Genomic DNA, 56445 nt, shown 5'->3' with positions numbered 1-56445 from the left:
ACGCGGAACGGCCCGGCACGCGGGTGGCGTACGTGATGCAGGACGGCGGGGCGCTGCCCGTGTGGTTCTCGATGGCCGCGGCCCGGCTGCGGGAGATCGGCTGGCTGGCGGGCGTGGTGACGGTCGGGCAGTCGTTCGGCGGGGACGTGGAGGCGGTCACCGTCCACACCGGGCTGCTGGCGGCCAGGCACGTGCTGGAGGCCGACGTGGCGGTCGTCGCGCAGGGCCCCGGCAACCTGGGCACGGGCACCCGGTGGGGCTTCTCGGGCGTCTCGGCCGGCGAGGCGGTGAACGCGGCGGGCGTGCTGCTCGGCCGGCCCGTGGCGGCGCTGCGCGTCAGCGAGGGTGACAAGCGCGAGCGCCACTACGGCGTCTCACACCACTCGCTGACCGCCTACGGCCGGGTCGCCCTCTCCCCCGCCGACGTGCCGGTGCCCGTGCTGCCCGGGGACTTCGGCGAGCGGGTCAGGGATCAGGCCGAACTTCTCGCCGTGCGGCACCGCCTGGTGCCGGTGGCGGTGGACGGCCTGCACGAGGCGCTGCGCGAGTCCCCGGTGCGGCTCTCGACGATGGGCAGGGGCCTGGAGGAGGACCTGGCCTACTTCGTGGCCTCGGCGGCGGCGGGCAGGCTGACGGCCTCGCTGCTGTCGTAGGAGTCCTTGAACGTGAACGCCTCGGGGCTGGGGCCTTCGGCCTTGAGGCGTTCCAGCCGCCGCATGCCCTCCGCCAGGGTCGGGATGTGGCCCTCGGGGATCCACCACATCACCATGTACGGTTCGGCCATGCGCAGGAACCACTCCCTGCGCCGGCGCAGCACGTCCAGGTGGGCGCTGCGGTAGACGTAGTTCCACAGCGTGTCCAGCGACTCCCACACCGAGAAGTTGATCAGCAGGTGGTCGCCGTACTCGTGGATGACAGTGGCGGTGGGGTCGTCGTCGCTCTCCTTGAGCCGCCACACGAACCCCGGCGACTCATCGGCGAGGGCGTTGATGGGCTCCAGGAGGGCGACGAACTCGGCGAGCTCGGGGCTGTCGGTGGGCGCGCGGAGGTGGGCGACGTTCATTTCGGCGAGATGCATGACGCTCAGCACACCATCAGCCGCCTTCTATGTCAATATCTGTTTGTTTTAGAGTGACGCAGCACTCCCCCGGCCGCGGATCCAGCGCCGCCCTGGCGGGGTCGTCGCCGAGCCCTTCCAGCAGGCCCTGGCACAGGGCCAGGTTCATGGAGCACACCAGCAGCGGCTGCTCCTCGGCCAGCACGTGGAACGGGCAGTTGCGCAGCCGCAGCGCGCCACCCTCCGCGTACGGCTCGTAGCCGCGCGCCTCGAGCACCTGCCCGACCGGCTCGCCCGCGTGCCTGCCGGCGATCCTGGCGCCCGCCTCGCGGGCGGCGTGCTCTGCCTGCTCCTCGGCGCCCAGGGCGTCCACGACGCCGGCCAGGACGGAGGCGAGCGCGGCGTAGTCGCGCGGCGGCAGGCTCACCGACCGCTCGCCCCTGGCCCTGCGGTAGACCTTGGCGGGCCGGCCGCTGCCCGGCCCCTTCTTCTCCTGCGCGCGAAAGCCGCTCTCGAGCAGGCCGGCCTCGACGAGCTTGTCGAGGTGGTGGCCCGCCAGGGTCCTGGACACGCCCGCGGCCTCCGCCGCCTCTCCCCTGCCGACGTCGCCGCCGCGGGCCGCGACGACCGCGTACAGGCTGCGGCGGACGGGGTCGTGCAGAAGGGACAGCGCATCGAGGTCGTCGCTACTCACAACGGGAGTCTATGAAAGCTTGCGCTCCAGGTGCTTGTAGGTGCACGCACGGCTGGGATCGATCAGAGCGCTGCCGTACTTCCGCCAGCAGGCGCCCTTCTTGACGACCCAGATCTCGATCCACTCGGGAGCGTGGTAGCGGCGGTGGACGGTCCTGGCGTTGCGCAGCAGCCGGGCGGCCACGACGCGTGCCTCGGCCTTGGAGGAGGCAGTGGCGTGCAGCCATGTCCGCCCGGCGTCCCCGCCGATGACGCAGGGCTTGACGCCTTTGCAGAAGGGTGGGTTCGCGGTGGCGGACGCCGCCGGCACCGGGGCGAGCAGCATGGCTAAGGCGGACGACATGACGAGGAATGCGCGGATCATGGCATCCATCGTGCCTCAGTACGCGGCCAGCACGTCCACGACGAAGACGAGCGTTTCCGAGCCCATGACGCCGTGGGCGGGGTCGCCGGCGGTGCCGTACCCGTAGGAGGGCGGCACGATCATCAGGACGCGGCTGCCGGCGGGCACGCCCACCAGGGCGCGGTCCCAAGCCTTGATCACGCTGCCGTCGCCGATCCTGAACGCCTTCGGCCGGCCGGTCGTCCAGGTCGTGTCGAAGACGCGGCGGCGGCTCCAGAGCGCGCCCGCGTACTGGGCGACGACGAGCTGTCCCGCCTGCGTCGCGCGCCCGCCGCCCCTGGCCAGCACCTTGACCGCGAACGCGGCGGGCGGCGCGGTGGCGGGTACCGACAGGGCGGGCCGGGCGCCGCCGGTGACGCGCACGCCGGCCAGCGTGCCGCCGCCCGCCTTGAGCGAGGCGCCCCTGGGGTGGGCGCCGAGGACGTCGACGACGTACAGCAGCTCCTGCCCCGCTCTCGCGCCGCCTGAGGGGGGCGGGACGGCGGCCACGACCCTGCTGCCGACCCGGTGGCCCAGCAGCGCCCCGCCGAGCCCCTCGCCCACCGGGAAGGCGGCGGGAGTGCCGCGGTCGAAGGTGGAGTCGACCAGGCGATTCTCCTTGCCGTCCCAGACGTGCGCGGTGTACTGGACGATCGCCACGTCGTCCGACGCGAGCGTCGGGCCCGCGCCGGTGGCCGGCTCGTCCACCTGGAGCCCGCCCGCGGGCCTGCCGCCGGTGAAGGCGATCGTCGGCCTGGCGCCGAACGGGCCCGCCACCGTCACGTCGAGGCCGCCCACCGTCACGTCGAGACCCGCCGCCAGGTCCGGGCCGGCCGCGCAGCCTGTCAGCAGCACCAGGACCGGCAGCAACGCGGCGGTACGGCGGCGGCGCATCGTTCCTCCCAGGCGGCCGGGGTGGCTGGCGATGCTACCGCCTTGCCGGAGGCCGCGTCAGCAGGCCGCGTCAGTAGGCGGCCAGGACGTCCACCACGAACACGAGGGTGCTCTTGCCGGGAATCCCCTGCTGGTCCTGGTCACCGTAGCCCAGGGCCGGCGGGATGCTCATCACGACCCGGCTGCCGACCGGCACCCCGGCCAGGCCCTGCTGCCAGCCCTGGATGACGTTCCCGAGCGGGAACTCGGCCGGCTGGCCGCGCTCCCAGCTGGAGTCGAACTGCTTGTCGGTGCCCCAGATCTTGCCGGTGTAGTTGACGGTGAGCGTCTGGCCCGGCTGCACCTTCGCGCCGGTGCCCTGGATCAGCGTCTTGACGACCAGCTTGTCCGAGGGCTTCTCCTTGGTCTTCGTGGAGAGCGTGGGAGGCTTCTCCCCGCCCGGGCTCTCCACCTTGACACCCTTGATGCTCTCGCCGGTCTCCTTGCCGGAGGCGGCCTTCAGCGGCGCGGGCGCGGTGCCGACGACGTCGAACACGAAGACCTTGGTCGCCTCGGCCGGCGCCGTCGCCTGCTGCTGCGGCGCGGCGTCGCTCGCCAGCACGGCCAGCAGCCGGCCGCCGTGCTTGACCTTGGTGAAGCCCTCCTGCAGCACCTGCGGAATCTGCTCGTTGACCGCGATCGTCTCAGGCCGCTTGGTGTCGTACGAGGAGCCCTGGACGGCGTTGCCCTTGCCGTCCCAGTTGTAGACGGTCAGGTTGACGATCACGCGGTCGCCCGACTTGATCCCGGCGCCGGCGCCCGGCTGGATCACCTCGTACGAGGACTTCGTGGCGGGCGTGCCGGAGGGGAAGGTCACCGTGGGCTTGCCGCCCACGTTCCCGGTGACCTTGACCCCCGACGCACCCGCAGCCGGCGTGCCCGACGCGCCGGTGCTCGCGCTGTCGTCGGATCCGCACGCGGCGGCGAACAAGATCAAAGGCACGGCGGCCAGTACGGCCAGAGCGCGGCGCATGGGTTTCCCTCGGGAAGACGGCAGATTCGCGTCACCCTATCCGACTTCCGGGTAGGCCCGAGGTAAACGCCGCCCTACATCCCTGCTATGAGCTTGTCCACCCGCTCGTCCACGCTGCGGAACGGGTCCTTGCACAGGACCGTGCGCTGCGCCTGGTCGTTCAGCTTGAGATGCACCCAGTCGACGGTGAAGTCGCGCCGCTTCTCCTGCGCCTTGCGGATGAACTCGCCGCGCAGCCGCGCCCTCGTGGTCTGCGGCGGCACCGACTTGGCCTCGAAGATCTTCAGGTCGGACGCCACCCGCTCCACCGAGCCGCGCTTCTGCAGCAGGTAGTACAGGCCCCGCTTGCGGTGCACGTCGTGGTAGGCCAGGTCGAGCTGGGCCACCCGCGGCGAGGAGAGCGGCAGGTCGTACTTCTTCCGGTAACGCTCGATGAGCTGGTATTTCGTCACCCAGTCGATCTCCCGCGAGACCAGGTCGAGGTTGCCGGTGTCGACCGCGTTCAGCGTCCGCTCCCACAGCTCCAGCACCCGGTGGGCGATGGCGTCGCCGCCGCGGCGGTCGACGAAGTCCTTCGCCTTGGACAGGTATTCCTGCTGGATCTCCAGGCTCGAGGCCTCGCGCCCGTTGGCCAGGCGCACCCTGCGCCGGCCCGTCATGTCGTGGGAGACCTCGCGGATGGCCCTGATCGGGTTCTCCAGCGACAGGTCGCGCATCACCGTGCCCGACTCGATCATGCGCAGCACCAGGTCGGTGGCGCCGACCTTGAGCAGCATGGTGGTCTCGCTCATGTTGGAGTCGCCCACGATGACGTGCAGGCGGCGGAACCGCTCGGCGTCGGCGTGCGGCTCGTCCCGCGTGTTGATGATCGGCCGGGAACGGGTGGTGGCGCTGGAGACGCCCTCCCAGATGTGCTCGGCCCGCTGCGAGACGCAGTAGACGGCGCCGCGCGGCGTCTGCAGGACCTTGCCGGCCCCGCACACGATCTGGCGCGTCACCAGGAACGGGATCAGCACGTCCGCCAGCCGCCCGAACTCCCCGTGCCTGCCGACCAGGTAGTTCTCGTGGCAGCCGTAGGAGTTTCCGGCCGAGTCCGTGTTGTTCTTGAACAGGTAGATGTCACCGGCGATGCCCTCTTCGCGCAGCCGTTTCTCGGCGTCGACCAGAAGGCCCTCGAGAATGCGCTCACCCGCCTTGTCGTGGGTGACCAGCTCGATGACGTTGTCACACTCGGGTGTTGCGTATTCAGGATGGCTGCCCACGTCGAGATAGAGACGTGCGCCGTTGCGGAGGAAGACGTTGCTCGATCGGCCCCAGGACACGACCCGCCGGAACAAGTAGCGCGCGACCTCGTCCGGCGACAGCCTGCGCTGCCCCCTGAACGTGCAGGTCACGCCGTACTCGTTCTCCAGCCCGAAGATGCGACGATCCATCACCTCACACTATGCCCATGGATCCATGAGCGGGAGGGATCTTCCCAGGTGTTTTCGCTTCGCGCCCCGTTCCCGCGCCCGCCCCCACGGGGCGCGGGTCGTCGCCGCCGGCGATCAGGGGGTATATATCTCCTGAACTTTGACGATTTTTCCCTTGTACACGGTGATGAGCGAGGGATGGCCGTGGGCGTGGTGCCGCTTGATCAGCACACTCCTGGAGCACCGCTTGTTGCCGAGGCCGGTCTTGCTGTCGACTGTCATCTGCCCCATCGACACCTTGCAGCCGTACGCGGACAGGAAGACCGCGTCCTTGGCGATGGGCGAGGCGTACGCCATGACGTCGCCCTCGGGCGGGCCCACGAAGAGACCCTCGGTCTCGGTGCCCTTCTTCCACTTGATCGGCTCGTACTCGGCCACATCGCCCCGGATGACGGTGATCCAGCCGCGCAGGATGCCGTTGTGGCGGGAGTGGATCCCCTTGGTGAAGTCGTGCTTCGGGTCCTTCTGGAAAGACGTACCGAAAATCTTGGGCGCCTTGTAGTCGGGGACCGCGGCCGCCGCCGTCGCGGCCTGGGCCGCCGCACCAGAGCTCAGCACCACGGCCACGGCGGCACCGGCCGCCAGGAGGGCACGCTTGGGAGTGTTCACGAATGCTGAGATCCTCGATCATTCTCCGAAGTTCTCCCAAACCATAGTGAAACAGCTCACACTTGCACCCCATCCATGGCGCCGCCCCCACCGCCCCGGCACAGAACCTCCAGGCGAGCGCCCGCACCCGGGCACCAACAGGCCGCCACGCACACCCGACGCCCACCACGCCACCGGGGCAGCCCTGTGGCGGGCCACGGACAACGCAAAGACCCGCTACATCTCACGTAGCGGGTCCGAAAACGCCGTCAGGGGCCGCCGTAACGGCCCCTGACGGGTGCGAACTGAGAGATAGCCTGACGCGGCTTACAGCGGCGAGGAGCCGTCGTCCACGTCGCCGTCAGGAGCCGTCGGAGGCGGCGTGTCCCCCGACGGAGCCGGAGCGGCGGGAGCCGGCGGGGTGGACGGAGCAGACGTCTGGGCCAGCAGCCGCTCCAGGCGCGCGCCCGTGAGACGGAGGAACTTGCGGTGCTCACGGTTGCGGTCGAGCACCGCCACCTCCAGCTGCGCCACCGGCGGCCGCTCGCCACCCGGCTCCGTGAGCGCCGTCAGCGCCACCTCCAGCGCGTCCGCCAGCGACATCGACTCGCGGTAACGCTCCTTGAGCCGCCCGGCCACCGCCTCGGCCTGGCCGCCCATGGCGGCGAAGCCGTGCTCGTCGAAGACCGACCCGTCGAAGGTGAGCCGGTAGATCGCGTCGCCGTCCTTGCTCTCGCCCACCTCGGCGACCACGACCTCCACCTCCAGCGACTTGATCGACTCGGTGAAGATGCGACCCAGGTTGGAGGCGTAAAGGTTGGCCAGGCCGCGGCCGGTCACGTCGGAGCGGTCGTAGGTGTAGCCGTTGATGTCGGCGTAGCGGATGCCGCCGAGCCGCAGCTCCTCGAACTCGTTGTAGCGGCCCACGGCCGCGAACCCGATGCGGTCGTAGATCTCGCTGATCTTGTGCAGCGCCCGGGACGGGTTGGGCGCGACGAACAGGATGCCGTCGACGTACTGGAGCACGACGACAGAACGGCCCCGCGCGATGCCCTTGCGCGCGTAGTCGGCCTTGTCCCGCATGATCTGCTCAGGGGACGCATATCCGAAAGGCATGGACACGTGGTGATCCCTTTCTAGCGCAGCGGGGCGATGGGGCCGTCGGGCGAGATCAGGCGGGCCTCGAGCATCTGCTCGACGTACGTGGAGACCTGCTCCTCCGTCAGCCTGCGGAAACCATCGGCGTCGATCACCGACACGATCGGCCAGATCTTCCTGGTGACGTCGGGCCCGCCGGTCGCCGAGTCGTCGTCGGCGGCGTCGTAGAGCGCCTGGATGAGCGTCATCGCCATGTCGTCGGCCGAGGCGCCGTCGCGGTAGAGCTTCTTCAGCGACCCGCGCGCGAAGATCGAGCCCGAGCCGATGGCGTCGAATCTCTCCCGCTCATAAGGCCCGCCCGCCACGTCGTAGCTGAAGATGCGGCCTTCGTCCTTGTCAGGGTCGTACGCGGAGAACAGCGGCACCACCACCAGCCCCTGCATCGCCATGGCGAGGTTGCCCCTGATCATGGTGGCCAGGCGGTTGGCCTTGCCCGCCACCGACATCGTGCGGCCCTCGAGCTTCTCGTAGTGCTCCAGCTCCACGCGGAACAGCCGGGCGAACTCGATGCCGGTGCTGGCCGTGCCCGCGATGCCCATGCACGAGTAGTCGTCGGTGCGGAACACCTTCTCCACGTCGCGCTGCGAGATGATGTTGCCCGACGTGGCGCGCCGGTCGCCCGCCATGACCACGCCGCCGGCGAAGGTGGCGGCCACGATCGTGGTCGCGTGCGGAACCTGGTCGCCGATCGGGGTGGCCAGCACCTCATCCCGCTGCGGCAGCAACTCAGGCGCATACGAGCCGACAAACTCCGTGAACGAGGAACTTCCGGTGTTGAGGAAAAGCTGGTTGACCAAGCCGACGGGCAGATCCCTGTGCGATGCCACGCGACTCCCTCCAAACGTCAATGTTCCTAGGGCGACCCTACTCATGTTGCGTCGCTGTCTGCACTTCCCACGATCAGCTCACGGCGAACCCGCACGGGCCCGCGCCACCGCGTTCCGTGCCCAGATCGTTTCTTTACGGGTGCCGGCCACCATGCGACTGTCGGCATGTCCGTACGTCCCGAACTGGAGGCCGACACGAGATCACCCAGCCGACCTGCGGTGATCGGGGGGCTCAAGGCCGCGGGCGTCCCCGTCCCCATCCAGATCAACGCCGGCACCGCCATGGGCGAGGCCACCACCATGCAGGGCCTCCTCCCCCTGCTCGCCGGCGCCGGATCCGAGATCTACACGGCAGGCAAGTGGACCGGCGCCTCCCAGGTCGTCGGCTACGCCAAGATCCCCGCCAGGCAGCCCGGCGGCGGCATCCGCGGCCAGGACCACGTCAGCATGTCCGGCGGCGCCGTACGCGTGCTCAACCCCAACTCCAAGAACCCCGAGCTCGCCTGGGACCTGCTCGCCTTCATGCACTCGGCCCCCGCCACCAAGGCGCAGCTGTCCGGGCAGGCACGCATCAGCTCACGCACCGACGTCAACGACGAGACGCTCACCGCCGACCCCATGCTCAAGTTCGTCGCCGACCAGGTGCTCCCCATCACCGCATACCAGGCGACACTCGAAGGAATCGTCGGCGGCCCGGCCAACGTCGGCGGCTGAGCGACCCCCAGCCATACTTGAGACCATGAGGGACTGGATCCTCCACGTCGACCTCGACCAGTTCATCGCCGCCGTCGAGCTCCTCCGCCACCCCGAGCTCCGCGGCAGACCCGTCGTCGTCGGCGGCTCAGGAGACCCCACCCAGCCCCGCACCGTCGCCGCCACCGCCACCTACGAAGCCCGCGAACACGGCATCCACTCCGGCATGCCCCTCCGCACCGCCCTCAGACGCTGCCCGGAAGCGATCTTCCTGCCCAGCGACCCACCCGCCTACGAAGCCGCCTCCGCCCAGGTCATGGCCGTCCTGCGCGAATTCCCCGTCCTCGTCGAAGTATGGGGCTGGGACGAAGCCTTCGTCGGCGCCACCACCGACGACCCCGAAACCCTCGCCGCCGCCATCCAGCAGGCCGTACACGCCCGCACCCAGCTGACCTGCTCCGTCGGCATCGGCGACAACAAACACCAGGCCAAACTCGCCTCAGGCCTCGCCAAACCCGCCGGCATCCACCGCCTCACCAGCGACAACTGGGCCGAGACCATGAACCACCGGCCCACCGACGCCCTCTGGGGCATCGGCGCCAGAACCGCCAAGAAACTCGCCGCCCTCGGCCTCCACACCGTCGCCCAGCTCGCCGCCGCCGACCCCGCCCACCTGGCCCGCCACTTCGGCCCCACCAACGGCCCCTGGTACCGCTACCTCGCACTCGGCAAAGGCGAGGCCGAAGTCGTCACCACACCCTGGATCGCCCGCGGCCACAGCCGCGAAACCACCTTCCAGCACGACCTCACCGACAGAACCGACATCGCCCGCCACGTCGCCGGCCTCGCCACCCAGGTGGCCCACGACGCCAGCGAGGCCGGCCGCCAGATCGCCCGGGTATCGGTCAAGGTCCGCTTCACCCCGTTCCTCACCCGCACCCGCCAGTCAAAACTCCCCACCGCCACCACGGACCCGGCCACCGTCGAACAGACGGCCCTCACCATCCTCGACCGCTTCGACCTCACCCGCCCGGTCCGCCTCCTCGGCGTGGCCGTCGACTACACCCTCCCGCCCAGAGACGATCAGCCCACCCTCGACGCCCCGGAGTAGAAATCCGTCCGAAGCTCCTCCTCGGCCCGGATCAACTCCCGCAACTCCTCCTCCGAAACCTCGACCTCGTCGAATTCCCCGAGAGACGCCTCGACATACGAAAGCGCCCGCCACACCACCCCAGAATCATCCCTGAACTGCCCGATCCCGGTATTGCACGGCAGGCACAGCGCATATCGCACATCACCGGTGCGATGACAATGATCCACATGCTCGGGCGGCCGACCCCAGCACACCACACACAAACCATGCTGAGCCGAGATCATCCGCTCGACATCCTCATGCCGCAATTGATAGCGCCGCGCGAGGTGATAGCTCCTCATCCGCGTGGTTGCGCCAGCGGCACGCCGCTCCGGAAGGATTACGAAATCCGGCCAGAGAATCTCCCCGTCCAGATAGAGGGCCGCCAGCTCCAGCAGCACGAGATTGTCGCCGAAGTGGCCCAGCCCGTTGGTGCAGTTGAAACAGAGAATGCCCCGGACCTGACCGGTCTCGTGGCTGTGGTCGACGAACGTGCTCGGCACGACCTGGCAGATGGCGCAGAGCCCGCCCTGACGGGCGAGCATGCGCTCGAAGTCGTCCTCGGTGATGCCGTAGCGGTAGGTGAGAAGATAGTTCCGCTCACTACCATATTTCTTGATTTTGTTCTCGCGCGTCACCGCCGTATGACACGGCTTACAGTAAGCAGTGAGCCCATCTTTGGCGGACCGATTGCTGCCGAACTCGGCATGGGGCTTGATCTCCCCACAGCGAGGACAGAATTTCTGCCCGTTGGGCACTTCAATCCGGTCGCGCACGGTCTTCCCCTGTTCTTCCATGCGCTTGCGGTAGCTCTGTGTGTGACGCCGCCGGAAGCAGGCCTTGCAATATCGCGCCAGCCCGTCGGCCATACGCTTATTGCGCCCGAACTCGGAGATTTTCTTGTCTTCCCCACAGCCCGAGCACCGCTTGAACCCTTCCGGCGTTTCCACCGAACCCTGCTTTCTAATGTCCGATTTATTCCCTATTGCCCGCCTTTCTGGACGTATGACCTGACAAATTCCTCTGCGTTCTCTTCGAGAACTTCGTCTATTTCGTCCAGAATTGCGTCGACATCGTCCGTGAGCTTCTCCTGCCGCTCCTGAACGTCCGGCGTCGCCGAGGCCTCGGTCTCCTCGACTTCGCTCTCGCGCCGCCCGGCCTGCTTCTGGCCGCCGGTGTCCTTGGTTGCCATGTCCTACCTCCACTTGGGGGACGTGCCTCTAGGCATATCTTCCCCGAACCGGGCGACATTTCGCGCCGATCGCCCAGCGATCTTGCCGGCTTGACTAGATAGCAAAACTATCTAATATAGGAGTCCGTACACACAAGGAGGTTCGGATGTCCCCCCAGTCCCTGAGCATGGCAGGTGTGCTCCTCATCACAGTCCCGGGTGTGGCCTTCGGCGGCGTCACCCTGCTCAAGTTCCTGATGCGGAACGTCCCCGGCTACGCGGACAACCCGGTCCGGCGCGGCCTGTGGCGCGCCGGGCATGCCCATGCGGGCGTGCTGGTGCTGTTCGCCCTGGTGGCGATGCTCTACGTGGACCAGGCGGCCCTGCCGGACGGTGTGAAGGCTCTGACGCGGGTGTTGATCGTGGCCGCGCCGATCCTGATGCCGCTTGGTTTCTTCCTGTCGGTGGTGCGTCCTGGTGACACGAAGCCGAGCAGATTGATCTGGTTGACGGTGGCGGGTGGGGCGTGCCTGGCGGCGGGCACGCTGACGCTGGGTGTGGGGCTGCTGTAGGGGTGGCCGCCGGTCAGTCGCCGCCGGTCAGTCGCCGCCGGTGAGGGCGGCGACGAGGTCGGCGGCGGTGCGGCAGCGGTCGAAGAGTTCGCCGACGTGGGCTTTGGTGCCGCGCAGCGGCTCGAGGGTCGGCACTCGCTGGAGGGATTCGCGGCCGGGGATGTCGAAGATGACGGAGTCCCAGGATGCGGCGGCGACGGATTCGCTGTATTGGCGCAGGCAGCGGCCGCGGAAGTAGGCGCGGGTGTCGGTGGGCGGGCTTTCGACGGCGCGCTGGACTTCTTCCTCGGTGACGAGGCGCTGCATGCGTCCGCGGGCGACGAGGCGGTTGTAGAGGCCGCGGTCGGGGCGGATGTCGGAGTACTGCAGGTCGACGAGCTGGAGCCGGGGGTGGGACCAGGAGAGGCCGTCGCGGGAGCGGTAGCCCTCGAGGAGCTCTAGTTTGGCGACCCAGTCGAGCTCGCGGGAGAGCTGCATGGGGTCTTCGGCGAGGCGGGTGAGCACGGATTCCCAGCGGTCGAGGATGTCTTTGTTCATCTCTTCCTGGGCGGTGCCGCGCTCTTCGACGTATTTGCGGGCCTGCTCGAGGTATTCCATCTGGAGCTGGACGGCGGTGAGTTTGCGGCCGTCGCGCATGGCGATCTCGTAGCGGCAGGTGGGGTCGTGGGAGACGGCTCTGAGGGCTTGTACGGGGTTTTCCACGGCGAGGTCGCGGGTGAGGAAGCCGTCTTCGATCATGGCGAGGACGAGGGCGGTGGAGCCCAGCTTCAGGTATGTCGAGATTTCCGACATGTTGGCGTCGCCGATGATCACGTGGAGCCGCCGGTACTTCTCGGGGTCGGCGTGCGGTTCGTCCCGGGTGTTGATGATGGGCCGCTTGAGCGTGGTCTCGAGGCCGACTTCGACTTCGAAGAAGTCGGCCCGCTGGCTGATCTGGAAGCCTTCGCCGCGTGAGTCCTGGCCGATGCCGACTTTGCCGGCGCCGACGACGACCTGGCGGGAGACGAAGAAGGGGGTGAGGTGCCGGACGATGTCGGCGAAGGGGGTGGCGCGCCGCATGAGGTAGTTCTCGTGGCAGCCGTAGGAGGCGCCTTTGGCGTCGGTGTTGTTCTTGTAGAGCTGGATGGGCGCGTTGGAGGGGATGGCGGAGGCGCGGGTGGCGGCGTCGTACATGACGCGCTCGCCTGCCTTGTCCCAGATGACGGCTGCCCGGGGGTTGGTGCATTCGGGCGAGCTGTATTCGGGGTGGGCGTGGTCGACGTAGAGCCTGGCGCCGTTGGTGAGGATGACGTTGGCGAGGCCGAGGTCCTCGTCGGTGAGCTGGGTGGGGTCGGCGACCTCTCTGGCGAGGTCGAAGCCGCGCGCGTCGCGGAGCGGGTTCTCCTCTTCGAAGTCCCACCGCGCCCTGCGCGCGCGGGCCGCCGAGGCGGCCAGGTAGGCGTTCACTACCTGGGAGGAGGTCACCATCGCGTTGGCGCCTGGCTGGCCGGGTACGGAGATGCCGTACTCGGTCTCGATGCCCATCACCCGACGCACCGTCATGCAACACCCTCTGTTCGTCCGGATCTGCCTATCCGCCGTTTATATGCCCGAGCCTATGCCCTTCACAGTGCCCCAGGGTCACAGAGTTATGGCACCGACGCCTTTTCCACCTGTACGGCGGGAGCTGATGTGGTTTGTGGGCGTCTGCGGGGCTTGAGTAGCCGCTGGATGGGCCGTTCGGCAAAGGAGTACACGAGATACGACACCAGTACGGCCGTCAGCACGGTCACGGTGGCGGTGGCCCAGGGGGGCAGGTGGCCGGTGAGCAGGGGGATGAGGGCCACCGCGAGCACGCTATGGAGGAGGTAAAGCGGGTATGTCGTGCCGCCGAGCGCGGTGAGCGTTCTGGACGGTTTGAGCCGGAGCAGTCCGAGCGCGACGAGCGACATCAGCACGAAGATCAACGTGAGGGTGATGATGACGCTGATGTCGGTGACGGGCATGTTCTTGAACCCGGCGCCGTCGATGCGCCGGTGGACGCGGCCGAGCGCGGAGTGGATGGACAGGCCGTATCCGGCGGCGACGTAGAGCCAGGGCAGCCAGGCGCTGCCGTGTTTGTGGATGAGGTACAGGGCCATGCCGGCGGCGAAGTAGGGCGCGTAGTCGGGCATGATGATCTCGCGGACGACCTCGTTGTCGAAGAGCTGGGCCTCCGCGAGCAGTTTGACGGCCAGGGCGGCGACCAGCCAGAGGCCGGTGAACGCGAGCACGCGCCCGTACGTGACACCGATGATCACGAGGGTGGCCATCAGCAGGTAGAAGCGGAGCTCCGCCCAGAGCGACCAGTAGACGCCGCTGGCGTCGGTGACCTTGAACAACCGCTGGAACATGGTGGCGTTCAGCAGGTATTCGCCTGGTGAAAGTTTTGGGTCGAGCGCCTTGGCGCCGGTGAGCCCGTAGAGGGCGGCGACGGCGCCGAGGCTGAGCCAGTACGCGGGGTAGAGGCGGACGAGCCGGGAGCGGGCGAACGCGCCGAGCCCGCGCCCCCAGACGGTCATGAGGATGACGAACCCGCTGATGATGAAGAAGAGCTCGACGCCGAGGATGCCTAACCCCGCGATGGGCGCCAGCGCCGGGAAGAGCTCGGCGGGCCGGTCTCCCCAGACGGAGGCGTACGCGACCAGGTAGTGGAAGGCGACGACGGCCAGGGCGGCGAGGAAGCGCAGGAGGTCGAGCTCGGCCAACCGGCCGTCCCCCCGAGCATGCTTGGGCCGGTTGGGTGCGTGCACGCCCCTTTTGACGTCACATCGATCACTTTGGTTCCCTGAACCTCAGGAGTAACAGCTCTGCCTGCACGATCACGCGGTCACGTACGGCGGGGCTCCAGGGCCCACTGTGAGCCTCGGTCGCGCCTGAGGAGTCGTGGGGGCTCTGGGTGATTTCGGCGCGCCCTGTGCGGCTTTCAGAAGCCTGCGACGGCCACTGAGGGCGGCGCGGGTCCGGTGGTGTCCGGGCGCGGGTCCGGTGGTGTCCGGGCGCGGGTCCGGTGGTGTGCGGGCGCGGTCGCTTCCGGCTGCCTGAGCGTGCCAGACCTCGTCGAGGGTGGCGGGGATGCGGACACGCGAACGGGAGGGCCGTGGCAGGCCCTCCCGTTGGGCGGTGTTACAGGTACTGGCCGGTGTTGGCGACGGTGTCGATGGACCGGCCGGCTTCGGTGCCCTGCTTGCCGGAGACGAGCGTGCGGATGTAGACGATCCGCTCGCCCTTCTTGCCGGAGATGCGGGCCCAGTCGTCGGGGTTGGTGGTGTTGGGCAGGTCCTCGTTCTCGGAGAACTCGTCCACGCAGGCCGTGAGCAGGTGCTGCACCCGCAGGCCCTTCTGGCCGGTTTCGAGGAACTGCTTGATGGCCATCTTCTTGCCCCGGTCGACGATGTTCTGGATCATCGCGCCGGAGTTGAAGTCCTTGAAGTAGAGGACTTCCTTGTCGCCGTTGGCGTAGGTCACCTCGAGGAAGCGGTTCTCCTCGCTCTCGGTGTACATGCGCTCGACGACGCTCTGGATCATGCCCTGGATGGTGGAGTCGCGGGAGCCGGAGTGCTCCGCCAGGTCGTCCGGGTGCAGCGGGAGGTCGGCGATGAGGTACTTGGAGAAGATGTCCTTGGCCGCCTCGGCGTCCGGCCGCTCGATCTTGATCTTGACGTCCAGGCGGCCGGGCCGCAGGATCGCCGGGTCGATCATGTCTTCGCGGTTGGAGGCGCCGATGACGATGACGTTCTCCAGGCCCTCGACGCCGTCGATCTCCGACAGCAGCTGAGGGACGATGGTGTTCTCCACGTCGGAGGACACGCCGGAGCCTCGGGTGCGGAAGATCGAGTCCATCTCGTCGAAGAACACGATCACCGGGGTGCCCTCTGAGGCCTTCTCACGGGCCCGCTGGAAGACCAGGCGGATGTGCCGCTCGGTCTCGCCGACGTACTTGTTGAGCAGCTCGGGGCCCTTGATGTTGAGGAAGAAGCTCTTGCCTGACTGGCCGGTCTTCTCCGCGACCTGCTTGGCCAGGGAGTTGGCGACGGCCTTGGCGATGAGCGTCTTGCCGCAGCCGGGCGGGCCGTACAGCAGCACGCCCTTGGGGGGCCGGAGCTTGTGCTCGCGGAACAGGTCGGCGTGCAGGTAGGGCAGCTCGATGGCGTCCCTGATCTGCTCGATCTGCCTGCTGAGGCCGCCGATCTCCTCGTAGGAGATGTCGGGGACCTCCTCCAGCACGAGCTCTTCGACTTCGGACTTGGGTATGCGCTCGTAGACGTAGCCGGAGCGGGGCTCGAGCAGGAGCGAGTCGCCGGCCCTGATGGGCTGGCCGACCAGCGACTCGGCCAGTCGCACGACGCGCTCTTCGTCGGCGTGCGAGATGACCAGGGCCCGCTTGCCCTCGTCGAGCAGTTCTTTGAGCATCACGATCTCGCCGACCTCTTCGTAGCCGAGGGCCTCGACCACGTTGAGTGCCTCGTTGAGCATGACCTCCTGGCCACGCCGCAGCGAGTCGACGTCGACGGCAGGGCTGACGTTCACGCGGAGCTTGCGGCCGCCGGTGAACACCTCGATGGTGCCGTCTTCTCTGGCCTCGAGGAAGGTGCCGAAGCCGGATGGCGGCTGCGCCAGCCGGTCGACCTCCTCCTTGAGAGCTACGATTTGGTCCCTGGCCTCCTTGAGTGTGGCCACCAGGCGCTCGTTCTGGCCGGTCACGGCCGCGAGATTCGCCTGTGCCTCATGGAGACGCTCTTCGAGGACCCTGGCCTGACGGGGTGACTCGGCCAGCTTCCGCCTCAGCGCGGTGATCTCCTCCTGGAGGAAGGAGACCTGTGTTGAAAGATCAGCGACCTCCCGTTCGCGCTGCGCGGCTCGAGCCTCAGCATCATCGCGAGCTGCCACGCCCCGTCACCTCCTTCCCAGTCGAGGGCGACTACTAAGGACCTTACCTATCTCGGGCCCCTCCGTAACCTGGCCGGGCAGTGTTCGTAGAGTGACATTCAGTATTCGGTGATTAATCCTCAATCGTGCGTTTAATACTCCCAGCACATGCACACGGGAATCTGTTCCCGTGTCACGCACCAACGCACCCTCGTGGCCAAATTGTCATAGTTCTTCGGTGGTCCCCTTCGGTCGACGGCGTCTCGGCGGGGGCGTCACTCCGTCCGCCATGCGGCGGGCGGAGACGAGGAAGCCCGTGTGGCCGATCATCCGATGATCCGGTCTGACCGCGAGTCCTTCGACGTGCCAGTCGCGAACCAGGGTCTCCCACGCATGCGGCTCGGTGAAACACCCGTGATCGCGAATCGTCTCCACCGTCTTGGACATCTGCGTGGTCGTGGCGACATAACAGCAGATCACGCCGCCGGGCGTGAGCGCCTTGGCGGCGGCGTCGACGCACTCCCAGGGGGCGAGCATGTCGAGGATCACGCGGTCCACGTCGACCTCGTCGATGGAGGCCACGAGGTCGCCGACGACCAGGCGCCAGTTGGCGTCCATGGGGTCGCCGTAGAACTTCTCGACGTTCTTGCGCGCCACGTCCGCGAACTCCTGGCGCCGTTCGTACGAGGTGACGTGCCCGTCGGGGCCGACGGCGCGCAGCAGGAAGCACGTCAGCGCGCCGGAGCCGACCCCGGCCTCGATCACCCGCGCGCCCGGGAAGATGTCGGCCATGCCGACGATCATCGAGGCGTCCTTGGGATAGATGACGGCCGCGCCGCGCGGCATGGCGAGCGTGTAGTCCTGCAGCAGGTGGCGGAAGGCGAGGTATTGGGTGCCCCCCGAGGAGCGCACGACGGAGCCTTCAGGCTGCCCGATCAGGTCGCTGTGCGGGATGGCGCCCTTGTGGGTGTGGAAGACGCCGTCCTCTTTGAGCGTGATCGTGTGGCGCTTGTTCTTGGGGTCGGTGAGCTGCACCTGATCCCCCGCCCGGAAAGGCCCATGCCTGCGGAAACCCATGGTCGCAAGGTTATAGGGCTTTCGGGCGGCTCCGGACGCACGGTATCTATGGGGGATGCTCTCGCGCGACGTGATCTCGACCGGCCCCCTCATTCTGCGGCCTCCCACGGAGGAGGACGCGGAGGCGATCGTCAAGGCGTGCGACGATCCGGCGACGGCCAGGTTCCTGCCGATGATGCCGTCGCCGTACCGGATGGAGGACGCCCTCGCCTACGTACGGGATGTACCGGCGACGTGGGAGGGCGGCGGCGCGGTGTACGCGATCACCGAGAACGACCGGTTCGTCGGCTCGATCGGGGTCCGGCCGCCCGACCGGGACGGCGCGATGGAGATCGGCTACCTCGTGGCGCCGTGGGCGCGCGGCAAGAACGTCGCGGGGACGGCGGTGCGCGCGGTGACGGACTGGCTGTTCGACCAGGGGGTGCACCGGGTCGAGCTGCGGGCCGAGGTGGAGAACGTGGCCAGCCTGCGGGTGGCGTACAAGACGGGCTTCCATGAGGAGGGGCTGAGGCGGGACGGCCGGCGGCTGCGCGACGGCCGGTACGCCGACGTGGTGTGGTTCGCCCGCCTCGCGGGGGACGCGGTCCCGGCGGCGGAGCCGTACCTGCCGTTCTTCGAGGGCGGGGAGCTGAGCGACGGGGTGGTGCGGCTGGCGCCGATCGCCGTGGAGGACGCGGCCGACTACCACCGGATGCTGGCCGACCCGAGCGTGGCGCGGTACCACGTCGGGCCGCCGAGCACGCTGGAGGACGACGAGCGCCGCTGCCGCTACACCGGCTACTGGTGGGCCTCGGGGCAGCGGATCGAGCTGGCGGTCAGGGACGCGGCCTCGGGGGCGTTCGCGGGGCACGTGCAGCTGACGCAGGTCGTGCATGTGCTGGGGCAGGCCATGGTGGGCTACTCCCTGGTGCCCGAGTACCGGGGGAAGGGGTTCATGTCGCGGGCGGTCACGATGCTGGTGGACTGGGCGTTCGCGAACACGGCCCTGCACCGGATCGTGGCCGGCACCGACACGGAGAACGCGGCCTCGCACCGGGTTCTGGAGCGTTCCGGGTTCAGCAGGGAGGGCGTGCATCGGGAGCTGTTCGTCAGGGCGGACGGGACGCGGGCGGACGACGTGGCGTGGTCGCGTCTGCGGCCGTCGTGACAGGACCCTCGTGACAGGGTCGTGGGGATACGGTGGCCGCGGCGCAACCTGGGGACGTTCGGGGTAAAAAATCCGGATTTCCGGTTGAGGGCTAGTCAAGGGGCGCGTCGGGGGCGATAGTCAGGGCACCCGCCCTTGAGGTCGCGCGATCGGGCCGCGCGATCCCACTCCCCCTCCCCGGAGGGACCACCGCGATGCCATACAACCGTGTCGATGTCGCCATGCGTGAACTCATCGCCTCGTTCTCCTGTCTGGAGGCCGCGAACCTCGTTGATCGGCTGGCGAGAGGCGCCGCCGCCGTCACGGGCTCGGCCTACGCGGGGTTCGTGCGCGTGGACGCGCTCCGGCTGGAGACGGAGCCGATCCACCTGTACGGGCCTCCGGGCGATCCGCTGCGCGTGCGCCGCTGGCTGGCCGAGTCGGGGGTGCTGAAGGAGCTCGCGACGTCGCCGGCGACCGTGCGGCTGGCGCACGACGTGACCGTGGGCGAGCCGGGTTTCCTCGCCGCTCCCGTACCGCTGGCGACGCGCGACCACACGTTCGTGTGGGTCGCGGGGCGGGCGTTCGAGGACGCGGACGAGCACCTGCTGAGCCGCTTCGCCACGGCCGCGGGGCGGGCGCTGGAGGCGGCGAGCGGGCTGGAGGCGGCTGTGCGGCTGCTGCGCGGCGTACGAGCCTTCCGCCCCCGATAGCCCCCGTTTGGGCGGCGTGTGCCGCTTTGACACGGCGCACGGCGCACGGCGATAAGCCTTCCGGCCCCCATAGCCGCCCGCTCAAGGCGGTGTGTGCCGCTTTGACGCCGCGTACGGTACGAAGCTTCCGGCCCCGCCAACCGCGCTGTCACGCTCACAAGGCCGCCGGCTCTGGTCCTGACCTGACCGTGCCCGATCGGCTCGGCGCGGGGCGGGCCTGCAGGCGCTCTGGCCCTCCGCGCGGGCGCCTGAGGCGGCGCGCCGTCAGCCCACGCCCACATCGGCCGTGATCGACTTCCACGCCACGGCGTTCATCGAGGTTCCGTTTCGCGGGGCCGCGGAGAACGCCGGACGGGTGCAGGACCCGATCCCATGACCCGGCGGGAGGCGGGCTGCGCGACGGCTGGGTGCCGGCTGGGCGGGGCTGCGCTGCAGCTGGCGCGGGCTGGACTGCGGCCGCGAGATCCTGAGCGCACGAGCCCGGCACGACGCGGCGCGGGCGGCACGACGCGGCACGCGGGCAGCACGAGCGCAGCACCCGGGCAGCACGAGCGCAGCACCCGGGCAGCACGAGCGCAGCACCCGGGCAGCGCGGGCGGCACGAGCGCAGCAGGCGGGCGGCACGAGCCCGGCAGCAGGCGGGTGGCATCGCCGTACGCATGCGAAACGCCCGCGCCCCGGGCTCGGGACGCGGGCGTTCGTGAGAGGGCTTACCCCCGGTGCGCCTCGAAGCGGAGGGTGCGGGAGACGCCGACCCGGACCGTCGTCCCGGGGGCGATGGTGACCGGTTCGTTCGGCGGGATGTCGTAGAAATTGGGGTCACCCGGCGGCTGGATCTGGGTGCCGTTGACCGAGCCCAGGTCGACCAGGTTGACGTCCCACCCGTCCAGCGCCACCCGCAGGTGGCGGCGCGAGACGGAGCCGTCCGGGCTCGTGACCTTGGCGGGCCTGGCGCTGCCGCCGGCCACCTCGGGCGCCCGCTCCGGGTCGCGGCCCAGCAGGTAGTCGCTCTCCAGCGGCAGCGCGGTGCCGTCGTCGAGGATGAGGACGCCGAGCGACGGGCGCGGCCCCTTGTAGGGGACGAGGGTGCGCTGGACCAGCGCGATGCCGCAGACGGCGCAGTAGGGCGAGCGGGGGTCGTTGAAGTGGTCGTTCTTGCAGTCGACGCCGTAGACCAGGGGGCGGTCGCCGTGCTCCTGCTGCTCCTGGGGCGGCTGGCCCGGCTGGTCGAAGTGGTCGGGGGTGCCGAGGACGGGCGGCGCGGCCTGGTCGAAGTGGTCGGGCGCGCCCATGGGCTGCGGAATCGGCTGGTCGGGGAGGCCGTTGCCGGAGGGCGGCGGCTCGTCGTACGACGGGAACTGCTGCTCCGGCAGGGACGGCGGCTGATCCTGCGGCGGCGGGAAGAAGGGCGGGGGCTGGTCCTGCGGCGGACCGAACGGCGGCTGGTCCTGCGGGGCTCCGAACGGCGGATGGTCCTGCGGAGCGCCGAACGGGGGCTGATCCTGCGGCGCGCCGAACGGCGGATGGTCCTGCGGCGCGCCGAAGGACGACGGCTGCTCCACGGGTGCGGGCTGCGGGCCCGACGGGGCCCCCTGCATGACCGGCGGCTGGTCGGCCAGCGGGTAGGGAGGCCGTTCCACCGGCGCGGGCGGCTGGACCAGGTCGGCCTCGATGTGGATGGCCGTGGCGGGCATCTCGCTGGTCAGTGGCCTGGACGGGGCGGGCGCTGAGGGCTGGTCGGCGAAGTCGCCGATGAGGCCGCCGCCGTGCACCACGCCGCCTTCGAGGCGGACCGCGGGGTGCGGGTTGCCCGCGCCGGGCAGGCTCAGCTCGACCCGTTCGACCGGGCCGGAGACGAGCCGGTCGGCCCAGGTGAGCGAGTCGCTGCCGGCCAGCCGCGTGTCGCCGCCGAGGGTGGCGATGTTGGCCGCGGCGGAGCCGCTGACCAGGACGGCCACTCCCCCGCCCACAGGGCCTGCGACCGCGCATGTCGCCGGGTCGCCCGCCATGTTGGCCGCCAGCACCTGCGCGGCCCGACGGGCCAGCGCCCTGCCGTCGCCGCCGGACGCGGCCGTCTCGCGCAGCGCGTCGAGCAGGTCGTCGGCGATGGACTCGCCGGCGTCGCAGACCAGCAGCAGCCCGCCCACGTAGGCGACCAGCCCGTCCCCAGGAAGCGGGCGCACCACTCCGAAGCCTTGGTCGGTCATGCGTCCTCCCTCATGACGACCGCGCTGCGCTGCTCATAGGTGCCCTCGCTGCGCTCGGTCACTCATCTCTCCTCCCCGGAAGCCGGCGATGTTACGGCACCTGCACTGCCGTGCTGGCCCCCAGCCATACGCATACCCAGACGAAGAGGCCGCGTCCCGGCCTCCTGGTCTCCATTCGGTGAACAGGGTGGGCCGCAACAAACCCCTCAACTGTGCAAGTTTGGCCAAACAGAACACTATCGGCCAGTCGTCGCATCGCAGAAATCGCCGGAGTCGGCTCCAGGCCACCCGAAACTGCTGGACACGACCCTAGCCCGGGGTCGCCGCTTAAACGAGTGGGACAAATCAGACGCCTGTGAACACCCGGTTCACATCCGCCGTGGAGAGCACGCCGTAGATCTCGCCGCCGCTCTCCACGAGCAGGTACTCGCTGCCCGGGGCCTCCCGCATGGCGTCGATGAGCGGCTCGCCGGCCAGGTCGGCCCGGAGCACCATGGCGGGCTCCAGGGACTTGGCGACGGAGCCGACGTTCACCCAGGGGCGGCGGTGCTCGGGGGTGGCCTGTACGGCGGCCTCGTGGACGATGGCGAGGGGCTCGCCCTCGTGGCCGATCACGACGATGGCGCCGGCCCCGCGCTCGGTGGCCTGCCGCAGCGCCTCGGACAGCGGCGTCTCGGCGGTCACCGGGATCGCCCTGCGGGCCAGGGCGCGCGCGTTGACCCGCGGGATCCTCGCCCGGATCTTGGCCACGCGCAGCGACTGGGAGGCGCCGAGCCAGATGAAGGCGGCCAGCACGAAAGGCCAGATCAGACCGAGACCGAGCTCCTGACCGGCTCCCAGCGTCGTGGTGATCGAGTACACGACGAGCGCCACGGCCAGCACCCGCCCGCCCCAGGCGGCCACGACGGTGCCGGAACCGGGGCTCTTGGTGAGCTTCCACACCCCGGCCCGCAGCATCCTGCCGCCGTCGAGCGGCAGCCCGGGCAGCAGGTTGAAGACGCCGACGATGAGGTTGGAGACCCACAGCTGCCAGATGAGCACCTCGGCGATGCCGCCGCTGTTGATCACGTAGACGTCGGCGGCCAGGCCGAGCCCGCCGAGGCCGAGCGAGAGCACCGGCCCCGCGGCGGCGACCATGAACTCCTTGCCCGGCGTGGGCGGCTCCTTCTCGATCTCCGACACGCCGCCGAGCAGGTACAGGGTGATCCTGCGCACCGGGAGGCCGTACCCCTTGGCGAGCACGCTGTGGGCCAGCTCGTGCAGCAGCACCGACACGTACAGGAGCACCGCGAACGCCAGCGCCACCGCGTACGCGGCCACGTTGTCGAGGTCAGGCAGCCTCTCTTGGAAGACCGGGCCGAAGCGCCAGGTGATGAACACCGCGACGATGAACCACGACCACGAGACGTACACCGGAATGCCGAACGGCTTCCCCATCCGAAGACCGGAGAATTCCTGCTGGGGGCTCTGCTCGCTCACCGCACTCCTCGAGCGTCCATTACGTGCTGTTGCTGCCTTGATGCTACGCGCCTGAGGGAGCGATCATCGTTCCGCGGAAGCCATTCTGTCGTGGTCTTGACCTAGAGTGCGGTGCATGACGTTGACCGAACCGGTGATCATCGGAGCTCTCTCCCCGTCCCGGGCGGGCGACTTCATGACATGTCCGCTGCTCTACCGCTTCCGGGTGATCGATCAGCTCCCCGAGAAGCCGTCGCCGGCGGCCGTGCGCGGCACGGTGGTGCACGCGGTCCTGGAGCGCCTCTACGACCTTCCGGCGCCGCGGCGCTCGGTCCAGGCGGCGATGGAGCTGCTGGAGCCGCAGTGGCAGCGGCTGCTGGGCGAGGACCCGCAGTACGCGCAGATGTTCGCCGACGAGGCCGAGCAGGCGGAGTGGCTGGCGCAGGCGCGCGGCATGCTGGAGCGCTACTTCACGCTGGAGGATCCGACGCGGCTCGAGCCCGCCGAGCGCGAGCTCTACGTGGAGGCGGTCCTCGACGGGGGGCTGATGCTGCGGGGCTACGTCGACCGGCTCGACGTGGCGCCGACCGGCGAGGTCCGGGTGGTCGACTACAAGACGGGCAGCGCGCCGGGGCCCGACTTCGAGGCCAAGGCGCTGTTCCAGATGAAGTTCTACGCGCTGGTGCTGTGGCGGCTGCGCGGCCGGGTGCCGCGGCTGCTGCAGCTGGTCTACCTGGGCGGGCAGGGCGAGGTGCTGCGGTACGCGCCGGACGAGGCCGACCTGCTGGCCACCGAGCGCAAGGTGATGGCGTTGTGGGCGGCGATCGAGCGGGCGCTGGAGTCGGGCGAGTGGCGGGCGCGCCGGAGCCGGCTGTGCGACTGGTGCGATCACCAGGCGCTGTGCCCGGAGTTCGGCGGCACCCCGCCCCCGGTCCCCGACCGGCAGCCCGGCGACACGGTGCGCGGCCACCGCCGCTCGGCCACCGACGAGCTCTGACCCCCGCCCCTACGGGCGCCCCTTACGGGCGCACAAGTCCCCGCCTCCGGTCCGCCTTGTGAGCGCCGGTACGGCGGGACGATGTGCGGCGCGGCTCGGCGCAACGCGTACGGCGCCCAGCGGCGGCGCAGCGGGCCGCTGATGCCCTGGCGGTCCTTGCGAGCCCATCCCGCACCGGTGCACGTCGTTACGTGCGCCCAGTCGCCCCGCGAAGGCGGGCGCCGCCACGTGAGCCGAGTCGCCCCGCGAAGGCGGGTGCCGTCACGTGAGCCGAGTCGCCCCGCGAAGGCGGGTGCCGTCACGTGAGCCGAGTCGCCCCGCGAAGGCGGGTGCCGTCACGTGAGTCGAGCGCGGACGGCGGGTGGAGGCCGTACGGGTGGTAATCCTCCCGAGGGAGGAGGTTACGGGCTCTCACCTGGCCCTACAGTGAAGCGGTGCGCATAGACCGGACCACGTTCCACGACACGGTGCTCGCCGGAGTGGTGGCCGCGGCGTCGGTGGCGCTGTTCGTGCTCTACGCCCCGGAGCGGCCCTCGGCGGAGGGCCTGCCGGTCGAGGGCGTGCGTGCGCCGGACCCGCTCGGCGGGGTGCTGCTGGTGCTGGCGTGCGTTCCCGTGGCGGTGCGCAGGCGGTGGCCGCTGGCCGCCATGTGCGCGGGGCTGGTCCCGGAGACGTTGCTGGCCGTGCTCGGCTACGGCACCGCCATGTCGGGGCCGGCCGAGCTGGTGCTGCTCTACACGGTGGCGTCCTGTCGCGGGCTGGCGGTCGCGCTGGGCGGGCTGCTGATCTCGCTGGCGGCGTACACGCTCGGCGCGCTGGCGGGCCCGGTCAGGGCGGTGAGCTGGAGCGAGCATCTCGTGGTGGCCGTGGTGCTGGTGGCGGTGTGGGGCGCGGGCCGGAGCCTGCGGCTGCGCCGGGCGTACCTGGACGAGCTCAAGGACCGGGCCGAACGGCTGGAGCGGGCGCACGACGCCGACACGAGGGCAGCCAGGGCCGAGGAGCGCTCCCGGATCGCCCGCGAGCTGCACGACGTGGTCGCCCACCACGTCAGCGTGATGACCGTGCAGGCGGCGGCGGCGCGCCGGGTGCTGGCCTCCGATCCCGACCTGGCGCGAGAGGCGCTGTCGGCGATCGAGCACACGGGCCGGATGGCGATGACCGAGATGCGCAACATCGTCGGCGTGCTGCGTACCGACGCCCGGGCCGAGCTGGGCCCGCAGCCCGGGGTGCGGGACCTGCCCGCGCTGGCCGAGCAGATGCGCGAGGCCGGGCTGCCCACGCGGCTGCTGGTGGAGGGGGATGCGCCGCCGCTGCCCGCGGGCGTCGATCTGGCCGCCTACCGGCTGGTCCAGGAGGGTCTGACGAACAGCCTGCGGCACGCCGGACCGGGGGCGAAAGCCGTGGTGACCGTCCGCCACGACCCCCATGAGCTGGACGTACGGGTGGAGGACGACGGGCTGGGCGTGGCCGGGCCGTCCTCGCGCTCCGGGCACGGTCTGGTGGGGATTCGCGAACGGGTGGAGCTCTATGGTGGAATCCTCAGCATCGGTCCGCTGCCGGGGGGCGGTTTCGAGGTGCGGGCGAGGTTCCCGCTGAAGGACGGCCAATGACGATCAGAGTGCTGCTGGTGGACGACCAGCCGCTGCTGCGTACGGGATTTCGCCTGATTCTGGAGGCCGAGCCCGACATCACGGTGGTGGGCCAGGCCGGCGACGGCAAGGACGCGATGGAGCAGACACGCGCGCTGCTGCCCGACGTGGTCCTCATGGACATCCGCATGCCCGGGGTCGACGGCATCGAGGCGACCCGCAGGATCGTGCGGGAGGCGGCGCCCACGGCGCATGTGCCCAAGGTGCTGGTGCTGACGACGTTCGACCTGGACGAGTACATCGTGGAGGCGCTGCGCTCGGGGGCCTCCGGGTTCCTGCTGAAGGACGTGCCGCCGGACGAGCTGGTGCAGGCGATCCGGGTGGTGGCGGCCGGGGACGCGATCGTCGCGCCGAGTGTGACGCGGCGGCTGCTCGACAGGTTCGCCACGCGGCTTCCCTCGGCATACGAGCAGCCCGCTCCGGCGCGGCTCGACCGGCTGACCGAGCGGGAGCTGGAGGTGCTGCGGCTGATCGCCAAGGGCATGTCCAACGCGGAGATCGCGGCCAAGCTCGTGGTGAGCGAGACGACCGTCAAGACGCACGTCGGGAACGTGCTGACCAAGCTGGGGCTGCGGGATCGCGTGCAGGCCGTGGTGCTGGCGTACGAGACGGGGCTGATCACCCCCGGCACCTATTCCTGACCCAGGCGCAGGCGCCGCACGGGGTGCTCAGTGGCCTGCGCGCGGCCCGATCGAGGCCCACACCGCGTACGGCGCGGGGTGGGCCTGGAGCCGAGGTCAGGAGGCCTTGGCGGGGGCGGTCGCCGGGGCGTTCTCCGGGAAGTGGCAGGCGACGCGGTGGCCGCCGGCCAGCTCCTCCAGCGGCGGCTCGATCTTCTTGCAGATCTCCTGCGCCTTCCAGCACCGCGTGTGGAAGCGGCACGCCGGCGGCGGGTTGAGCGGGCTGGGCACGTCGCCCGTCAGGCGGATGCGCTCGCGCTCCTTGCGGGCCTTCGGGTCCGGCACGGGCACGGCCGACAGCAGCGCGTTCGTGTACGGGTGCATCGGCGAGGCGTAGAGCTGCTTCCGGTCGGCGATCTCGACGATCTTGCCCAGGTACATGACGGCCACCCGGTCGCTGATGTGCCGCACCACCGACAGGTCGTGGGCGATCACGACGTAGGTGAGGTCCAGCTCGTTCTGCAGGTCCTCGAGCAGGTTGACGACCTGGGCCTGGATGGACACGTCGAGCGCGGAGACCGGCTCGTCGGCGATGATCAGCTTGGGCTTGAGCGCGAGCGTGCGGGCGATGCCGATGCGCTGCCGCTGGCCGCCGGAGAACTCGTGCGGGTAGCGGTTGTAGTGCTCGGGGTTGAGCCCGACCAGGGCGAGGATGTCCTGGACTGCCCGCTTGATGCCGTGCTCGGTCTGCACGCCCTGGATGCGGAACGGCGCGCCGACGATGGTGCCGACCGTGTGGCGGGGGTTGAGCGACGAGTACGGGTCCTGGAAGATCATCTGCATGTCGCGGCGGAGCGGCCTGAGCTTGCCCTGCCCCATGTGCGTGATGTCCTGGCCCTCGAAGATCACCTTGCCCGCGGTGGGCTCGATGAGCCGGGTGACCAGGCGGCCAGTGGTGGACTTGCCGCAGCCGGACTCCCCCACCAGGCCGAGCGTCTCGCCCTTGAACACGTCGAAGCTGATCCCGTCGACGGCCTTGACGGCGCCGACCTGGCGCTTGAGCAGGCCCTTGGTGACGGGGAAGTGCTTCTCCATGCCCTGCACGGAAAGCAGCGGCTCTTTCGTCGGCTCGGTCACTGGGTCTCCAGCAGTGGCTTGATCTCGTTCTCCCACAGCTCCCGCCGCTCCGTCCTGTCCATGTGGCAGCGCACCAGGTGGCCGCCCTCGGTCTGGAGCAGGCCGGGCACCTCGGTCCTGGCCTTGCCCCCGGTGCGCTCGGCGTACGGGCAGCGGGGATGGAAGGCGCAGCCCGGCGGCACGTTGATCAGGGACGGCGGGGAGCCCTTGATCGGCAGCAGCCGCTCGGTGGGCTCCCGGTCGAGCCGGGGCATCGATCCCAGTAGACCCCACGTGTAGGGGTGCTCGGGACGGTAGAAGATGTCGTCGGCGCTGCCGTACTCGATGCACTTGCCGCCGTACATGACGAGGATGTCATCGGACAGCTCGGCCACCACGCCGAGGTCGTGGGTGATGATGATCAGCGCGGAGTTGAACTCGCGCTGCAGGTCGACCATGAGGTCGATGATCTGGGCCTGCACGGTCACGTCGAGCGCGGTGGTCGGCTCGTCGGCGATGAGCAGCTCGGGGTCGCACGACAGCGCCATGGCGATCATAGCGCGCTGGCGCATGCCGCCGGAGAACTCGTGCGGGTAGGAGTCGACGCGGCGCTGCGGCTCGGGGATGCCGACCCGGCCGAGCATGTCGATGGCGTGCTTCTTGGCCACCGCCTTGGTGACCTTGTTGTGGATGCGGTACGCCTCGATGATCTGGTCGCCGACCGTGTAGAAGGGGTGCATCGACGACAGCGGATCCTGGAAGATCATCGCCATCTTCTTGCCGCGCAGCCCGCGCACGTGCTCCTGGGAGGCGCCGACGAGCTCCTCGCCGTCGAGCCAGATCTCCCCGGAAATGTTGGCGCCCTTGCCCTTGTGCAGGCCGAGGATGCCGAGGCTGGTCACCGACTTGCCGGAGCCGGACTCGCCGACGATGCCGAGCGTCTTGCCGCGCTCGAGGTCGAACGTCAGCCCGTCGACGGACTTGACCAGGCCGTCGTCGGTCGGAAAGTGGATCTTGAGGTCCTTGACCTGCAGAAAGGGGCTCACGCCAGCCTCACCCTCGGGTCCACGACCGCGTAGAGCAGGTCGACGATCAGGTTGGCCAGGATGATGAAGGCGGCCGCGACCAGGGTGACGCCCATCACCTGGGGAAGGTCGTTGCGCTCGATGGCGTCCCTGGCGTACTTGCCGATGCCGGGCAGCGAGAACGTGCTCTCGGTCAGCACGGCGCCGCCGAGCAGCAGGCCCAGGTCCAGGCCGAACATGGTCAGCACCGGGGTGAGCGTGGCTCTCAGCCCGTGTTTGAGCACCACGGCCCGCTCGGGCAGGCCCTTGGCTCTGGCCGTGCGTATGTAGTCCTCGGACATGGTCTCGAGCATGCCCGCCCTGGTGAGCCGGGCGTAGCCGGCGGCGTACAGGAAGGCGAGCGTGATCCAGGGCAGCATCAGGTTGCTGGCCCAGGTGAGCGGGTCCTCGCTGAACGGGACCCAGTCGGCGACATCGCCGACGAGGCCGAGCTGGTCGCGGAAGATGGCCAGCGAGACGATGCCGGTGAAGAAGATCGGCAGAGAGACGCCGGCCAGGGCGACGCCCATGGAGAGGCGGTCGAAGAAGCTGCCGCGCCGCAGCGCGGACACCACGCCGGTGGCCACGCCGAAGATCACCCACACCACGGCCGCGCCGAGCGCCAGCGACAGGGTGATCGGGATGCGGTCGAGCAGGTCGGGCAGGACCGGGTTCTGCGTGACGTACGAGTAGCCGAGGCAGGGCGCCGGGCACAGCTCGACCCCGGGGCCGTAGTTGCGCTCCACGCCGACGAAGATGCCCTTCACGAACCGCCCGTACTGGACGACCAGCGGGTCGTAGAAGCCCAGCCGGATCGCGGTCTCGTGGATGACCTGGTCGTTGGCGGCCTTGCCGACGTACCGGGAGGCGAGGTTGTCAGCGGACATCCCAGCGAGCCGAGGCACGAGGAAGAAGATGGCGAACGTCGCGATGCTCACCACGAAGAGCAGCATGACGGCCGCTATCAACCGTCTGAGAATGTATGTGAACACTGATCTCGGCCATGGCGGCCGGGCCTCGTGAGCCCGGCCGCCGGAGCCTTCACCTGCTTTCGACGTACGTGTCCGGCGGGGCCGCCTGACCTGCTACTTAGTGCCCAGCGTGAGGTACTCGTACATGCCCCAGTTCTGGCTGACGAAGACGTTCTTCAGCGTGGGCGGCCGGTAGAACAGGCCGTGCGCCCAGACGTACGGGAGGATGAACGCGGAGTCCATGACCTCCTTGTCGACCGCGGCCCAGATGGCGTTGCGCTTGGTGGCGTCGGTCTCCGCGGCCGCCTGGTCGATGAGCGCGTCGATCTTGGGGTCCTTCACGCTCAGGTTGGTGTTACCGGCGTCGCGGATGACGCGGCTGTCGACGATCTGCTGGAAGAAGCCGAAGCCCTCGGGGTAGTCGGCGCCCCAGCCGTAGACCATGAGGCCGAGGTTGTTCTTCTTGGCGAAGTCGGGCTTGCCGGCGTACAGCTTGAAGTAGTCGCCCTGCGGGTAACCCTTGATCTCCAGCTTGATGCCGACGCGGCCGAGCGACTGCTGCAGCGACTCGGCGGTCAGCTTCTCGGCGGCGCGCTCGTTGCGGTAGGAGATGGTGGTGCTGAAGCCGTTGGGCTGGCCGCAGGCCGCCAGCTCCTCCTTGGCCTTGGCGACGTCGCCGGTCGGGTTGGCCTCGACGCCGTACGGGTCGATCTTCTGGTAGCCGGTCATCTTCGACGGCATGAGGCTCAGCGCGATGTCGCCGCCGGCGTCGGGGCCGCCGTAGGCGCCCTGGAGCGCGGAGCGGTCGGCCGCGTACATCACGGCCTTGCGGCAGTGGATGTTGTCGAACGGCTTGACGTCACCGTTGATGTTGGTGAACCAGGTCCGGTCGATCGGGGCCGAGTCGGCGTACTGCTTGACCTTGGGGTCGGTCAGGACCGTCTTGCGGGCGTTGGCCGCGACACCGGTGCTGTTGATCTTGACGTCGATCTTGCCGGAGAGCAGACGCTGGTCGAGGTCGTCCTCGTTCTGGCCGAGCAGCACCTCGATGGAGTCGTTGAGCTGCTTGCGGTTGGGGTCGGTGGCCGGGTCCCAGTTGGGGTTCTTCACGAGCTCGATGCGCTTGGTGAGCTCGTGCGACTTGAACATGTAGGGACCGGTCGAGACCGGGTGCTCCTTGTACTTCGAGCCGGTGTCCTTGGCAGCGGGCACGGGGGCCGTCTGCGGGAGCATGGCGAAGTAGTCGAAACCGCCGTAGGCCTTCTTCAGGTGGAAGACGACGGTGTAGTCGTCAGGCGTCTCGACGGCCTTGAAGTCGTCGAGCTTGTCCTTCATCTTGTACGGGCCGGTGTAGCCCTGCAGGTCCAGCCAGTCGTTGAAGTAGGTCGGGCCGCTGGGCAGGATGTCCTTGTCCAGGGAGCGGGCCACGGCGTACTTGACGTCCTTGGCGGTGACGGGGGTGCCGTCCTCGAACTTGATGCCCTTGCGCAGCTTGTACGTCCACGTCTTGCCGCCGTCGCTGGGCTTGCCCAGGTCCTCGGCCAGGTCGCCGACGAGCTGCAGGCCCTCCTCGCCCGGCACCGGCTTGAACATGGTCAGCGCACGCGTGTAGAAGCGGGAGAAGTTCCAGGCGTAGCCGTAGTACTGGTCACCCGGGTCGACCGAGTCGAAGTCGCCGGGCATGCCCATGTGGAGCGTGCCGCCGGTCTTGTCCGACGGGTTGACGACCTGCGTGACGCCCGCGTTGTACTGGCTGGCGGGCTTGTCGTCACTGCCGCTGCCGCCGGTGCTCTTGCTGCCGCCACCGCCGCCACACGCGGACACGACCACGGCGAGAGTGGCGGTCATCGCCACCGCCGACGCCTTTGATCTTATCTTCATCGACCTGACACACCCCTTGTATCTAGGAGTTGAGAACTTGCTGAAAACTCACGAGGTCTATCGGGCCTTGGGATCGAAGGCGTCCCTGAGGCCGTCACCGAGCAGGTTGAACGCCAGCACGGTGATGAAGATCGCGAGACCGGGGAAGATCATGAAGTTGGGCGCCACCTGATAGTTGTGGACGGCGTCCGACAGCATGCCTCCCCACGTGGGAGTCGGCGGCCGTACGCCCACGCCGAGGAAGGACAGCGCGGCCTCGAACAGGATGTTCGAGGGGATCAGCAGCGTCGAGTAGACGAGGATCGGCGCCAGGAGGTTCGGCAGGATCTCCTTGAACAGGATGGTGTGGTTGCGCGCGCCCAGGCTCCTGGACGCGTCGACGAACTCCCGTTCCCGGAGAGACAGCGTCTGACCTCGGATAATACGCCCTATATAGGGCCAGTTGAAAAACCCGATGATGAACACCAGCAGGCTGATCCTGAGCGTGTCACCCGACAGGCCGAACGCCGTGTCGGGGATGACGCCGGCCAGCGCCAGCGCGAACACCAGCAGCGGGAAGGCCAGGAAGATGTCCATGAGGCGGCTGATGACGGTGTCGACCCAGCCGCCGAAGAAGCCGGCGATCATGCCCATCACGGTGCCGAGCACGACGCAGAGCAGGGTCGCGAAGAACGCGATCAGCAGCGAGATGCGGGCCCCGTACAGGACGCGGCTGAACAGGTCGCGACCCGAGTCCGGCTCCACGCCGAACAGAAAGTCCTTGCTGATGCCCCCGAAGGTGCCCAGCGGCGCTCCGATGGAGGGGTCGAGCTTCTCCCGGTGCCACTCCGCCGGCGGGTGCCCGAACCATGACACCAGCAGCGGGGCGAAGATCGCGACGAGGATGAGCAGCAGGATGACGATGCCGCCGAACATCGCGACGCGGTCGCGCCTGAGGCGCATCCAGGCGATCTGCCCGAGGGAACGGCCCCGGATGACTGAAGACCCCGCCCCCTCAAGAACGGTCTCCGGCCCGGCTTCGACTTCCGAGCCCGGAATATCGAGCGGTGCGGTCATGCCAGTAAGCCCCCTGGATTCCAGACGACGGCGTCCGTGTCGGCGCGGTCCCGGTCAGGGTAGTGCGCCCATGCTTGCATGGACCGCGTGTCGCGGCCCCAGGAGGCAGAATCTATGGCCTGAGCTGCTGTGACTAGTCCCTCTGTGCCCTATGTGGCTCAACTGTGATTGACCAGAAACTCATTCGTATCGATCTTGAGGAGAATGTCTACGAGTCGTCCCGGTTGCGTCTCGGAACTGTGACAGAGCTGGGTTTTGCCGTGCTTTCAGCTGATGCCGCGACGCTTGAGCAGCTCCTCGATGTCGGAGAAGTCGTCGTCGCCCTTCGGTTTCTGCGGCGCGGCGACGGCGGGCCGCTGCGGCTTGGTGGGCGTCTTGTTCGCTGAAGGCGGAATTTCCGGAGCCTCGCCGGCGGTCTTCTTCCGTACAGTCGAGAGCTTCCTGCCCCGGATGACGCCCGACACGACGAACAGCACCGCGGACAGCCCGGCCACGGCGATGCCCGCCCAGACCAGCGGGTTGAGCACGAGCCCGGTGACGAAGCCGACGGCGGTCGCGCCGATGTTCCACAGCGCCTGCAGCGCCCCCGTCAGGTAGGCGGCGACCGGCAGCAACGCCCACGCCGCCACCCGCATGCCCGCCGCCGCTCCCCTGCGCCTGAAGGCCAGGAAGCTGAGCACCAGGCCCACTGCGGTCACGCCCGCGCACAGCGGCAACCAAGCGATCTGTTCGTACATCACGCCGCCCCTCGTATCGACTACGTCTCCATCCTGGCACGCGAAACGCGACCCGCCCCTCCTCCGCGAGGACCACTTGCCCCCTAGGGGTCGTGATCGCCACCAGGCCTTGAGTCGCGGCCTCGCCGGGCCGTGGGAGGGCGCGTGAACAGCCGCCGGGGGCTGCGCCGGAGGGCCACGGACAACCGCCGGGGCCGCGCGGGGGGCCGCCGTCCCGCGCTGCGGGCTCGGGGCCGCAGACAACCGCCGGAGGCTGCGCTGGAGGCCGCCGCCCCGCGCTGCCGCCCGAGGCAGCGCTGGAGGCCGCCGCCCGCCGGTGCCTTTGGGGCAGCCGGTGCTATTGGGGCCGCGGTGCATTTGGGGCAGCCGGTGCGCTCGGGGCCGCTGCCCGGTGCTGCGCTCAGAGCGCCGTCCGTGCGCAGTCGTGCCACCTTCACCCCGCCCCTTCCGGTGTCGACGGACGGCGTCGCGCTCCGGCTCGTACGTGGAGGGGCACGGCGGCGGACGCGGATGTGGAAGGCTGCGGCGGCAGACGCGGTGCGGCGCTATGCAGGGCGGCGAAGTTGCGCGCGATGCGGAGGCGGCGCGACAGGCGGACGGGCGGCGCAGCAGGCGTGCCGGTGCAGGGCCCTTCGGCGGCCCACCCTCGGCTTGGGCGGCGCACGCAGCCCTGCGACCGGCGCGCACGGGGTGCCGGCCAACGGACGGACGGCACGACCGGCGAGCGCGCGGCGCGACCCACGAGCGGGCAGCGCGACCGACAAGCGGGCAGCACGACCCACGCGGGCAGCGCCACCCACGTGGGGCCGGGCGTGAGTGGGGCGGGCGGGGCGGGGTTCAGACCGTGATGAGGGCGCGCAGGTCGGCGACGCCGAGGAGCTCCAGTGACGGGACCACCAGCCGGCCGGGCGCCGGGTCGATGGCCAGCAGGCTCGGGACCGCCACCACCGCGCAGCCCGCCGCCGTGGCGGCCGCGACGCCGTTGGGCGAGTCCTCCAGGACCACGCAGCGCACCGGCTGCACTCCCAGCAGCCGCGCCGCCGTCAGGTACGGCTCCGGGTCCGGCTTGGTGCGCACGACATCGTCGGCCGTGACCACCACGTCGAACCGGTCGCGTCCCACCGCCTTCAGCACCGCGTCCGCGATCTCCTTCAGCGACGAGGTGACCAGACCCACCGGCACGTCCTCGGCCCGCAGCGCGTCGAGCAGTTCGGAGGCCCCGGGCATGACGTGGACGCCCGCCGACAGGCGCCGCACCATCCCGCCGGTCATCCACTCCCGTACGGTCTCGGCGGGCACGTCGGACCCCGACACGGCCAGCATGTAGTCGACCGTGCGCTCCATCGACCCGCCCAGCAGGTGGGCCTGATGGGCGGGCGTCCACGGGGCGCCGAGGCGGGCCATCACGTCCGTCTCGATCTCCAGCCAGACCCGCTCGCTGTCGACCAGCAGCCCGTCCATGTCGAAGAAGACCGCTTCCACAACCGCCCCCGATCAGTAGTGCTTCCCGGCCCGCCGGTGAACGGCGGGCCGCCCTCGGCGCCGGGCACCTTCCCGCAGGTGACACCGTCTCGGCACCGGTCATCCGCCATTCTCCCCGCCCGCCGGTCAACGGCGGGCGAGCGGCGCGGGCAGGTGGGTCAGACGTTGAAGTATTTCGCCTCGGGATGGTGGGCGACCAGCGCGGAGGTGGCCTGCTCGGGGTGGAGCTGGAACTCCTCCGACAGCGTCACCCCGATGCGCTCGGGGTCGAGCAGCTCGAACAGCTGCTTCTGGTCCTCCAGGTTGGGGCAGGCGGGGTAGCCGAACGAGTAGCGGCAGCCCTGGATGTTGACCTTGAGCATGTCGTCGAGCGACTCCTCGCCGCCGATCCCCCACTCCGAGCGCACCCTGGCGTGCCAGTATTCGGCCAGCGCCTCGGTGAGCTGCACCGACAGGCCGTGCAGCTCAAGGTAGTCGCGGTAGGCGTCCTTGGCGAACAGCTCGGCCGTGGCCTCGGAGATCTTCGAGCCCATGGTGGCCACCTGGAAGCCGACCACGTCGACCTCGCCGGAGTCCTTGGCCCGGAAGAAGTCGGACAGGCACAGGTGGCGGTCGCGGCGCTGGCGCGGGAACGTGAAGCGGGTGCGCTCGCCGCCGTTCTCGTCGAGGATGATCAGCGAGTCGCCCTCGGAGACGCACGGGAAGTAGCCGTAGACGACGGCCGCCTCCAGCAGGCCCTCGGTCTGGATGCGGTCGAGCCACATGCGCAGCCGCGGCCGCCCCTCGGTCTCGACCAGCTCGTCGTAGTCGGGGCCGCTGCCGCCCCTGGTGGGCTTGAGGCCCCACTGGCCGAGGAACAGGGCCCGCTCGTCGAGGAAGGCGGCGTACTCGGTCAGCGAGATGCCCTTGACGATGCGGTCGCCGTGGAAGGGCGCGGTGGGGACGGGGTTGTCGGCGGCCACGTCGGAGCGGGCGGGCAGCTCCTCGACGGGGGTGCGCTGCAGCACCGCGCCGGTCTTGACCCGCCGCTCGCGCAGCGGCGGCAGTGTCGCGCCCGCGACGCCGCGCTTGACGGCCATGAACGAGTCCATCAGCCGCAGCCCCTCGAACGCGTCGCGCGCGTAGCGCACCTCGCCCTCGAACAGCTCGGCCAGGTCCTGCTCGACGTAGGCGCGGGTCAGGGCGGCGCCGCCGAGCAGCACGGGGTACTTCTCCGACAGGCCCCTGGAGTTCATCTCCTCCAGGTTCTCCTTCATGATGACCGTCGACTTCACCAGCAGCCCCGACATGCCGATGACGTCGGCCTTCTGCTCGTCGGCGGCCTCGAGGATGGCCGAGACCGGCTGCTTGATGCCGAGGTTGACCACCTGGTAGCCGTTGTTGGACAGGATGATGTCGACGAGGTTCTTGCCGATGTCGTGCACGTCGCCCTTGACGGTGGCCAGCACGATCCGGCCCTTCGTCTCGCCTTCGACGCGGTCCATGTGGGGCTCGAGGTAGGCGACGGCGGCCTTCATCACCTCGGCCGACTGCAGCACGAACGGCAGCTGCATCTGACCCGACCCGAACAGCTCGCCCACGGTCTTCATGCCGTCGAGCAGCACGTCGTTGATGATCTCCAGGGCCGGCCGCTGGTCCAGCGCGGTGTCGAGGTCGGCCTCGAGTCCCTTGCGCTCGCCGTCGATGATGCGCCGCTTGAGCCGCTCCCACAGCGGCAGCGCGGCCAGCTCCTCGGCCTTGCCCGCGCGCATGGCGGCCGCGTCGACGCCCTCGAACAGATCCATGAAGCGCTGCAGCGGGTCGTAGCCCTCGCGGCGCCGGTCGTAGACCATGTCGAGCGCGACCTGGCGCTGCTCGTCGGGGATGCGCGCCATCGGCAGGATCTTGGAGGCGTGCACGATGGCGGAGTCGAGCCCGGCGTTGACGCACTCGTTGAGGAAGACCGAGTTGAGGACCATGCGGGCGGCCGGGTTGAGGCCGAAGCTGATGTTGGACAGGCCCAGCGTGGTCTGCACGCCCGGGTAGCGCCGCTTGAGCTCGCGGATGGCCTCGATGGTCTCCAGGCCGTCGCGCCTGGTCTCCTCCTGGCCCGTGGCGATGGGGAAGGTCAGGCAGTCGACGATGATGTCCTCGACGCGCATGCCCCAGTTGGTGGTCAGGTCCTCGATCAGGCGGGTGGCCACGCGTACCTTCCACTCGGCGGTGCGGGCCTGGCCCTCCTCGTCGATGGTCAGCGCGACGACGGCCGAGCCGTGCTCGCGCACGAGGCGCATGATCCTCTGGAAGCGGGAGTCGGGGCCGTCGCCGTCCTCGTAGTTGACGGAGTTGACGGCGGCGCGGCCGCCGAGCATCTCGAGGCCGGCCTGCAGCACGGCGGGCTCGGTCGAGTCGAGCATGATCGGCAGCGTGGACGCGGTGGCGAACCGGAACGCCAGCTCCTTCATGTCGGCCACGCCGTCGCGGCCGACGTAGTCGACGCACAGGTCGAGCATGTGGGCGCCGTCGCGGGCCTGGTCGCGGGCCATCTCCACGCAGTCGTCCCAGTGGCCCGCCAGCATGGCCTCGCGGAAGGCCTTGGAGCCGTTGGTGTTGCAGCGCTCGCCGATGGCCAGATAGGAGGTGTCCTGCCGGAACGGCACCGTCTGGTAGAGCGAGGACGCGCCCGGCTCGGGGTGCGGGCGGCGCGGCGCGACCTGCTTGCCGCGCACGCGCTCGACCACCTGGCGCAGGTGCTCGGGCGTGGTGCCGCAGCACCCGCCGACCAGCGACAGGCCGTAGTCGCGGGTGAACGTGTCGTGGGCGGCGGCCAGCTCCTGCGCCGACAGCGGGTAGTAGGCGCCGTCGGCCGTCAGCACCGGCAGCCCGGCGTTGGGCATGCAGGAGAGCTTGAGCCGGGAGTGGCGGGCGAGGTAGCGCAGGTGCTCGCTCATCTCGGCGGGGCCGGTCGCGCAGTTGAGGCCCACGATGTCGACGCCGAGCGGCTCGATCGCGGTCAGCGCGGCGCCGATCTCGGAGCCGAGCAGCATGGCGCCGTTGGTCTCGATGGTCACCTGGGCGATGATCGGGATGTCGCGGCCGGAGTCCTCGATGGCCCGCCGGGCGCCGACGACGGCGGCCTTGACCTGGAGCAGGTCCTGGCAGGTCTCGATGATCAGCGCGTCGGCGCCGCCCGCGATCAGGCCCGCCGCGTTGTCGCGGTAGGCGTCGCGCAGGCTCGCGTACGGCAGGTGGCCGAGCGTGGGCAGCTTGGTGCCGGGGCCCATGGAGCCGAGCACGAAGCGCGGCTGGTCGGGCGTGGACCAGTGGTCGGCGGCCTCGCGGGCGATCCTGGCCCCCGCCTCGGAGTATTCGTAGACGCGGTCGGAGATGTCGTACTCGCCGAGCGCGGCGAGGTTGGCGCCGAAGGTGTTGGTCTCGACGCAGTCGACGCCGACGGCGAAGTAGGCGTCGTGGACGCCGCGCACGATGTCGGGCCTGGTGACGTTGAGCACCTCGTTGCAGCCCTCGTGACCGTGGAAGTCGTCGAGCGTGGGGTCCTGGGCCTGGAGCATCGTGCCCATCGCCCCGTCGGCCACGATGACGCGCTGGGACAACACTTCGCGGAAGGACGAGGAGATGCTCATGGGGTAGAGCTTATCGGGTGCGCCTCGAGCGCCACTCGCAAGCGGCTCGCACACGCGTTCACGCGCCGGGGGCCCGCGGTGCGTGGGACCCCGCGCGCTATCGTACTGAGCAGCAATTGACATCGCGTCCAATTGGAGGCTCCATGGCCTACCGCACCGTCGTCGTGGGCACCGACGGCTCGGCCTCCTCCTTCCGCGCCGTCTCCGCGGCGGCGTCCCTGGCCGCGGCGACCGGCGCCACCCTCGTGCTGGCCTGCGCGTACCTGCCCATGCGGGAGAGCGAGCGGGCCGCGGCGGCCGACCGGCTGGGCGAGCTCGCGTACAAGGTGAGCGGCTCCACCCCCGCGGACGACGCCCTGCGGGCGGCGCGCGGGCACGCCGTGTCGGCGGGCGCCGCCGACGTCGTGCTGGCGGCCGAGCAGGGGGACGCCGTGGACGTGCTCGTCGCGCTGGCCGCCAGGCACCGCGCGGACCTGCTCGTGGTGGGCAACCGCGGGCTCAACAGCCTGGCGGGGCGGCTGCTGGGGTCCGTGCCGTCCGCCGTCTCCCACCGCGCCTCGTGCGACGTGCTGATCGTCCACACTACGGACGGCGGCCGCTGACGCGCGCCCGTGTGTGTGAGGCCCGCGACGTCGATCCAGCTACCGCGCCCGCGCGGGTGAGGCCCGCGACGTCGATCCGCGGCTGTCACGGGCCGGCGCGCGGGTGAGGCCCGCGCGGGATCGGGTGTACCGCGGCCCTCGGCGGGGGACGAAAGGCGGCGCGGTACGCGGGCGCGCCCGGCATGGCGAGGCCCGGGTTCGCGGAGAGATCGGTGACGCTGACTCCTCCTGACCGCATAGGCTTAGCGAGACGATGGAGAGAGGAGGCGACACGTGATAGAGCTCGAAGGGCTCCCCGAGCTCGTGGACCCCGTGCTCATAGCCGCGTTCGAGGGGTGGAACGACGCGGGTGAGGCTTCCAGCGGTGTGATCGCCCATCTCGAGTCGGCGTGGAAGGCCGAGCCGCTGGTCGCGCTCGACCCCGACGACTACTACGACTTCCAGGTGACCCGGCCCGTCGTGGAGATGAACGACGGGCTGACGCGCTCCATCGTCTGGCCGACGACGCGGCTGCTGCGCGCCCGCCCGCCGGGCCTGGAGCGCGACGTCGTGCTGCTGCGCGGCATCGAGCCCAACATGCGCTGGCGCTCGTTCTGCGCCGACATCATCGAGGTCTGCCGCGAGCTCGGCGTCGAGCTGGCCGTGATGCTGGGCGCGCTGCTCAACGACTCGCCGCACACCCGGCCCGTGCCGATCCTCGGGAGCGCGACGGACGCGGGGCTCGCGCGCTCGACCAACCTCGAGCTGAGCCGCTACGAGGGCCCGACGGGCATCGTCGGGGTGCTGCAGCACGCGTTCGGCGAGGCGGGCCTCGACGCCGTCTCGCTGTGGGCGTCGGTGCCGCACTACGTCGCCCAGCCGCCCAACCCGAAGGCGACGCTGGCGCTGCTGCGCCGCCTGGAGGACCTGCTGGAGATCCCGATGCCCCTGGGCGACCTCGACGAGGAGGCCCGCGCATGGGAGCGCGGCGTCGACGAGCTGGCCTCCCAGGACAGCGAGGTCGCCGAGTACGTCAAGGAGCTGGAGGAGCGCAAGGACGCCGCCGAGCTGCCCGAGGCGAGCGGCGACGCGATCGCGGCCGAGTTCGAGCGTTACCTCAGGCGCAGAGATCGGGACACTGACAGCTAACGCTCAGCGACAAAATCCGCCATTTTTTCGGGATTTCGAGTAATAATCAGGGCCAACACCATGTGCAGCACCTTGGGACTGCCTGATTCAATCGACAAGTCCTGAAAAACTCGGCTTCGCGCCGTGATGCCTACTCAACTGACCGCGCACGTTAGGCACGCCATGGCGACTTCCCCTGTAGACCCGCACCACAGAAGTCAGGACACCAGGCGCCGCGTCCTCGAGATGGCCGTCTCCCTCCGGGAGGACCGCCCCGGCGGTTCCGTGGACCACTTCCTCGCTCTGCTGCAGGACCGGCTCCCGTTCTGGCTGAGCATTCTCCACGATCTTTCCCACCGCGTCGGGAAAGGGTGCGTAGCGGATAATCTCCTCCCCGTTGCGCGAGCAGGTATCGAGTACTACATCGACGTGCAGAGCGCGGCGCTGCCCGCTTTCACCTCGCCCAACGTGACGGTCCGCTTCCGCGAGGCCGTCCGGGACACGGGTCTCGGGCCGCGTACCGAAACGGCGCCGCTGGCGGCGTACCTGGCGGCCGAGCAGGAGCTGGGCCGGGTGGGCCCGGACGTGGACCCCGAGGCGAGCGCGCGGCTGCTGATCGCGGGCTGCTTCCACCGGGCCTACATCGAGATGTTCATCGGCGGCGACGCGGGCCCGTCCCTGGACGCCAGCGCCGTGGAGATCGTGCGGGAGCTGCGACTGGAGCCCGTCCCCGCCTGACGCCGGCGGTCCTTGACGACGCCACCTCTAGGGCTACACTGATCGTCAGTACAACTGATGATTTGTGGAGCTGACCATGATTCTGATCACCGGCGGGCTGGGCTTCATCGGCACGCACACCACCCGGGCCCTGCTCGACCTCGGCGAGTCCTGCCTGCTCGTCCAGCGCAGGCCCGCCGTGGTGCCTGAGAGGTTCGCGGGCGAGCCCGTCGTCGTCGAGCAGGCCGATCTCACCGACGAGTCGGCGCTGCTGGAGCTCGGCAAGCGCCACGAGATCACCGGCATCGTGCACCTCGCCGGCTCCATGCCGTGGCCGCCCGGCGCGTACGAGCCGCTGGAAGGCGCGGACAGGGCCCTGCGTAGCCTCCTGAACGTGTTCCGGGCCGCGGGCGAGTGGCAGGTGGCGCGGGTCGGCGTGGCCAGCACGATCGGCGTGTACGGCGGCGTCACCGGCCGGCTCGCCGGCGAGGGCGCGCTCAAGGAGGACGTGCCGCTGCCGATGACGGCCGCCCACCCGATCCCGGCGTTCAAGAAGATCGGCGAGCTGCTCGGCGACCACCTCGCCGGGACCATGGGCCTCGACGTGGTCAACTACCGCATCGGCGCCGTCTGGGGGCCGCTCGGCCACCCCGTGTCGCCGTTCTTCCCCGCGCCCCAGCTCGTGCACGCCGCCGCCCGCGGCGCCGAGCCCGATCTGTCCACGCTGCGCGCCGGAGCGCACCTGGGCGACGGCATCGACCTGTGCTACGCCGAGGACTGCGGCCGCGCGATCGCGCTGCTCCAGCTCGCCGGCCGGCTGGGGCACCGCACGTACAACGTGGGCTCCGGGCGGCTGACGACCAACGGGGAGGTCGTCGCGGCGATCAGGAAGCTGGTCCCCGACGCCCGCGCCGACCTCCCCGAGGGCCGCGACCCCGCGCCCGCGTTCTGGCTCGACACCACCCGGCTGCGCGAGGACACCGGGTTCGAGCCCGCGTACGACACCGAGCGGGCCGCCGCCGCCTACCTCGCGTGGCTGCGCGCGGGTAACGAGCGCTGAGCGAGGCACTCGCCGGACGGGACGATCGCGGCCGACATGTTGCGCTCCATCATGCGCAGCGCCGCCCGCCCCAGGTCCTCGTGGATCGCCGCCACGCAGTCGGGCGGCACCGTGATCGAGAACTCCCGGATGTAGGCGTCCAGCGCGCTGTACAGGATGCACTGCTCGGTCACCTGGCCGGTCAGCAGCACCGTCCGCACGTCCCGCTGCCGCAGCACGTACTCCAGCGACGTCCCGTAGAAGGCGCTGTGGCGCACCTTGGGCAGGAACGCGCAGTCGGCGGGCGGCGCGACCGGCTCGACGAGATCGGGGCGGGCGCCTTTGAGCGCCCGCGCCACGATGTCGTCCCTGGTCGCGGCGAAGTCCCCGTAGTTGTCGTTGACGTAGATCAGGTCCACGTCGTCCCGGTCGCGCGCCCGGCCGATCAGCTCGGCCAGCCGGGGCACGACGGGCTCGACGCCCCGCTGCAGTTGCTCGGCGTCCTGGTGCTGGTAGGGGGTGAGCATGTCGACGACGACCAGTGCGGTCCGCGGCATGCTCAGACCTGGACCTGCTCGCGCCGCTCGGCGGCGGCCAGCTCGGCCGAGAACCACTCGATGGTACGGCGCAACCCTTCGGCGGCGGGCACCTGCGCCCGCCAGCCGAGCCGCTCGGCGGCCAGCGTGGTGTCGGGGCGGCGGACCTTCGGGTCGTCGGCGGGCCGGTCGATGAACTCGATCTCCGACGACGAGCCGGCCAGGTCGCGGATCATCGTGGCCAGCTCCAGCATGGTCAGCTCGTCCGGGTTGCCGATGTTGACGGGCCCGGCGAAGTCGCTGCGGGCCATGGCGAGGATCCCGGACACGGTGTCGTCCACGTAGCAGATGGAGCGCGTCTGCGAGCCGTCGCCGGTGATCGTGATGGGCTCGCCCTTCAACGACTGCCGGATGAACGTCGGGATGGCCCGGCCGTCGAAGGGGCGCATGCGCGGCCCGTACGTGTTGAAGATGCGCACGATCCCGGTGTCGGTGCCGCGCGAGTGCCGGTAGGCGGTGGTCAGGGACTCGGCGAAGCGCTTGGCCTCGTCGTAGACGCTGCGCGGGCCGACCGGGTTGACGTTGCCCCAGTACGTCTCGCGCTGCGGATGCTCGAGCGGGTCGCCGTACACCTCGCTGGTGGAGGCGAGGACGAACCTGGCGCCCTTCTCCCTGGCCAGGCCCAGCGCGTGCAGCGTGCCGACGCTGCCGACCCGCAGGGTCTCGATCGGGTAGCGCAGGTAGTCGGCCGGCGAGGCGGCCGAGGCGAAGTGCAGGACGAGATCCAGCCGGTCGGGCACGTGCACGTACCCGGTCAGATCGCACTCGATGATCCGGAACTCGGGCCGGTCGATCAGGTGCTCGACGTTGCGCGGGCCGCCGGTGAGGAAGCTGTCCATGCAGATCACCTCCGCACCCTCCGCCAGCAGCCGCTCGCACAGATAGGAGCCGAGGAACCCGGCGCCCCCGGTGACCAGAGCCCTCATGATGTGACCTCCAAGACAGCGTCGACGACTTCGGAAACCTCGATCTTCAGCAGTCCGGGGTCGGGCCGCAGCCCGTGCGGATCCCCGTTCCTGCCCGCCCACAACGCCACGTGGCGCCAGCCGGGCGGCGGCCCCCACAACGCGGGTGACACCGGCCCGAACAGCACCACCGACGGCACGCAGAACGCCGTCGCCAGGTGCGCGACGCCGGTGTCCCCGCAGATCACCAGCCGCGCCTTGCTCACCAGGTCGATCAGGTCGGCGAGGCCGGTCCGCCCCGCCAGCATCCGCTCGGCGGGCAGGCCCGCCAGCCGGGCGACCTCAGCGGCGATCGGCACCTCCTCGGCGTTGCCGGTGACGACCACGTCGTCGAGCGCCGCCGCCACTTCGGCGAACCGCTCGGGCGGCCAGCGCCGCGCGGGATAGGCGGCCCCCGGATGGACGATCGCGGGCCCCGTACGGTCGGAGATGCCGAGCGTCAGGTCCGCGGGGTCGGTCGGGATGCCGTGCCATTCCAGCAGCCCGCACCAGCGCCGGACCTCGTGCACGCCCTCCGGGTACGGCGGGCCGGTGCCGAAGCTGATCAGCCGGCCCGGGTCGGTGCGGCGCAGCGCCTCGATGCTCTGCGGCCCCTTGCCGTGCAGGTTCACCGCGATGTCGGGCCGCTCGAACGGGACGGGTCCGGGACCCGACACGTCGATCTGGTCGTCCACCGCACCGGTCAGCGGCAGCAGGGGCTCCAGCGCCCGCGGCGCGGCCAGCGTGATCCGGTGCCCGGGGAAGGCCTGGCGCAGCGCCCGCAGTGCGGGCACGGCCGTGAGCAGGTCGCCCAGGCCGAGCCCGCGCAGGACGACGAGTTCTAGGGCCATGACGTCTCCGTGGACGGGCAGACGACGAGCTCTCTCACCTCGCATCCGACCGGCTGCCGCAGTGCGAAGACGACGCTCTGGGCGACGTCGGCAGGGTCGTTCAGCCCGGCTTCGGGGCCCGGCTTGTACTGGTCGGGCCGGCCGTCGAAGAAGGCCGTGCGCATGCCGCCCGGGACGAGCAGTGTCACGCCGACCTCGCCGCGCAGCTCGACGGCGAGGGCTCTGGTGAGGCCGACGACGCCGAACTTCGACGCCGAGTACGCCGAGGCGTCGCTGAGCGGCCGCAGCCCGAGCGTGGACGCGCAGGTGACGATCTTGCCGCGGGTGTGCTTCAGGTACGGCAGCGCCGCACGCACGATCGAGGCGGTGCCGAGCAGGTTCACCCGGATGACCCGCTCCCAGTCGTCGGCCGGGACGTCCTCCAGCCGCCCACAGGCGTCGATGCCCGCGGCGGTGACCACGCCGTCCAGTCCGCCGGCCCGTTCGGCCAGCTCGCGTACCGCCCGCTCGGCCTCCCCCCGGTCGGCGAGGTCGGCCGTGACGTGCTCGAAGGGCCGGCCGGGCGGCTGCTTGTCGACGACCAGCGCCCGCCAGCCCTCCTTCTCCACGGCTTCGGCGGTGGCCAGGCCCAGCCCGGAGGCTCCCCCGGTGATCAAAATATTCACTGGATCTCCCTGATCAGATTCGTTGTCGAACGTCCCGGCAGCGTGCTCAGCACGACGGTCTCCGCGCCGATCGCGGCCAGGACCTCGGATTCGGGCAGCTCCTCCCCCTCGTAGTCGCCGCCCTTCACCCACACGTCGGGGCGCAGCAGCTCGATGGTGCGGGCCGGGGTGTCCTCGTCGAACACCAGCACCGCGTCCACGCAGCCCAGCGCCCGCAGCACCTCGACCCGGTCGCGCACGTCCACGATGGGCCTGGACGGGCCCTTCAGCCTGCGTACCGAGGCGTCGGAGTTGACGCAGACGACGAGCGCGTCGCCCAGCGCCCTGGCCCGCCGCAGCAGGCTCACATGCCCGGCGTGCAGCAGGTCGAAGCAGCCGCCGGTGGCGATCAGGCGACCGCCGTAGGCGCGGGTGAGCCTGGCGACCTCGAGGGCCGTGCGCGGCCGGTCGCCGAGCCGCTGTTCGTGGACCTTCACGCCGGCCGACCCGCCGCGCTCCACGAAGCGGGAGGCCTCGCCGACGCCGATGATGACCGCCTCCTGGATGCCGGAGCCGTCGCGCAGCGCGTTCGCGGCGGCGGAGGCGAGCCGGTCGCCCGCGCCGCAGGCGTCGCGGTTGCCGGCCAGGACCGGCGGCGGGATCTGGGTGAGCGGGCCGCCCTGGATGGCGAGCGCGGCCCCGTGCTCGCCGGTCGTGACGGCCACCGCGCCGGCCCGCAGCTCCCGCACCAGGCGGCGGGCCGCCTGGTCGGGGCCGTGGTAGCCGGACCGGCAGAGCGTCCTCGCCTCCGCCTCGCTCGGTGTCAGCAGCGCGCAGCCGGGCATCGGCTGGGCGCCTTTGGGGTGCGGGTCCCACACCACCGGCACGTCGGCGTCGCGCAGCAGCTCGCGGGCCATCCTGGCCACGCCCCTGCCGTAGTCGGAGACCAGCACCGCGCCGGCCTGCTCGACGGCCCGCGCGGCCTCCTCCGAAGGGGCGTACCTGGCGGTGCCGTCCCCGGAGTCCAGCCGGACGAGGGTCTGGCCGCGCGCCCTGACCCGGGTCTTGCGTACGGTGCCGCCGCGCAGCGGCAGGCGTACCAGATCGAGCTCCTCCGACAGCAGGCCGCACAGGCGGCGGCCGTCGGGGTCGTCGCCGATCGCCGTGATCAGCACGACGTCGGCGCCGTCGCGGGCGGCCAGCAGCGCCGCCAGCCCCGCCCCGCCGGGCCGGGCCTGCTCGGCGGAGACGTCCACCACGGGGACGGGGGCGTCGGGGCAGAGCCGGTCGGTGTCGCCCTCGACGTCCACGTCCAGCAGCGTGTCCCCGATGACGACGAGCGGGCCCGTGGTGCGGGGCGCCGTCATAGTGCCTCCTCGACCGCGTCGCACAGCAGGTGGATGAGGGCGAGGTGGACCTCCTGGACCGTGGCCGTCTCCTCCCCCGGTACGGCGACCGCCTCGTCGCAGAGCTCGGCCAGCGGGTTCGGGGCGGGCCCTGTCATGGCCCAGGCGAGGAGGCCGGCCTCGTGCGCGGCTCCGGCCGCGGCCAGCACGTTCGGGCTGGTGCCGCTGGTGGACAGGCAGAGCAGCACGTCGCCCGGCCTGCCGTGGGCGCGCACCTGGCGGGCGTAGACCGCCTCGGCGCCGAAGTCGTTGGCGATCGCCGTCAGCGACGAGCCGTCGGCGTGCAGCGGGATCGCCGCGTACGGCTGCCTGTCGTCCCTGAACCGGCCGACCAGCTCGGCCGTCAGGTGCTGTGCCTCCGCGGCCGAGCCGCCGTTGCCGCAGGCCAGCAGCCTGCCCCCGGCGGACAGGACGCCGGCCAGCTTCCCGCCCCAGGCCCGGACGGTGACCGCCTGGTCATCGACCTTCTCCAGGGTCGTCCAGAGCTTTTCCAGATGTGCGTCCACGATCAACCCCCCAGAGCGGCCAGGCGGCATACCTTGCCGTCGATGACTTGCGTGTACACGGCCTCGGTCAGCTCGGCCACGCGCGGCCAGCCGTATCTGTGATGCGCCCTGCGCGCCCCCGCCGCGCCGAGCGCCGCCCGTTTGTCCGGATTGCCGAGGAGGTCGCGCAGCGCCCTGGCCAGAGCCCTCGGGCGGCGCGGCGGCACCAGCACGCCGCAGCCGGCGACGGTGTCCAGGTGCCCGCCGACCGCCGAGGCCACGACCGGCACGCCGCACGCCATCGCCTCGACCGGCACCATGCCGAACGGCTCGTACCACGGCACCGTCACCACGACGTCGGCCGAGCGCATCAGCGCCGGCACCTGCTCGCGCGGCACGCTGCCGATCACGTGCACCCGTTCGTCGAGCCCGTACCCCTGGGCCAGCTCGCGCAGCCTGACCGCCTCGTCGTCGTCCTCGCTGCCGCCCGCGATCACCAGCTCCGCGCCGGAGACCTGGCGCAGCGCCCTGATCACGGTGTCCACGCCCTTGCGCGGCACCATCCGGCCGATGCAGAGGATCATCTTGTCCGCGGTGCGCGGCGCCACCGGCCCCTCGGGGCAGAACGCCCCCAGGTCCACCCCGCACGGCACCACCGTGATGCGCTGCTCGGGGATGCCCATCGCGCGCAGCTCGTTCACCTCGTCGCGGCAGGTGGCCAGCACGGCGTCGGCGCGCTTGCCGATCTCGCACTCGGTGGGGATGCGGTGCGCGGGGCTGGTGTCGGCGTCGCCCTGCCAGCGCCGCTTGACCGTGCCCAGCGCGTGGAACGTCTGCACCACCGGCACGCCGTCGGCCGCCTGCAGCGCGGCCTGGCCGCTCATCCAGAAGTGCGCGTGCACGACGTCCGGCGGGTTCGCGGCCCAGCGGTCGGCCAGGCGCTCGGTGAACTCCGCCATGTACGGGGGCAGCTCGTCCTTGGGAAGGGGGGACGGGGGGCCGGCCGGGATGTACTCGACCGTGACGCCCGGCGCCATGGTCACCGACTCGGGTTGCCGCTCGGATGAGCGCCGGGTGTGCACGACGATCGTGTGCCCGCGGTCGGCCAGCGCGAGCGCCAGGGCGGCGACGTGGACGTTCTGGCCGCCCGCGTCTACACCGCCGATCGCCGCCAGCGGATCCGCGTGCTCGGAGATGAGATCGACTTTCACGGAGTCAGCTCCCTCACTGCCTTGACCACCTGCTCACTTGTCACCTGGGACAGGCACGGGTGTCCGGGTACCGGGCAGACGCGCGCCCTGCTTGCGCGGCAGGGCGCTTCCTGGTCGCCGAGCAGCACCGTGGGCACCCCGTACGGGGCCCACCGCGCCGCGGGGACGACGGGGGCGAACAGGCTCACGACCGGGGTGCCGACCGCCGCGGCCAGGTGCGCGGGGCCGGTGTTGCCCGCCACGAGCACGCCGGCGCGCTCGATCACGGCGGCCAGTTGGGCGAAAGTGGTCACGCCGCCGAGGTCGGCCGCGAGGTCGCCGGCCACGTAGGCGGTGAGATCACGTTCTGTGCCGGTCACGACGACCTGGTGCCCGTCTTCGACGAGCTCCCGCACGGTCTGCCGGTGCCGGTCGGCCGGCCAGGTTCGTGCGGGGGCCGATGTCCCGGGGTGCACCACGACATACGTGCCTTTGCCGGCATCGGCGCCGACGTCAAGCAGGTGCCCTATTTCTTTACCTATATCCGGCAATGGCCGCTGAACTGCGAGTTTGCCGTCATCGCCCTCCGGCAGTTCGAAGCCCGCCGCCCTGGCGACCGCCAGCATCCGCTCCGCCTCCGGCACGTCGACGCTCTCGTCCACGACGTGCCGGACGTCCAGGAGCGAGCCGGGATAGTCGTTGCTGATGGCGCTGATCCTGCGGACGCCCGCCAGCCTGAGCAGGAGCGCCAGCGGGAGCGCCGACTGGTGGAACGAGGTGAGGATCACCGCCTCGTCGACGTCGGCGAGCTTGGCCACCAGCTCGGCGACCTGGCCTTTGCTGACGGACTGCGGGGTGTGGTCGATCCACGGGGCCCGCCATTCGATGACCTGATCCACGCCGGGCAGGAGCTCGGCGGCCTGCCTGCCGTTCGGGCCGGCCAGGAAGACGAGCTCGCGGGCCAGCGTGCGCACGGCCCTGACCGCCGGGCCGCTCAGCAGCACGTCGCCCGCGTCGTCCAGCCGCGCCACCAGCACCCGGCCCCGGTCCTGCGCGTCCCGGCGCCGCTCGGGCCGGGCCGCCGCCGCGGTGGCGGGCTCGTGCGCGGCTTCGGCGGTGGTCACGCGCGTGGCCGCCTCCGCCGCCTCCGCCGTCTTGCACCGCCTCGGACCGCAGAGCGTTCCAGGCATGCGAGCGCTCATCGACGCGCCCTCCATTCCCCTCGCAGCCGGTGCACGCAGGCGACCGGCGGGATCACGACGCTGGTGACGACCATCCGCCACATTTCCTCGGGGGTACGGGGGCCCGGCGCGATGCGCCGCCACGCGAACTCGGCGGTCATCGCGGCCCACGCGGCCCCGGCCAGCGCGGCCAGCGCCGCCGCCTGCCGGGACCCCGAGCCTCGTCCGCCGTCGCCGGACCGCTGGATCAGCGGGCCGACCAGTCGAGGGGCCGGCCGGCTGCCCTGCCGGCCGAGCATCCGCCCACCGGCTCGCCCCGACCACGCATCGGCTCGTGCCAGGGCGCGGCGGGCGGCGCGCCCGTCGAGCGAGGCAGACAGCCCTCCCCCGCGCCACGCGCGCAACCGCTCGAGAGGCGCTGGGCCGCGCCATGCGCGCAGCCGCCCCAGAGGCCCTGCCATGCGCGATGCGCGCAGCTGCCCAAGAGGCTTCGCCATGCGCGATGCGCCAAGTTGCCTGAGAGGGCCAGGCCCGCCCCCTGCGCGCAGCCGCCCCAGAGGCCCTCCCCCGCGCCATACGCGCAGCCGCCTCAGAGAGCCAGCCCCGCGCGATGCGCGCAGCCGCCGTGCCAAAGGCCCGGCCTGGCGCCATATGCGGAGCCGCCTGAGAGGCAGCGCCCCGCGCGCCGCGCGTAGCCACCCGGGAGGCCGTCCGCCGGACCGGCCGGTCAGCCGTCCGCCGAAGAGCCCGCCGGAGGGATCGCCCCGGCGGCGGGCGCGGGCGGCGGCGGTCGCGGCCAGGGTCAGGGCGGTGAGGGCGGCGGCCGTGGTGGCGGCGTGCACCCTCAGGCGGCCCCGGCCCCCGCCGATGGCCTCGCGCCAGCCGGGTCCGTGCAGGCGGCGCATGAGGGCGTCGTCCGCGTTGCCCCGCTGGAAGCGCACGCTCGCCCAGAACCCGTCGTCGCGCACCGGATGCGTCGTCACCCGGTCGCCCTTGACGAGCCGGTGCCCCGCCCGCGACACCCGCAGCGCCAGGTCGGCGTCCTCCCGGTACGCCCGGGGGAAGCGATCGTCGAACCCCCCGACCGACTCCAGCACCGACCGCCGGTAGGCCATGTCCGCGGTCACCCAGAGCGCGTCGGCGAGACCGGCGGTGTGCCGCTCCGCGTCGGTGGGCCGCCGGTTCTCAGGCAGCGGCACCTCGATGCGCCCCTGGCTGCCGGCCACGTCGTCGGGCAGGTCGGCCAGGTCCTTCATGACCGCCTCGGCCCAGCCGGGCGACGGGACCACGTCGTCGTCCAGGAACACCACCCAGGGCGTGGTCGCGGCCCGCCATCCGGCGTTGCGCGCCGCCGCGGGCCCGCGCCCGCCGGAGCGGACGATCCGGACCGGACCGGGTACGGAGAGCTCGGCCCCGGGGGTGTCGTCCACCACGATCACCGGCACGCCGGAGCCGACGCCCGCCAGCGTGTCGCGCAGCGTGGGCCGCCCGACGGTGGGGATCACCACGGTGATCACGATGCGAACACCTCCCCGCGCCGCACCAGGTACGGCCCCAGGGCGAGCACGTCCACCGGCGAGGATCCGAAGCACTCCAGCGCGTCACGGGGATCGTCGACCATGGGCCGCCCGGCGGTGTTGAGGCTCGTGTTGACCACCACGGGCAGCCCCGTACGCGCCTCGAACTCGCTCAGCACCCGCGCCATCAGCGGATGGGCGCCGGGCGAGACGGTCTGGACGCGCGCGGTCCCGTCCACGTGCACCACCGCGGGGATGCGCGGCGCCCAGTCCGGGTGCACGTCGTGGACGAACAGCATGTACGGCGAGGGCACCGGCCCCCGCCCGAAGATCTCGCGGGCCCGCGACTCCAGCACCATCGGCGCGATGGGCCTGAACTGCTCGCGCCCCTTGACGTCGTTGAGCCGCTCGGTGTTGCGCGCGTGCCCGGGATGGGCCAGCAGGGACCGGTGCCCGAGCGCCCGCGGCCCGTACTCCGACCGCCCCTGGAACCAGGCCACGATCTTGTCGGCGGCCAGTTCGGCGGCCACCGCGGCGGCCAGGTCGGCCGGCCGGGTGTGCGGCACGCGGGCCACGTCCAGCCAGGCGCCCAGCTCCTCGTCGGTGAAGCCGCGCCCGAGCGCCGCGCCGGGCATGGGCCCGGCCGGCTCGCCGTGGACCTGGGCGAGGTGGAGCGCCCCGCCCAGCGCGGTGCCGGAGTCGCCCGCCGCCGGCTGCACCCACCCCTCGTCGAACGGCCCCTCGTCCAGCAGGCGCGTGTTGGCCACGCAGTTCAGCGCCACGCCGCCGGCCAGGGCGAGCCGTCGCTCGCCGGTGCGCTCGTGCAGCCAGCGCACCAGCTCCAGCAGCACCTCCTCCAGCCGGGCCTGCACGCTGGCGGCCAGGTCGGCGTGGTCGGAGGTCCAGGGGGCGCCCTTGCGCAGGGCCTTGGCGTAGACGTTCCAGTCGACCGGCTCGACGCGGAACCCGCCGTCGCCGGTCGTGTAGATCACCTCGCGCAGCGCCTCCAGGTGCCGCGGCCGGCCGTACGAGGCCAGCGCCATGACCTTGTACTCGTCGCTGGAGCGCAGGAAGCCCAGATGCTGGGTGACGTCCTCGTACATCAGGCCGAGCGAGTGCGGCAGCTCCTGGGCGGCCAGCACCTCCAGGTCTCCGTCCCGATAGCGGCCCGCCAGGTGCGAGACGTTCTCGCCCCGGCCGTCGCAGACCAGCACCGCGCAGTCGCGCCAGGGCGAGGCCAGCCCCGCCGAGGCGGCGTGCGCCACGTGGTGCGGCACGTAGGTGACCTGGCCGGGGTCGAGTCCGGGCAGCGCCGTGGCGAGGAACGCCGGAGCGCGTACGGCGTACCTGGTGCGCAGGTCCTCCCAGTCGCCCTCGGGCCGCTGCACGACCAGCGACGGGTCGTAGGAGTAGGCGACGGCGTCGATGTCCTCCGGGGAGAGCCCCGCCTCGCGCAGGCACCAGGCGGCGGCCTGCTCGGGCAGTTCCCATGCGGAGAAGGCCAGCGGGCGCTTGCCGTGCTTGCGGCGGCTGAAGCGCTCCTCCTCCGCCGCGGCCACGATCTTCCCGTCGACCACCAGGGCGGCGGCCGGGTCGTGGAAGATCGCGTTGATGCCGAGAAACCTCATCTGTCCTCCCCAGAAGATGTCGAGAACCGCTACCGAGAGAAGCGACTCCCAAACCTGGCCCAGCCCGAGGAGGTGGGGAAACAGGCGTAGCCGCCTGGGATTCGTCACTCTAAGTAGTTGTTTGCAGGGTCAGGCCCCGGGTAGCTGGCGGACACGCGACGGAGGTGAAAGGTGTTCGAAAAGCGACGTCCCGGCGCCGTGCTCTTCGACAGGGACGGGACCTTGATCAGGGACGTGCCGTACAACGGCGACCCGGCCCTCGTCGAGCCCATGCCGGGTGCGATGGACGCGGTGGCCCGGCTCAGACGGGCCGACGTGCCGGTGGCCGTGGTCACCAATCAGTCGGGCGTGGCCAAGGGCCTGCTGTCCGCGGACGAGATGGACCAGGTGAACGCCAGGGTGGAGGAGCTGCTCGGCCCGTTCGACGCGTGGGCGATCTGCGTGCACGACGACGCCGACGGCTGCACCTGTCGCAAACCCGCGCCGGGGCTCGTGATCAGGGCCGCGGCCATTCTGGACGTCAGCCCCCGCGACTGCGTGGTCGTGGGCGACATCGGCAGGGACATGGACGCGGCCAGGGCCGCCGGAGCCAGGGGCATCCTGGTGCCGACCCAGCAGACGCGGCTGGAGGAGGTAGAGCAGGCCGCCGAGGTCGCGGACGACCTGACCGACGTCGTGGACCGCGTGCTGAGCGACATGGACGGCCCGGTGCCGGCCGCCTCGGCGCCGTGGGCGCGGGCGCTGGGCTGGAGCCGCTGGTGAGGATCCTCATCTGGCATGTGCACGGCTCGTGGATCAGCGCCTTCATCAGGGGCGATCACGAATACGTCCTGCCGCTCGTCCCCGGCCGTGGTCCCGACGGCCGGGGACGGGCCCAGACGTTCGACTGGCCGGAGAGCGCTCGCGAGGTGCCCTTCGACCGGCTCCGCCACGAGCCCGTCGACGTGGTCGTCTACCAGCGCCCGCACGAGATCGAACTGGCCCGCGAGTGGCTCGGCCGCAACGTGCCCGGCGTGTACGTGGAGCACAACACCCCGGCGGGCGACGTGCCGCGCACCCGGCACCCGCTGGCCGACCAGAGCGACATCACGCTGGTGCACGTCACCCACTTCAACGAGCTGTACTGGGACAACGGCCGCGCCCGCACCCGCGTCATCGAGCACGGCGTCCCCGACCCCGGCCACCTGTACACGGGCGAGCTGCCCAGGGCGGGCGTGGTGGTCAACGAGCCAGTACGCCGCACCAGGGTCGCCGGGACCGACCTGCTGCCGCGCTTCGCCGAGCGGGTGCCGCTCGACGTGTTCGGGATGAAGGTGGACGGGCTGCCGTACGGCACCTATGAGGACCTGCCGCAGCACGTCATGCACGCCGAGCTGGCCCGGCGCCGGGTCTACCTGCACCCCTACCGGTGGACGTCGCTCGGGCTCGCCCTCATCGAGGCCATGACCCTCGGCCTGCCCGTCGTCGCGCTGGCCGCCACCGAGGCGATCGAGGCCGTGCCGCAGGAGGCCGGCGTGCTCTCCACGAAGGTGAACGTGCTGGCCGACGCGCTGCACGCGTTCGTGGCGGACCCGGAGGGCGCCGCGCAGGCGGGCAAGGCCGCGCGGGCGGCGGCGCTGGCCCGCTACGGGCTCGGCCGGTTCCTGGCGGACTGGGATCGGCTGCTCGCCGAGGTATGAGAGCTGGTCGAGTGGGTAGGCGCGAACGTCATGATGATGTTCAACTGGTCAAGAAGGGCCGCCTGCCTCGACTTGGACCCCGAACTGTTCTTCCCGATCTCCGCCGAAGGGCCGAGCCAGTCTCAGGTTGAGCAGGCCAAGCATGTGTGCGCCGGCTGCCCCGTACGTGAGCCGTGCCTGGAGTACGCGCTGGACACCAGGCAGGCCTACGGCGTGTGGGGCGGCACCGATCCCGTGCAGCGAAGGGAGCTGAGCCTGACCCTGGCCCATCAGAAATAGGCTCATCACAGGTGACTCAGGTCGGCAGGGCCTCCGCGAGAAAGCGTTCGCGCTCGGCCGCTTCGAGGTGATCGCTGAACAGCACGCCGTCGAGATGGTCGGTTTCGTGCTGCAGCACCCGGGCCAGCACCCCCAACGCGCGCACCGTCACGGGCTTGCCGAACATGTCGCGGCCACGCGCCGTGACCATGTAGGAACGTTCCAGTGGCCACCACACCCCCGGCGCCGACAGACACGCCTCGTCGGCGGTCACCCGGCGCTCCGACAGCTCCAGGCGTGGATTGACCAGATGGCCGGACTTGCCGTCGTACGAGTAGACCACCACCCGTACCGGCTCCCCGATCTGCGGCGCCGCCAGGCCCGCCCGGCCCGCGCCCGCGCGCATCGTGGCGGTCAGCGCCTTCACCAGTTGCCGCAGCTCACGGTCGAAGTCTTGGACCGGCGCCGCGACCGAGCGGAGCACCGGATCATCGAACGTGCGAATAGGCCGGACCGTCACCCGTAACTCCCCGATAGGCGGCGTCGTCACGCTGAACGTTTCCCGCGACCGCGCCTCGCCAATCCCCAAAGCTCTGCCATGTAGCACAGCGGTAACAGAAGAGACCCGTGGGCGAAACCACCCCAAAGCAGTATCGGAGGGTGATCTCACTTGTGTCACACGTGCCTGTGATGCCTGGCCGGGTGCTCGGGGCCCGGCCAGGCATCACCGACTACCTGGAGGTGCCGGCATGAGCGCGCTTGCCCTTGACGGCGGGTCTTCCCCGGAGACGGCGCCCGACGCCCTGGCGGGCTTCACGGTCGGGGTGACCGCGACGAGGCGGCGGGAGGAGTTCGGCGCACTGCTCGAGCGGCGCGGCGCGCGCGTGGTCAGCGCGCCCGCGATCCGGCTGGTCCCGCTGGCGGAGGACGCCGACCTGCTCGCCGCGACCAGGGAGAGCCTGGCGGGCCCGCTCGACGACGTGGTGGTCACCACCGGGGTCGGGTTCCGCGGCTGGATGGCCGCCGCGGAGGGCTGGGGCCTCTCGGCCGACCTGGGCGAGCACCTGTCCAGAGCACGCCTGCTGACGCGCGGCCCCAAGGCGAGGGGCGCGGTGCGCGCCGCCGGGCTGAACGACCACTGGACGCCCGCCACGGAGTCGTGCGAGGAGGTCAAGGAGTACCTCCTCGCCCAGGACCTGCACGGGCGGCGCATCGCGGTGCAGCAGCACGGCGAGCCGCTCAGCGATTTCGTGGCCGACCTGCGCCAGGCGGGGGCCGAGGTGATCGAGATCCCGGTCTACCGGTGGCTGCCGTACCGCGACATCTCGCCGCTGCGCCGGCTGATCAGCCAGACCGTCTCCGGCTCGGTGGACGCGGTCGCCTTCACCAGCGCGCCCGCCGTCCACGCCATGCTGGGGGCGGCCCGCGCCGATGGGCTGGAGGAGGCGCTGCTGGCGGCGTTCGGGGGGCGGGTCGTGGCCGCCTGCGTGGGACCCGTCACGGCCGAGCCGCTGACCTCGCGCGGCGTGGAGACCCTGCAGCCGGAGCGCTCGCGCCTCGGCGCGCTGGCCCGCGCGCTGGCCCGGCACCTGCCCGAGCACGGCGTCACCCGCCTGGTGGCGGGCGATCACCGGCTGGAGATCCGCGGGCACGCCGTGGTGGTGGACGGGGAGCTGCGGCCGCTGCCCCCGGCGCCGATGGCGGTGCTCAAGCGCCTGGCGGACAAGCCGGGTCACGTGGTGACCCGCGCCGACCTGCGTACCGTGCTGCCGGGCAGCATCGCGCGCGAATCGGCCGAGCACGCGGTGGAGATGGCGATCACGCGGCTGCGCCGGGCGCTCGGACCGAGCGGGATCGTGGAGACGGTGGTCAAGCGCGGCTACCGCCTGGCCTGCCTGTACGAGGCGGGCCATTGACTGCTCCCCCCTGAAGGCGCGGGGATTCCTGGCTCACGCTGCCTGACGGTCCTGCGGACTGTCGGGTCTTACGCGATCGGCACCAGCCGGGTTCAGACCAGCCCGGACCAGCATCACCTGGGCGGAGTTCTTGTCCCGGGGCCGGGATGTTCCGCACGCGGTGCAGGTGTAGGTACGTTCGGAAAGAGGTAATGCGTGCTTGGTTCTCGCTCCGCACGGTGCGCATTCGGTGGTGGTGTGCGCCGGGTGCACCAGCCGCACGTCCCGGCCGTGCCTGCGGCCCATCTCGATCAGGGCGCGCTGGGTGGCGCCGATGGCCGCGTCGGCGGCCTTGCGCGCCATGCTCGACTTGGCCAGGAACGTGGGTTTG

The 56445-nt window shown here is 70.8% G+C and carries 54 protein-coding genes (1 of these 54 only partly in view); 17 read left to right on the top strand and 37 right to left on the bottom strand.

Going from position 1 to position 56445, the window contains the following annotated elements:
- A protein-coding gene (locus AB0H84_RS33220) for a DUF3866 family protein (protein WP_357613070.1) crosses the window boundary here: on the top strand, positions 1-653 show its 3' portion. 415 nt of this gene lie to the left of the window's left edge; the window shows 653 of its 1068 coding nt (coding positions 416-1068); its start codon lies beyond the left edge, outside the window; it ends in the stop codon at positions 651-653.
- Here the strand turns inward: AB0H84_RS33220 and AB0H84_RS33215 are convergent.
- The 9 genes from AB0H84_RS33215 to prcB all read right to left on the bottom strand — a co-directional run bounded on the left by AB0H84_RS33215 (position 599) and on the right by prcB (position 8083).
- Entirely contained in the window at positions 599-1078 is a 480-nt protein-coding gene (locus tag AB0H84_RS33215) for a DUF3291 domain-containing protein (protein WP_357613067.1), read from the bottom strand. The two genes, AB0H84_RS33220 and AB0H84_RS33215, sit on opposite strands and share 55 nt — an antisense overlap.
- Before the next feature lie 16 nt (positions 1079-1094).
- Positions 1095-1751, bottom strand: a complete 657-nt coding sequence (locus AB0H84_RS33210) for a helix-turn-helix domain-containing protein (RefSeq protein ID WP_357613065.1) — start codon at positions 1749-1751, stop codon at positions 1095-1097.
- 9 nt (positions 1752-1760) lie between these two features.
- Entirely contained in the window at positions 1761-2114 is a 354-nt protein-coding gene (locus tag AB0H84_RS33205) for a hypothetical protein (protein ID WP_357613062.1), read from the bottom strand.
- A 15-nt stretch (positions 2115-2129) separates the two neighbouring features.
- Positions 2130-3026 (bottom strand): FKBP-type peptidyl-prolyl cis-trans isomerase, encoded by an 897-nt coding sequence (locus tag AB0H84_RS33200; RefSeq protein ID WP_357613059.1) that lies wholly within the window; start codon positions 3024-3026, stop codon positions 2130-2132.
- Positions 3027-3096: 70 nt separating this feature from the next.
- Positions 3097-4038 (bottom strand): FKBP-type peptidyl-prolyl cis-trans isomerase, encoded by a 942-nt coding sequence (locus AB0H84_RS33195; RefSeq protein WP_357613056.1) that lies wholly within the window; start codon positions 4036-4038, stop codon positions 3097-3099.
- Positions 4039-4112: 74 nt separating this feature from the next.
- Positions 4113-5471 (bottom strand): Pup--protein ligase, encoded by a 1359-nt coding sequence (gene pafA / locus AB0H84_RS33190; protein WP_344995632.1) that lies wholly within the window; start codon positions 5469-5471, stop codon positions 4113-4115.
- 114 nt (positions 5472-5585) lie between these two features.
- Positions 5586-6119, bottom strand: coding sequence for a hypothetical protein (locus AB0H84_RS33185; RefSeq protein ID WP_357613053.1), 534 nt, complete (start codon positions 6117-6119; stop codon positions 5586-5588).
- A gap of 306 nt (positions 6120-6425) precedes the next feature.
- On the bottom strand, positions 6426-7214 hold the full coding sequence (gene prcA, locus AB0H84_RS33180; RefSeq protein WP_357613424.1) for a proteasome subunit alpha: 789 nt from the start codon (positions 7212-7214) through the stop codon (positions 6426-6428).
- Positions 7215-7234: 20 nt separating this feature from the next.
- Complete coding sequence (gene prcB, locus AB0H84_RS33175; protein ID WP_357613050.1) at positions 7235-8083, bottom strand: proteasome subunit beta; 849 nt, start codon at positions 8081-8083, stop codon at positions 7235-7237.
- A gap of 165 nt (positions 8084-8248) precedes the next feature.
- On the opposite strand from prcB, the gene AB0H84_RS33170 reads away from it, so the two are divergent.
- Together AB0H84_RS33170 and AB0H84_RS33165 are read left to right on the top strand one after the other, a co-directional pair.
- A complete protein-coding gene (locus AB0H84_RS33170) occupies positions 8249-8797 on the top strand; it encodes a hypothetical protein (protein ID WP_357613047.1) in 549 nt (182 codons plus the stop codon).
- A gap of 25 nt (positions 8798-8822) precedes the next feature.
- Entirely contained in the window at positions 8823-9887 is a 1065-nt protein-coding gene (locus tag AB0H84_RS33165; RefSeq protein ID WP_357613044.1) for a DNA polymerase IV, read from the top strand.
- Here the strand turns inward: AB0H84_RS33165 and AB0H84_RS33160 are convergent.
- Positions 9860-10858 carry an endonuclease domain-containing protein gene (locus AB0H84_RS33160; RefSeq protein ID WP_357613041.1) on the bottom strand — a complete coding sequence of 333 codons (999 nt, stop codon included), beginning with the start codon at positions 10856-10858 and terminating at the stop codon, positions 9860-9862. The two genes, AB0H84_RS33165 and AB0H84_RS33160, sit on opposite strands and share 28 nt — an antisense overlap.
- 32 nt (positions 10859-10890) lie before the next feature.
- A complete protein-coding gene (locus tag AB0H84_RS33155; protein WP_344995612.1) occupies positions 10891-11100 on the bottom strand; it encodes a ubiquitin-like protein Pup in 210 nt (69 codons plus the stop codon).
- Between the two features lie 146 nt (positions 11101-11246).
- Between AB0H84_RS33155 and AB0H84_RS33150 the strand changes: the two genes are divergently transcribed.
- The gene (locus AB0H84_RS33150; protein WP_357613038.1) at positions 11247-11651 is read left to right on the top strand and encodes a hypothetical protein; all 405 of its coding nucleotides are present in this window, start codon (positions 11247-11249) and stop codon (positions 11649-11651) included.
- A gap of 27 nt (positions 11652-11678) precedes the next feature.
- Here the strand turns inward: AB0H84_RS33150 and dop are convergent, their stop codons facing one another.
- The 4 genes from dop to AB0H84_RS33130 all read right to left on the bottom strand — a co-directional run bounded on the left by dop (position 11679) and on the right by AB0H84_RS33130 (position 17615).
- Positions 11679-13193 carry a depupylase/deamidase Dop gene (gene dop / locus AB0H84_RS33145; RefSeq protein ID WP_357613035.1) on the bottom strand — a complete coding sequence of 505 codons (1515 nt, stop codon included), beginning with the start codon at positions 13191-13193 and terminating at the stop codon, positions 11679-11681.
- A gap of 86 nt (positions 13194-13279) precedes the next feature.
- Positions 13280-14377 carry an acyltransferase gene (locus AB0H84_RS33140; RefSeq protein ID WP_357613032.1) on the bottom strand — a complete coding sequence of 366 codons (1098 nt, stop codon included), beginning with the start codon at positions 14375-14377 and terminating at the stop codon, positions 13280-13282.
- Between the two features lie 418 nt (positions 14378-14795).
- The gene (gene arc, locus AB0H84_RS33135) at positions 14796-16559 is read right to left on the bottom strand and encodes a proteasome ATPase (protein ID WP_357613029.1); all 1764 of its coding nucleotides are present in this window, start codon (positions 16557-16559) and stop codon (positions 14796-14798) included.
- 204 nt (positions 16560-16763) lie between these two features.
- Positions 16764-17615, bottom strand: coding sequence for a tRNA (adenine-N1)-methyltransferase (locus AB0H84_RS33130; protein WP_357613026.1), 852 nt, complete (start codon positions 17613-17615; stop codon positions 16764-16766).
- A 55-nt stretch (positions 17616-17670) separates the two neighbouring features.
- Here AB0H84_RS33130 and AB0H84_RS33125 point away from each other — a divergent pair, with 55 nt between their 5' ends.
- Positions 17671-18762: a GNAT family N-acetyltransferase gene (locus AB0H84_RS33125; protein ID WP_357613023.1), complete on the top strand. Its 1092-nt coding sequence runs from the start codon at positions 17671-17673 to the stop codon at positions 18760-18762.
- A 194-nt stretch (positions 18763-18956) separates the two neighbouring features.
- The gene (locus AB0H84_RS33120; RefSeq protein ID WP_357613021.1) at positions 18957-19454 is read left to right on the top strand and encodes a hypothetical protein; all 498 of its coding nucleotides are present in this window, start codon (positions 18957-18959) and stop codon (positions 19452-19454) included.
- Between the two features lie 710 nt (positions 19455-20164).
- Here AB0H84_RS33120 and AB0H84_RS33115 read toward each other — a convergent pair.
- Both AB0H84_RS33115 and AB0H84_RS33110 read right to left on the bottom strand, forming a co-directional pair.
- Positions 20165-21661 (bottom strand): FHA domain-containing protein, encoded by a 1497-nt coding sequence (locus AB0H84_RS33115; RefSeq protein WP_357613018.1) that lies wholly within the window; start codon positions 21659-21661, stop codon positions 20165-20167.
- A 345-nt stretch (positions 21662-22006) separates the two neighbouring features.
- Complete coding sequence (locus AB0H84_RS33110) at positions 22007-23140, bottom strand: site-2 protease family protein (protein ID WP_357613015.1); 1134 nt, start codon at positions 23138-23140, stop codon at positions 22007-22009.
- 115 nt (positions 23141-23255) lie between these two features.
- Here AB0H84_RS33110 and AB0H84_RS33105 point away from each other — a divergent pair, with 115 nt between their 5' ends.
- The 3 genes from AB0H84_RS33105 to AB0H84_RS33095 all read left to right on the top strand — a co-directional run bounded on the left by AB0H84_RS33105 (position 23256) and on the right by AB0H84_RS33095 (position 26406).
- Positions 23256-24116, top strand: a complete 861-nt coding sequence (locus AB0H84_RS33105; protein ID WP_357613012.1) for a RecB family exonuclease — start codon at positions 23256-23258, stop codon at positions 24114-24116.
- Between the two features lie 434 nt (positions 24117-24550).
- Positions 24551-25726 carry a sensor histidine kinase gene (locus AB0H84_RS33100; RefSeq protein WP_357613009.1) on the top strand — a complete coding sequence of 392 codons (1176 nt, stop codon included), beginning with the start codon at positions 24551-24553 and terminating at the stop codon, positions 25724-25726.
- A complete protein-coding gene (locus tag AB0H84_RS33095) occupies positions 25723-26406 on the top strand; it encodes a response regulator transcription factor (protein ID WP_344995576.1) in 684 nt (227 codons plus the stop codon). Before AB0H84_RS33100 ends, AB0H84_RS33095 begins: the two co-directional genes overlap by 4 nt.
- Before the next feature lie 96 nt (positions 26407-26502).
- Here the strand turns inward: AB0H84_RS33095 and AB0H84_RS33090 are convergent, their stop codons facing one another.
- The 8 genes from AB0H84_RS33090 to metH form a co-directional block, all read right to left on the bottom strand.
- The gene (locus tag AB0H84_RS33090) at positions 26503-27522 is read right to left on the bottom strand and encodes a dipeptide ABC transporter ATP-binding protein (protein WP_357613006.1); all 1020 of its coding nucleotides are present in this window, start codon (positions 27520-27522) and stop codon (positions 26503-26505) included.
- Positions 27519-28547, bottom strand: a complete 1029-nt coding sequence (locus AB0H84_RS33085) for an ABC transporter ATP-binding protein (protein ID WP_357613003.1) — start codon at positions 28545-28547, stop codon at positions 27519-27521. The genes AB0H84_RS33090 and AB0H84_RS33085 overlap by 4 nt, the downstream gene beginning before the upstream one ends.
- The gene (locus AB0H84_RS33080; protein WP_357613000.1) at positions 28544-29557 is read right to left on the bottom strand and encodes an ABC transporter permease; all 1014 of its coding nucleotides are present in this window, start codon (positions 29555-29557) and stop codon (positions 28544-28546) included. The genes AB0H84_RS33085 and AB0H84_RS33080 overlap by 4 nt, the downstream gene beginning before the upstream one ends.
- A gap of 93 nt (positions 29558-29650) precedes the next feature.
- Positions 29651-31417, bottom strand: coding sequence for an ABC transporter substrate-binding protein (locus AB0H84_RS33075; protein WP_357612997.1), 1767 nt, complete (start codon positions 31415-31417; stop codon positions 29651-29653).
- 57 nt (positions 31418-31474) lie between these two features.
- Entirely contained in the window at positions 31475-32473 is a 999-nt protein-coding gene (locus tag AB0H84_RS33070; RefSeq protein WP_357612993.1) for an ABC transporter permease, read from the bottom strand.
- A 266-nt stretch (positions 32474-32739) separates the two neighbouring features.
- Positions 32740-33210 (bottom strand): cellulose synthase, encoded by a 471-nt coding sequence (locus AB0H84_RS33065; RefSeq protein ID WP_357612991.1) that lies wholly within the window; start codon positions 33208-33210, stop codon positions 32740-32742.
- An 837-nt stretch (positions 33211-34047) separates the two neighbouring features.
- Positions 34048-34692 carry an HAD family phosphatase gene (locus AB0H84_RS33060; RefSeq protein ID WP_357612989.1) on the bottom strand — a complete coding sequence of 215 codons (645 nt, stop codon included), beginning with the start codon at positions 34690-34692 and terminating at the stop codon, positions 34048-34050.
- A gap of 158 nt (positions 34693-34850) precedes the next feature.
- Positions 34851-38315, bottom strand: coding sequence for a methionine synthase (gene metH / locus AB0H84_RS33055; protein ID WP_357612986.1), 3465 nt, complete (start codon positions 38313-38315; stop codon positions 34851-34853).
- Positions 38316-38458: 143 nt separating this feature from the next.
- Here metH and AB0H84_RS33050 point away from each other — a divergent pair, with 143 nt between their 5' ends.
- The 4 genes from AB0H84_RS33050 (at position 38459) to AB0H84_RS33035 (ending at position 41801) form a co-directional block, all read left to right on the top strand.
- Positions 38459-38917 (top strand): universal stress protein, encoded by a 459-nt coding sequence (locus tag AB0H84_RS33050; protein WP_357612983.1) that lies wholly within the window; start codon positions 38459-38461, stop codon positions 38915-38917.
- Between the two features lie 273 nt (positions 38918-39190).
- On the top strand, positions 39191-40045 hold the full coding sequence (locus tag AB0H84_RS33045; protein ID WP_357612980.1) for a PAC2 family protein: 855 nt from the start codon (positions 39191-39193) through the stop codon (positions 40043-40045).
- Positions 40046-40270: 225 nt separating this feature from the next.
- Positions 40271-40762: a hypothetical protein gene (locus AB0H84_RS33040; RefSeq protein WP_357612977.1), complete on the top strand. Its 492-nt coding sequence runs from the start codon at positions 40271-40273 to the stop codon at positions 40760-40762.
- 76 nt (positions 40763-40838) lie between these two features.
- A complete protein-coding gene (locus tag AB0H84_RS33035; protein ID WP_357612974.1) occupies positions 40839-41801 on the top strand; it encodes an NAD(P)-dependent oxidoreductase in 963 nt (320 codons plus the stop codon).
- Here AB0H84_RS33035 and AB0H84_RS33030 read toward each other — a convergent pair.
- From AB0H84_RS33030 to AB0H84_RS32985, 10 genes are read right to left on the bottom strand one after another with little or no spacing between them, the layout of a single operon-like run.
- Positions 41765-42337, bottom strand: coding sequence for an isochorismatase family cysteine hydrolase (locus AB0H84_RS33030; RefSeq protein WP_357612971.1), 573 nt, complete (start codon positions 42335-42337; stop codon positions 41765-41767). The two genes, AB0H84_RS33035 and AB0H84_RS33030, sit on opposite strands and share 37 nt — an antisense overlap.
- 2 nt (positions 42338-42339) lie before the next feature.
- Positions 42340-43302 carry a UDP-glucuronic acid decarboxylase family protein gene (locus AB0H84_RS33025; protein WP_357612968.1) on the bottom strand — a complete coding sequence of 321 codons (963 nt, stop codon included), beginning with the start codon at positions 43300-43302 and terminating at the stop codon, positions 42340-42342.
- Positions 43299-44171: a glycosyltransferase family 9 protein gene (locus tag AB0H84_RS33020; protein WP_357612965.1), complete on the bottom strand. Its 873-nt coding sequence runs from the start codon at positions 44169-44171 to the stop codon at positions 43299-43301. The genes AB0H84_RS33025 and AB0H84_RS33020 overlap by 4 nt, the downstream gene beginning before the upstream one ends.
- Positions 44162-44836, bottom strand: coding sequence for an SDR family oxidoreductase (locus tag AB0H84_RS33015; RefSeq protein WP_357612962.1), 675 nt, complete (start codon positions 44834-44836; stop codon positions 44162-44164). Before AB0H84_RS33015 ends, AB0H84_RS33020 begins: the two co-directional genes overlap by 10 nt.
- Positions 44833-46182 carry a PfkB family carbohydrate kinase gene (locus tag AB0H84_RS33010; protein WP_357612959.1) on the bottom strand — a complete coding sequence of 450 codons (1350 nt, stop codon included), beginning with the start codon at positions 46180-46182 and terminating at the stop codon, positions 44833-44835. The genes AB0H84_RS33015 and AB0H84_RS33010 overlap by 4 nt, the downstream gene beginning before the upstream one ends.
- Complete coding sequence (locus AB0H84_RS33005) at positions 46179-46727, bottom strand: SIS domain-containing protein (protein ID WP_357612956.1); 549 nt, start codon at positions 46725-46727, stop codon at positions 46179-46181. The genes AB0H84_RS33010 and AB0H84_RS33005 overlap by 4 nt, the downstream gene beginning before the upstream one ends.
- A 2-nt stretch (positions 46728-46729) precedes the next feature.
- The gene (locus AB0H84_RS33000; RefSeq protein ID WP_357612953.1) at positions 46730-47917 is read right to left on the bottom strand and encodes a glycosyltransferase; all 1188 of its coding nucleotides are present in this window, start codon (positions 47915-47917) and stop codon (positions 46730-46732) included.
- Positions 47914-49098, bottom strand: a complete 1185-nt coding sequence (locus tag AB0H84_RS32995) for a glycosyltransferase family 9 protein (protein ID WP_357612949.1) — start codon at positions 49096-49098, stop codon at positions 47914-47916. The genes AB0H84_RS33000 and AB0H84_RS32995 overlap by 4 nt, the downstream gene beginning before the upstream one ends.
- Positions 49095-50594, bottom strand: a complete 1500-nt coding sequence (locus AB0H84_RS32990; protein WP_357612946.1) for a glycosyltransferase — start codon at positions 50592-50594, stop codon at positions 49095-49097. The genes AB0H84_RS32995 and AB0H84_RS32990 overlap by 4 nt, the downstream gene beginning before the upstream one ends.
- Entirely contained in the window at positions 50591-52222 is a 1632-nt protein-coding gene (locus AB0H84_RS32985; RefSeq protein WP_357612943.1) for a carbamoyltransferase C-terminal domain-containing protein, read from the bottom strand. The genes AB0H84_RS32990 and AB0H84_RS32985 overlap by 4 nt, the downstream gene beginning before the upstream one ends.
- A 171-nt stretch (positions 52223-52393) precedes the next feature.
- Between AB0H84_RS32985 and AB0H84_RS32980 the strand changes: the two genes are divergently transcribed.
- Genes AB0H84_RS32980 through AB0H84_RS32970 form a run of 3 tightly spaced genes read left to right on the top strand, consistent with a single transcriptional unit; the run spans position 52394 to position 54180 of the window.
- On the top strand, positions 52394-52984 hold the full coding sequence (locus tag AB0H84_RS32980) for an HAD-IIIA family hydrolase (protein ID WP_357612940.1): 591 nt from the start codon (positions 52394-52396) through the stop codon (positions 52982-52984).
- Complete coding sequence (locus tag AB0H84_RS32975; protein WP_357612937.1) at positions 52981-53901, top strand: glycosyltransferase family 4 protein; 921 nt, start codon at positions 52981-52983, stop codon at positions 53899-53901. Before AB0H84_RS32980 ends, AB0H84_RS32975 begins: the two co-directional genes overlap by 4 nt.
- 30 nt (positions 53902-53931) lie before the next feature.
- Positions 53932-54180 carry a WhiB family transcriptional regulator gene (locus AB0H84_RS32970; protein ID WP_357612934.1) on the top strand — a complete coding sequence of 83 codons (249 nt, stop codon included), beginning with the start codon at positions 53932-53934 and terminating at the stop codon, positions 54178-54180.
- A 16-nt stretch (positions 54181-54196) separates the two neighbouring features.
- Here AB0H84_RS32970 and def read toward each other — a convergent pair whose 3' ends face one another.
- Positions 54197-54679 carry a peptide deformylase gene (gene def, locus AB0H84_RS32965; RefSeq protein WP_357612931.1) on the bottom strand — a complete coding sequence of 161 codons (483 nt, stop codon included), beginning with the start codon at positions 54677-54679 and terminating at the stop codon, positions 54197-54199.
- A 229-nt stretch (positions 54680-54908) separates the two neighbouring features.
- On the opposite strand from def, the gene AB0H84_RS32960 reads away from it, so the two are divergent.
- Positions 54909-56075 carry a uroporphyrinogen-III synthase gene (locus AB0H84_RS32960; RefSeq protein ID WP_357612928.1) on the top strand — a complete coding sequence of 389 codons (1167 nt, stop codon included), beginning with the start codon at positions 54909-54911 and terminating at the stop codon, positions 56073-56075.
- Between the two features lie 33 nt (positions 56076-56108).
- Here AB0H84_RS32960 and AB0H84_RS32955 read toward each other — a convergent pair.
- Positions 56109-56445, bottom strand: a 337-nt coding sequence (locus AB0H84_RS32955; protein WP_357612925.1) for a transposase, incomplete at its 5' end; no start/stop codon positions are given.

The sequence above is a fragment of the Nonomuraea sp. NPDC050786 genome (genome assembly GCF_040654115.1).
Lineage (GTDB): Bacteria > Actinomycetota > Actinomycetes > Streptosporangiales > Streptosporangiaceae > Nonomuraea.
The sequence above is the reverse complement of the archived record's forward strand: the minus strand, read 5'-3'. Positions and strand labels throughout refer to the sequence as shown.

Excerpts from the sequence above, each read along its gene's own strand:
- AB0H84_RS33065 (WP_357612991.1), bottom strand. The coding sequence starts at position 33,210 with ATGTACGAACAGATCGCTTGGTTGCCGCTGTGCGCGGGCGTGACCGCA.
- AB0H84_RS33025 (WP_357612968.1), bottom strand. The coding sequence starts at position 43,302 with ATGAGGGCTCTGGTCACCGGGGGCGCCGGGTTCCTCGGCTCCTATCTG.
- AB0H84_RS33200 (WP_357613059.1), bottom strand. The coding sequence starts at position 3,026 with ATGCGCCGCCGCCGTACCGCCGCGTTGCTGCCGGTCCTGGTGCTGCTG.
- AB0H84_RS33165 (WP_357613044.1), top strand. The coding sequence starts at position 8,823 with ATGAGGGACTGGATCCTCCACGTCGACCTCGACCAGTTCATCGCCGCC.
- AB0H84_RS33070 (WP_357612993.1), bottom strand. The coding sequence starts at position 32,473 with ATGACCGCACCGCTCGATATTCCGGGCTCGGAAGTCGAAGCCGGGCCG.
- AB0H84_RS32995 (WP_357612949.1), bottom strand. The coding sequence starts at position 49,098 with ATGAGCGCTCGCATGCCTGGAACGCTCTGCGGTCCGAGGCGGTGCAAG.
- AB0H84_RS33115 (WP_357613018.1), bottom strand. The coding sequence starts at position 21,661 with ATGACCGACCAAGGCTTCGGAGTGGTGCGCCCGCTTCCTGGGGACGGG.
- AB0H84_RS33120 (WP_357613021.1), top strand. The coding sequence starts at position 18,957 with ATGCCATACAACCGTGTCGATGTCGCCATGCGTGAACTCATCGCCTCG.
- AB0H84_RS33035 (WP_357612974.1), top strand. The coding sequence starts at position 40,839 with ATGATTCTGATCACCGGCGGGCTGGGCTTCATCGGCACGCACACCACC.
- AB0H84_RS33195 (WP_357613056.1), bottom strand. The coding sequence starts at position 4,038 with ATGCGCCGCGCTCTGGCCGTACTGGCCGCCGTGCCTTTGATCTTGTTC.
- pafA (WP_344995632.1), bottom strand. The coding sequence starts at position 5,471 with ATGGATCGTCGCATCTTCGGGCTGGAGAACGAGTACGGCGTGACCTGC.
- AB0H84_RS33155 (WP_344995612.1), bottom strand. The coding sequence starts at position 11,100 with ATGGCAACCAAGGACACCGGCGGCCAGAAGCAGGCCGGGCGGCGCGAG.
- AB0H84_RS33105 (WP_357613012.1), top strand. The coding sequence starts at position 23,256 with ATGACGTTGACCGAACCGGTGATCATCGGAGCTCTCTCCCCGTCCCGG.
- AB0H84_RS33040 (WP_357612977.1), top strand. The coding sequence starts at position 40,271 with ATGGCCGTCTCCCTCCGGGAGGACCGCCCCGGCGGTTCCGTGGACCAC.
- AB0H84_RS32985 (WP_357612943.1), bottom strand. The coding sequence starts at position 52,222 with ATGAGGTTTCTCGGCATCAACGCGATCTTCCACGACCCGGCCGCCGCC.
- AB0H84_RS33170 (WP_357613047.1), top strand. The coding sequence starts at position 8,249 with ATGTCCGTACGTCCCGAACTGGAGGCCGACACGAGATCACCCAGCCGA.
- AB0H84_RS33010 (WP_357612959.1), bottom strand. The coding sequence starts at position 46,182 with ATGACGGCGCCCCGCACCACGGGCCCGCTCGTCGTCATCGGGGACACG.
- AB0H84_RS33030 (WP_357612971.1), bottom strand. The coding sequence starts at position 42,337 with ATGCCGCGGACCGCACTGGTCGTCGTCGACATGCTCACCCCCTACCAG.
- AB0H84_RS33050 (WP_357612983.1), top strand. The coding sequence starts at position 38,459 with ATGGCCTACCGCACCGTCGTCGTGGGCACCGACGGCTCGGCCTCCTCC.
- dop (WP_357613035.1), bottom strand. The coding sequence starts at position 13,193 with ATGACGGTGCGTCGGGTGATGGGCATCGAGACCGAGTACGGCATCTCC.
- AB0H84_RS33075 (WP_357612997.1), bottom strand. The coding sequence starts at position 31,417 with ATGAAGATAAGATCAAAGGCGTCGGCGGTGGCGATGACCGCCACTCTC.
- AB0H84_RS33215 (WP_357613067.1), bottom strand. The coding sequence starts at position 1,078 with ATGCATCTCGCCGAAATGAACGTCGCCCACCTCCGCGCGCCCACCGAC.
- AB0H84_RS33125 (WP_357613023.1), top strand. The coding sequence starts at position 17,671 with ATGCTCTCGCGCGACGTGATCTCGACCGGCCCCCTCATTCTGCGGCCT.
- AB0H84_RS33095 (WP_344995576.1), top strand. The coding sequence starts at position 25,723 with ATGACGATCAGAGTGCTGCTGGTGGACGACCAGCCGCTGCTGCGTACG.
- prcA (WP_357613424.1), bottom strand. The coding sequence starts at position 7,214 with ATGCCTTTCGGATATGCGTCCCCTGAGCAGATCATGCGGGACAAGGCC.
- AB0H84_RS32970 (WP_357612934.1), top strand. The coding sequence starts at position 53,932 with ATGATGATGTTCAACTGGTCAAGAAGGGCCGCCTGCCTCGACTTGGAC.
- AB0H84_RS33020 (WP_357612965.1), bottom strand. The coding sequence starts at position 44,171 with ATGGCCCTAGAACTCGTCGTCCTGCGCGGGCTCGGCCTGGGCGACCTG.
- AB0H84_RS32960 (WP_357612928.1), top strand. The coding sequence starts at position 54,909 with ATGAGCGCGCTTGCCCTTGACGGCGGGTCTTCCCCGGAGACGGCGCCC.
- AB0H84_RS33205 (WP_357613062.1), bottom strand. The coding sequence starts at position 2,114 with ATGATCCGCGCATTCCTCGTCATGTCGTCCGCCTTAGCCATGCTGCTC.
- AB0H84_RS33150 (WP_357613038.1), top strand. The coding sequence starts at position 11,247 with ATGTCCCCCCAGTCCCTGAGCATGGCAGGTGTGCTCCTCATCACAGTC.
- metH (WP_357612986.1), bottom strand. The coding sequence starts at position 38,315 with ATGAGCATCTCCTCGTCCTTCCGCGAAGTGTTGTCCCAGCGCGTCATC.
- AB0H84_RS33130 (WP_357613026.1), bottom strand. The coding sequence starts at position 17,615 with ATGGGTTTCCGCAGGCATGGGCCTTTCCGGGCGGGGGATCAGGTGCAG.